This is a genomic window from Nonomuraea longicatena, from assembly GCF_039525605.1.
Classification (GTDB): domain Bacteria; phylum Actinomycetota; class Actinomycetes; order Streptosporangiales; family Streptosporangiaceae; genus Nonomuraea; species Nonomuraea longicatena.
The window spans coordinates 82297-139643 of the sequence record NZ_BAAAHQ010000017.1 but is presented as its reverse complement, the minus strand read 5'-3'; the positions used below and the strand labels follow the sequence as shown (position 1 = coordinate 139643).

Here is a 57347-nt window from a genome sequence, read left to right as displayed (position 1 = left end):
CCTGCAGCGCGCCCGCCACCTTCGTATAGAACCGGTTGAAGGCCCTGACCTCAGAGACCCTTGCCTCGGTCAAAGAATTCATTGCCATAGTCAACCATGGGAGGGATCCCCCTGTGAAGCACCTCTACATCGGCGGGTACGGCTCCGGCATCCTCGCCCCGGGCGCCGGAACGACGCCCGTCGCCAGCCCGTCGTTCCTGGCCGCCCACCCGGTCCTGCCCGTCCTGTACGCCGTGGGCGAGCTGGAGAGCGGCGAGCTCACCGCCTTCTCGACCACGGGCGGGCTGAAGGCCGCCGCGCGCCGCCCCAGCGCCGGGCACAGCCCCTGCCACCTGGCCGTTCACCCCTCCGGCACACTGCTGGCCGTCGCCAACTACGGCGACGGCGTCGTCAGCCTGCACCATCTCGACGAGCGGGGGCTCTTTCGCGGCGAGCCGGTCGTGCTCACCCACGAGGGCCGGGGCCCGCGCGCCGACCGCCAGGAGGGCCCGCACGCCCACCAGTGCGTCTTCCACGACGACGTCCTGCACGTGCCCGACCTCGGAACCGACGAGATCCGCCGCTACACCCTGTCCGGCCGGGCGCTGGAGCCCGTACGGCTGATGCCCGGCATGGGCCCGCGCCACCTCGTCTTCGACGAGCACGGCCGCTGCCACGTGGCAGGCGAACTGGACGCGACCGTGCGCACCTACGACGAGCGGTGGCGCGAGATCTCCTCGGTCGCCTCCAGCGGCACCGGCGTCCTCACCTACCCCTCCCACATCGACCTGATCGGCGGCGCCGTGTACGTCGCCAACCGGGGCCCGGACACGCTCAGCGTCATCCGCGACGGCAAGCGGGTCGCCGAGGTCCCCACCGGCGGCGCCTGGCCCCGCCACTTCGCCGCCGACGGCGACACCCTCTGGGTGGCCAACCAGAACTCGGACTCCGTCGCCGTCTTCCGGCTCAAGCAGGGTCTGCCACACCCCACGGGCGAGACGCTGGAGGTAAAGACTCCCGCCTGCGTGCTCCCCGCCTGATCCAAACACGCTGGTCACCGAGGTGGCAGCGGTCAGGATGCGCACGTGCGTTCCACTCTCGCCGCCCTGCTGGCGCTCCTGCTCCTGCTGCCCCTCGCCGCGTGCACGGACGCGGCCTTCGTCGCGCCGTCCCGGCCCGAACCGGTGGCCGCGCCGCCCACCGAGAGACCGCGCCCGGTCGCCTGGCGCCTGGCCAGGCAGGGCGGCATCGAGGGGTACGCGGACGAGGTGAGCGTGCTGCCCGGCCAGAGCTTCCGGCTGCGGGTCTCGACCACCGCCCCCCGCTTCACCGTGCGTGCCTTCCGCATGGGCGCCCGTGCCGCGCAGGTGTGGGTGTCGCAGCCGGTCAAGGGCGTGCGGCAGCCGCCCGCGCGGACCGTCGGCGGCATGGTCACCGCCGCCCACTGGAAGCCGTCGCTCACCGTCGACACCACGGGGTGGGCCGAAGGCGCCTACCTGCTGCGGCTGGAGGCGGCCGGGGGCGGGCAGCGGTTCGTGCCGGTGACCGTACGGTCGGCGTCGGCGCGGGGCCGCGTCGTGATCGTCAACGCGGTCACCACCTGGCAGGCGTACAACCGCTGGGGCGGCCGCAACCTGTACACCGGGCCCGGCGGGTTCGCCGACCGCTCGCGGCGCGTGAGCTTCGACCGGCCGTACGACACCAACGGCGCCCGCCTCTTCCTCGACCTCGAACAGGACGCGATCGAGGTGGCCGAGCGCAGCGGGGTGCCGCTGGCGTACCTGACGAACCTGGACCTCACGCCGAAGGCGCTGGAGGGGGCCCGCGCGATCGTCTCGCTCGGCCACGACGAGTATTGGACGCCCGGCATGCGCGCCGCCGTCACCGGTGCCCGGGACAAGGGTGCCAACCTGGCCTTCCTCGGCGCGAACGCCGTCTACTGGCGGATCTCCACCGACGACCGCATCGTCGAGTGCGACAAGGAGAGCCGCTGCCGGCTGTGGCGGGAGTCCAAGCCCGAGAGCACCCTGGTCGGGCAGATGTACGACTGCTTCCCCGCCGAGGCGGCCTACGAGGTCAGCAGGCCGTCCCACTGGATCTTCGACGGGACCCGGGGGCGGCGCTTCCCCGGTCTGGCCGGGGTCGAGACCGACCGGGTGTCGCGCGGGTCGCCCCCGAACGTGCGGGTGCTCGCCGAGTCGCCCGTGAACTGCGGTGGCCGCGCCACGGTCTCCCACAGCACCTTCTACGTGGCGCCCAGCGGCGCCGGGGTGTTCGCCAGCGGGACCATGCGGTGGGTGTGCGGGATGCGCGGGCGCAGGTGCGGCCACGGCGTCACCGACGCGGCCGCCGCCTTCACCCGCAGGGCCACCACGAACCTCCTCGTCAGGTTCGCCAAGGGGCCGGTCGGCGGGCCGGGCGGGGCGGGGACGGTCAGGAGAGCCGGTGCAGCAGCGCCATGACCTCGCGCTCCACGGCCTCCTTGGTGACACCCATCCCCGCCAGGACGGTCACCGTCGGCGAGTCGGTCAGCGACAGGACGCCCAGCAGGAGGTGCTCGGTGCCGACGTAGTTGTGGCCGAGCCTGAGCGCCTCCCGCAGGGTCAGCTCCATGACCTTCTTGGACGGCGCCGCGAAGGGCGTCTGGTCGCCTGAGGGGGCTTGGCCGTCGCCGGGTCCCGCGACGTGGCCCATCGCCTCCCTGAGGGTCTCAGGGGTCGCTCCGAGGGTGGCCATGGCCCTGGCGGCCAGCGCCTCGGGCTCGTGCAGGAGGCCGAGGACGAGGTGGGGCGGCTCGATGTGGTCGTGCCCCGCGTTCCCGGCCTCCGTCTGGGCGGCCACGACGCAGGCGCGGGCGCGGGGGGTGAAGCGGGTGTACGCCTTCAGGTCGTCGGCGAGCGAGGAGCCCTCCTTGGGGACGAACCGCTTCTGGGCGGCCTGCTTGGTGACGCCCATGCTGCGGCCGATTTCGGTCCAGGAGGCGCCTGAGTGCCTGGCCTGGTCGACGAAGTGGCCGATGAGGTGGTCGGCGACCTCCCCCAGGTGCTCGCCGAGGGTGACCGCGTCGGTGAGCTGGCCGAGGGGGTCGCCGTCGGAGTGGCGGGTCTTGATCGCGTTGATGAGGTCGTCGAGGCGTACTGTTCCATCCATGCGTCAACCATAGGTTGACGCTCTCCTTTCGTCAACCGTTGGTTGACGGAGTCGTCGGCCGCCGCGAGCGCCGGGCGGAGGGCGCCGGACGGTCGGGCGTGGAGGAGAGGCCCGCGCCCCTGCAGTGGGCCGCCGCACGGCCGGGTGGGGTGGACGGCGCACGGTCGGCTGGGGCGCGGGCGGGTGAGTGCGGACGCGGCGGGTGGCCGGTGCGGGGCGGGTGCTCAGGCGTGGGTGCGGGCGAGGGCCACGGCGGCCTGCCAGCGGGCGTAGGCGGCGTCGTCGCGGGCACCGGGTTCGAATCTGCGGTCGAGGCGCCAGGTCTTGGTCAACTCCTCCGTGGAGGCCCACACGCCCGCGCCGAGCCCCGCCAGGAAGGCCGCGCCCAGCGCCGTCGTCTCCTGGACCATCGGCCGCTCCACCGCAGTGCCGAGCTGGTCGGCCTGGAGCTGCATCAGCAGGTCGTTGGCACTGGCCCCGCCGTCGGCCTTGAGCACCGAGGCGGGCGGCGCCGCCTCCACCACGTCGCGGACCTCGAAGGCGATCGCCTCCAGTGTCGCCCGCACCAGGTGGGCCCGGGTGGTGCCGCGCGTGAGGCCGGTGATGAGACCGCGCGCCTCCGGGTCCCAGTGGGGGGCGCCCAGACCGGTCAGGGCGGGCACGAAGACGACGCCGCCGCTGTCGGGGACCGTACGGGCGAGCTCTTCGGACTCGGGGGCGCCGTCGATGATCCCGAGCCCGTCGCGCAGCCACTGGACGGCGGCGCCCGTGACGAAGACCGAGCCCTCCAGCGCGTACGTCAGCTCGCCCGAGGGCCGCTGCCAGGCGACGGTGGTGAGCAGTCCCGCCTCCGAGCGGACGATCTCCGAGCCGGTGTTGGTCAGGATGAACGAACCGGTGCCGTAGGTGCACTTGACGTCCCCGGCGGCGAAGCAGGTCTGGCCGAACAGGGCCGCCTGCTGGTCGCCCGCCATGCCGCTGATCGGCAGGTCGAGGCCGAGGAACGCGTCGGGGTCCGTGCGCCCGATCTCGCCGTAGTTGGGGACGATCTCCGGCAGCGCGGAGAGCGGGACGCCGAACAGCTCGCACAGCTCCGGCTCCCAGGTGCCGGAGGCCAGGCCGTACAGGAGCGTGCGCGAGGCGTTGGACGGGTCGGTCACGTGGCGCGCGCCCCCGGTGAGGCGGGCGACCAGGTAGGAGTCCACGGTGCCGACGGCGACGTCGCCGGAGGCGACCCCGGCCCAGGTTCCGGGGTCGCGGCCCGCCAGCCAGGTCAGTTTGGTGGCGGTGAAGTACGGGTCGAGGCGCAGGCCGGTCAGCTCCGAGACCCTCGGCTCGTGGCCGTCCTCCCGCAGCCGCGCGCAGATCGCGGCGGTGCGGCGGTCCTGCCACACGATCGCGTTCCTCGGCGCCGCCAGCGTACGGCGGTCCCACAGCACGGCCGTCTCGCGCTGGTTGGTGATGCCGACGCACGAGGGGGGTGCGGAGGCCGTGCGCAGGGCGAGCGCGCATGCGGTCAACGTCGCCTGCCAGATATCCTCGGGATTGTGTTCAACCCAGCCCAGTTCGGGGAAATACTGGGCGAACTCCTGATAACCCCGCGAATCTATACGGCCGTCATCGGACACGATCAGGGCCGTCACTCCGGTCGTGCCCGCGTCAATCGCCAAAACTGTCACGGATCTCGCTCCTCACCCTAAATTTGGTCTAGACCACTGCCCCAAGCCGCGGGCACAATGCGATTCTGGCCGTGAAGCACATCGGGAGGAACCCGCCATGCGTATTGGAGTGCTCACCGGGGGCGGCGACTGCCCCGGTCTGAATGCTGTGATCAGGGCTGTCGTCCGCAAGGGCGTAAGTGTTTACGAACACGAGTTCGTCGGATTCCGCGACGGTTGGCGCGGGCCCCTAGAGGGCGACACGATGAAGCTGGACATCCAGGCGGTGCGCGGCATCCTGCCGCGCGGCGGTACGATCCTCGGCTCGTCCCGCACCAATCCGATCAAGATCGAGGGCGGCGTCGACCGCATCAAGGAGAACCTGGCCGCCGGGGGAGTCGACGCGCTGATCGCCATCGGCGGCGAGGACACCCTGGGCGTGGCCCGGCAGCTCTTCGAGCGCGGGGTCCGCGTCGTCGGCGTCCCGAAGACCATCGACAACGACCTGTCCGGAACCGACTACACCTTCGGCTTCGACACGGCGGTCAACATCGCCACCGAGGCCATCGACCGCCTGCACACCACGGCCGAGTCCCACCACCGGGCGCTGATCTGCGAGGTCATGGGCCGCCACGCGGGCTGGATCGCGCTGCACGCCGGGTTGGCGGGCGGCGCCAACGTCATCCTCATCCCGGAGAAGCCCTTCGACATCGAACGGGTCTGCGAGTACGTCGAGTCGCGCTTCCGCACCCGCTACTCGCCGATCATCGTGGTGGCCGAGGGCGCCCACCCGATCGAGGGCCAGATGACGCTCCAGACGGGCGAACTCGACGCCTTCGGCCACGTACGGCTCGGCGGCATCGGCGAGATGCTCGCCAAGGAGATCGAGAAGCGCACCGGCAAGGAGGCCCGCACCACCGTCCTCGGCCACATCCAGCGCGGCGGTACCCCTACGGCCTTCGACCGGGTGCTCGCCACCAGGTTCGGCCTCCAGGCGATCGACGCGGTGAACGACGGCGACTACGGCACGATGGTGGCGCTGCGCGGCACCGAGATCGTGCGGGTCGGCCTCGACGAGGCCACCTCGGAGCTCAAGACGGTGCCGGACGGCCGGTACGCGGAGGCGGAGGTCTTCTTCGGCTGATCGCCGTTCGCCCGGCGGCCGCGCTGATCGCCGCTGCCGAGCCGATCGCCGTTCGCCGGGCGGTCGTGTCGCTCGCCGTTCGCGAGCCGACGGCGGTGATCGCCGTTCGCAAGCCGTTCGCAAGGGGCGGGCCGTACCTTCGGGAGCAGCGGGGTTTCTTCCCCGTTGAACCCCTCTCGGGGTATGGCTCGCGCCACCGGACCTCGGCGGCTCCCAGTGTGGCGCGGGCCGTACCCTCGGAAACCTCTCCGGACCCGCTTCCTCGGCCTCTCGCGCACCTTGCGGCGGGCTCCTGGACTCCGGTCCCGGGTGTCTCACGGAAACCCGCGCGAACCTGGTCGACAGCGCCAAGCGCCCGGGTTCAGCGTGTCATCAGGGGCTGTTCAGGACATCGCTCGGGATCGGGGCCGGTTCAGGGCGTCTCCCGGGCTTCGTGGGCCGCCCTCGGGCGGTTCCCGGCGGCGTGGGAGGCGAACAGGCCGGGTTCCGGCAGGCGTTCCCCCGGTACGGCCCGGCGGGCGTGCTCGCCGCTGAGCTCCTTCTCCGACGGCGACAGGATCACCAGCAGGAGCAGGCCCACGGTCACCACGCTGATGCCGACGATGAGCGGCAGCAGGAAGTCGATGGCCCGGGAGCCGGCGACCTCCGCCGTGCCCGGCAGCAGTTCGACCGACATCGCGAACATGCCGGTGTAGTGCATGCCCGTCACCGCGACGCCCATGAGGAGCGCCGCGCCGCCGATGGGCCAGGCGCCGCGCACCCGGACCGTGAACCACAGCGCCACCGTCGCCGCGACCACCGCGATCGCCACCGAGAGCGCGACGACGCCGGGGTCGTAGAGCACGTGGGCGGACATGTTCATGGCGGCCATGCCCAGGTAGTGCATCCCCGCCACGCCGAGCCCGGCCAGCACGCCGCCGCCGAGCAGGGCGGACGGTCGGCCGCCGCCGTGGGAGGCCAGGAAGAGTCCCGCGCCGACGACGGCGACCGCGAGCAGCGCGGAGGCGACCGTCTTGGGCACGTCGTAGCGGATCGGGGCGCCGTGGACGTCGAAGCCCATCATGGCGATGAAGTGCATGGTCCAGATGCCGGTGCCGCCGATCGCGAAGGCCGCCCCGACGAGCCAGAAGGCGCCCTCCCGGCCGCCGACGAGGCGGGCGCGGGAGGTGAGCAGCAGTCCGAGCATGGAGCCCACGCTGGACATCATGTAGGCCAGCGTGGGCGTCAGCAGCCCGCACGAAAAGTGGTCGATCGACGACATGTCACCGTTTATCCCTTGTTGAGCAAACGTTGGGAGTATGAGGTGATATGTCGGGTTTGTGCAAACTAGCGGTCGCGGCGCCGGGAACCGGGAGGAATCTGCTGGTGGTGGTCGGGGTGGACGGGTGCCGGATAGACCGGCGCGGGGCCGACGGGGCCGAGGCCCGGACGGGCGTGGCCGGGGTTGGATCGAGCCGCTCCCGGGTGCCCGGCGCCGGAGTGCGTGGCGCCGGGGTATGCGGCGCCGGAGTGTGCGGAGGCGGGGTGTGTGGAGCCGGGGTGGGCGGGATCGAGGTGGGCGGTGTCGGGGCCGGTGGGGTGTCCGGGGGGCGAGGGGGCCGGGTTCGAGGGAGTGGCGGGAGTCTGGAGGGTGGGGTCCTGGGCGGTGCGCCTGCGCAGTTCCAGGCGGGCGAGGAGTTCGGCGTCCTCGTGCAGTTCCTTCTCCGACGGCGAGAGGATCACCATCAGCAGCATCGTGAGGGTGATCAGGCTGATCACGGTCATGAGCGGCACCAGGAAGTCGAGCGCGTCGGCGCCGTGCACCGCGCTGGCGGCCGCGTCGGCCTCCGGCATCGGCCGGACCTCGATCGCCATCATGCCGGTGTAGTGCATGCCCGAGACCGCCACGCCCATGACGAGCGCGGCCCCGGTGATCCAGATGGGCTTCTTGACCCGCAGGGTGAACCAGAGCGCGGCCGTCGCCGCGACCACCGCGATGGCCACGGAGGCCGCCACGGTCGTGCGATCGTAGGAGATGTGCGCGGACATGTTCATGGCGTACATGCCGAGGTAGTGCATGCTGGCCACGCCGAGCCCGGTGAGCAGGCCGCCGCCGAGCAGGGCGAGGATCTTGCCGCCGCCGTACGAGACGAGGAACAGCCCGGTGCCGACGACCACGATCGCGACCACGGCGGAGGCGGCCGTCAGGGGCACGTCGTAGCGGATCTGGGTGCCCTCGACGGCGAAGCCCATCATGGCGATGAAGTGCATGACCCAGATGCCGGTGCCGCCGATGGAGATCGACGCGCCGAGGAGCCACCGTACCCGGGTGCCGCCACGCGAAGCGTGCGCCTGGGCGGTCAGCCGCAGTCCGAGCATTGACCCGATGCACGACATCACGTAGGCGAGGGCCGGGGTGAGTGGGCCTTGGGTGAAATGATTAACAGCGGAGGACATCTTGGATATTTCCTTGCATTGGGGATCTCCGGATTCTGGCAGCGGGTCCGGCCCATTCGCATAGATATCTCGACTATCTGTCAACTTGCCATGTCGGAAACATGAGAAAGTTTCATGGGTATCGAAGGACCGTTCTGGCGCGCGATCGCCGTCTACAGACTGGCGTCACTGGCGTACGCGATCGTGCTGCTGATCAGGAACGACGGGTACGCGCACCCCGTCACGAGCTGGACGATCGTCGGCGTCATGGCGCTGTGGACCGCCGTGTCCGCCTTCGCCTACCCGGCCGAGAACCTGCGGCGTGCGCCGCTGCTCGGACTCGACGTGCTGACGGCCGCCGGGTGCCTGCTCGCCTCGCCGTACGCGCAGGGTGACCTCAGGGGTGCCGAGGGCGTCATGCCGGTGCCCGCCACCTGGGTGGCGGGGCCCGTCCTCGCCTGGGCCGTGTACGGCGCCCGCCGTCTCGGCGCGCTCGGCGCCGCCGTCGTGTCGGCCGCCGACCTGTGGGTACGCGCGCGCACCCCGGACGCCCCGCTGCTGCTCAACGGCGTCGTCCTGCTCTTCCTCGCCGGCGTGGTAGTCGGCCACGTGGCGAGGCTCGCCAAGCAGGCCGAGCGGCGGATGCAACGGGCCGTCGAGATGGAGGCCGCCCAGCGCGAGCGCGACCGTCTCGCACGCGGCATCCACGACTCGGTCCTCCAGGTGCTCGCCCTCGTCCAGCGGCGCGGCGGGGAACTCGGCGGCGAGGCCGCCGAACTCGGCCGCCTCGCCGGGGAACAGGAGGCCGCGCTGCGCGAGCTGATCTCCGCACGCCCGGCCCCGTCCGGCTCCAGCGACCTGCGCACCCTGCTCCTGCGGTACGGCTCGGCCCGCGTCACCGTCTCCACGCCCGCGACGCCCATGGTCCTGCCGACGCGGTACGCGACGGAGGTGGCCGCCGCCGTGGGGGCGGCCCTGGACAACGTGCGCGCCCACTGCGGCGACGACTGCCGGGCCTGGGTCCTCGCCGAGCCGGGCGAGGACGGGGCGATCCTGGTGAGCGTGCGCGACGAGGGACCGGGCATCGCCGACGGCAGGCTGGCGCAGGCGGCGGCGGAGGGGCGCTTCGGCGTCTCGGAGTCGATCGTGGGCAGGATCGGGGAACTCGGGGGGACGGTCGAGATCTTCTCCGACGCCGACGGCACGGAGATCGAACTGCTCGTCCCGCGCCCCGCCGGGAGCCGCGCGGCCAAGGGAGCGTCGCAGGGCGCGGAGGGTTCGGGGTGAGTAACGGCGGTGCCGGGTGGGGGTCCGCGCGTGCGGGCGGGTAAGGGTGCGTCGTCGGTCGCGGGAGATGTGGGGCGAGGGGCGCCGGGGAGGGCCTGCGCTCGGCGCGGTGGGCGGCGTGGGGCGAGGCTGGGCCGTGACGGGGAGAATGGGCGCGGCTCTGCCGCGACCCCGGCAGACAGACGGAGGCGGTCGGCGCCCGGGAGGCCGGACGCGAGCGCGGGCGCACAGGGAGGAGACGCCATGGTGCGTGTGATGGTGGTGGACGATCACCCGATGTGGCGGGACGGCGTCGCCAGGGACCTGAGCGAGGACGGTCACGACGTCGTGGCGGCCGTCGGCGAGGGCGGGCAGGCCATCAGGGTCGCCGGCGCGGTGCGGCCGGACGTGGTCGTGCTCGACCTGCAACTACCCGACATGTCCGGCGCCGAGGTGGCGCGCGGCCTCGCCGCCCTCGACCCGCCGCCGCGCGTCCTCGTGCTGTCGGCCAGCGCCGAGCAGGAGGACGTCCTGGCGGCCGTCAAGGCCGGTGCCAGCGGCTACCTGGTCAAATCGGCCTCGCGCGAGGAGTTCCTCGACGCCGTCCGCCGCACCTCGGACGGCGACGCCGTCTTCACGCCCGGCCTGGCCGGGCTGGTGCTCGGCGAGTACCGGCGGCTGGCCGCGCGCCCCGCCCGGGAGGAGGGGCCGAGGCTGACCGAGCGCGAGACCGAGGTGCTGCGCCTGGTGGCCAAGGGCCTGTCGTACAAGCAGATCGCCGCCCGCCTGGTGCTGTCGCACCGCACGGTGCAGAACCACGTGCAGAACACGCTCAACAAGCTGCGCCTGCACAACCGGGTGGAACTGGTCCGATATGCGATCGAGCGCGGTCTGGACGAGGACTAAACTCGATAGGTCGAACGCATCGAACCCCGAATCGAGGACCCCCATGACGCTGTCCGCCCTGGGCGAGCCGTGCGTATTGCTCAAGCTGGGCGAGATCGTCCTCAAAGGCAAGAACCGCGAGCTGTTCGAACGCCGCCTGGTCGGCAACATCCGCACGGCGCTGCGCGAACTCGGCCTGCAGCTCGACGTGCGCAGGCGCCACGGCGTCATCGCGATCTTCCTGCCCGCGGGCGCGACGGTCGAGCAGGCCGACGCGGTCGCCCGCCGTGTCGCCGACGTGCCCGGCCTGGTGTGGATCCACCGCGCCTGGCGGGTGGCCAAGGACCCGGACACGGTGGTCAAGGCCGGTCTCGAACTCGTCCGCGACCGCGAGGAAGTACGCCGCAAGGCCACCTTCGCCGTCCGCTCCCGCCGCCGCGACAAGCGCTTCCCGCTGCGCTCCAACGAGCTCGACCGCGTGGTCGGCGGGGCCATCAACGACGAGTACGGCCTGCCCGTCGACCTGAAGAACCCGGAGCTGACCGTGTTCGTCGAGGTCGACCGCGACGAGGTGTTCGTCTTCACCGACGGGCTGCCGGGCCAGGGCGGGCTGCCGGTCGGCAGCAGCGGCCGGGCGCTGGTGCTCATGTCCGGCGGCATCGACTCGCCGGTGGCCGCCTACCGCATGATGCGGCGTGGCCTCCACGTCGACTTCCTGCACTTCTCCGGCATCCCGTTCACGACCTCCGAGTCGATCTACAAGGCGTACGCGCTGGTCCGCAAGCTCGACCGCTTCCAGGGCGGCTCGCGGATGTGGGTGGTGCCCTTCGGGAAGGCGCAGCAGTCGATCCGCAACTCCGGCCAGGACCGGCTCGCGGTCATCGCCCAGCGCCGCCTGATGCTGAAGACGGCCGAGGAGGTCGCCCACCGCATCCGGGCGGGCGCCCTGATCACCGGCGACGCGCTCGGCCAGGTCTCCTCGCAGACCCTCGCCAACATCACCGCCCAGGACCACGCCGTCGAGCTGCCGATCCTGCGGCCGCTCGTGGGCTGGGACAAGACGGAGATCATGGCGGAGGCGCGGCGCATCGGCACGCTGGAGATCTCCGAGCTCCCCGACGAGGACTGCTGCTCGCTGCTCGCGCCCAAGCGGGCGGAGACCCGCGCCAAGATCGAGGACCTCAAGCAGATCGAGAAGCGGCTCGACGCCGAGGAACTCGCGGTCCAGCTCGCCGACTCGATCCAGGAGTACACCCTGGAGGGCGTCGCCGCGGCCTCCTGACCCGGCTCAGCAGGTCCGGGGCAGGCGCTCCACCCGCCGGCCGCCGCGCCACACTCCGGCGATGTCGAGGGTGTGGTCGATGTCGGCCGTGGGGTCGCCGTCCACCAACAGCAGGTCGGCGCGCAGGCCGGGCGCGATCCGGCCCCGGTCGGTGAGGCCGAAGCGGCGGGCGGGCGCGGCGGTCGCGGCCGTCAGCGCCTCCGCCGGCGTCAGCCCGGCCTCCACGAGCTGACGCAGCTCCACGTGCAGGCTCACGCCGTGCGCGGTGCCGGGGTTGGCGGCGTCGGACCCGGCCAGGATCTCCACCCCGGCCGCGCGCAGCTCGCCGAGCGTGCGCCAGGCGACCTCGACGTCGTGCCTGGCGTCCTCGCCGAGCGGCACCGCGTCCATCGTGAGCATGGCGCGCGGACGCTCGCGCAGGTACGGCGACACGCGCGGGTCGGCGGCCATCGCCCCCGCCCTGCGCCGCCCGAACAACTCCCCGAGCACCGACAGCGTGGGGATCACGGTGATCCCGCGCGCGGCCAGTTCGGCGGGCAGTTCGGGGTCCGGCTCGTCCACGAACAGGTGGCCGAGCACGTCCACGCCCGCCGCCGCGGCCTGCCTGGCGGTGGCGGCGGTCAGGGCGTGCGCGACGGTGCGCACCTTCCGGTCGCGGGCGGCCGCGACGAGGGCGTGCAACTGCGCGTCGCCCATGTTCCGGGTCGGCATTCCCACGGTGGAGCCGTCGTCGAGCAGGATCTTCAGGTAGTCGGAGCCCTCCGCCAGACGCTCGTCCAGGAACGTTCCCGCGGTGTCCGGATCGGAGAACAGCGGGAAGGGCGGCAGCAGGCCCATCTCGACCAGGTACCAGCCGTACCCGCCGGGCACGGTCGCCGCGGTGCCCGCCGTACGCAGGTCGGCGACCTGCGGCGACGTCGTCGTCTCCCGCACGGCGGCGATCCGGACGGGGTCGGCCATCATGTCGAGCACCGTCGTGACCCCGAAGGCGGCCGCCTGCTCCAGGTCGCCGTCCACGACGTGCGCGTGGGCGTCGATGAGGCCGGGCAGCAGCGTCCTGCCGCGCCCTTCGACGACGTCCGCGCCGGGCGGGGGAGGCTCGCCGACGGCGGTGATCAGGCCGTCCGCGACCGTCACGGTGGTGGGGGAGAGGAGGTCGTCGCCGGTGAAGACCCTGACCTCGTTATATACATACATGCAAGTATGTATATCTTATGGGAACCTTCTGTGTCATGAGAAGGACTGCCGAAGAGGCCGCCGCCACCCGGCGCGACCTGCTCGTCGCGGCCCTGGCGGAGTTCGCCGAACTCGGCTACTCGGCCGCCACCCTGGCCGGGATCGCCGCCCGCGCCGGGGTGACGCGGGGTGCGCTCTACCACCACTTCAGCGACAAGGGCACGCTGTTCCTGTCGGTGCTCGGAGAGCTGTGGGCCGAAGCGGCCACGCCGGTCTGGGGCGCGCTCGACGGGCCCGGGCCGCCGCTGCGGCGGGTGTCGTCCTTCCTGGTGGCCTTCTTCACCGCGCTGGAGCGCGACGCGACCTTCCGCGAGATCTTCGCGCTGTCCATGCGGCCCGTGGACGGCGCTCCCGAACTGGCGGGCGGGATGGAGGGCAAGCGGGCGGTCATGGAGGGCTGGCGGCGGCAACTGACCGCGCTCCTCGCCGACGCGCCCCTGCGGGTGCCCGCCGAGGTCGCCGCGCTGGCGATCATCAGCGCCGCCAACGGCGCCGCCGCCACCTGGCTCGCCTGCCCTGAACTGTTCTCGCCCGCCCGCGAGGCGCAGGCGCTGGCCGAGGCGATCGTCCACGGCCTCGCGGTGTGAAAGGGCGCTCCATGCGGGGTTTCGCGGGCGGGCGGCGAGCCTTCTGCGGGCAAGGGCGGGAGGGTGGGGCGGGAACGGGATGCGTGGAAGGGGACGCTCGCTCGCGCGATCCGGCCGCCCCCGTCAGGCCGGATCGCGGTCCGTTCCGCGGCCTCAGCGGGCGTCCCCTCCACGTTCCGGCGCGCGGACCCCACCCCCCGGTAGAGGGCCCGCCGCCGCGGTGACCTTCGGTCACCGGAGGAACCACCGCGCCGGGCCGTTGTGAACCCTGGGGCTCGTCCCCCCGGAGCGGTGGAGTGGCTTTCTGTGCGGGCAACACTACGGAGGCGATCTTGCAGGTGAAACCCTGTTTACCGACAGCTCGATAAACGGTCTGTAGTCATCGATATACGGAGAGTAGCGTTAGGTCGAGTGGTCGTTCCCGTACGACGAGCGGTCGGGCCCCGGCATAACGGACTGCTCGGGCAGGTGCATCCGGGCCATCATGGCCGGTACACCCGGTGGCAAATGCCCAGGAGTGAGCAGCGAAATCACCACCATTGCCAGAAACGCCAGAGGTACGGCCAGCGCCACCGGATAGGCCAGAACACCCCCCGTCCGCACACCCGCCTGCGCGAGCCCCATCGCGACCACCGTCAGCCCCCCGCCCGCGAGGAAGCCCGCCACCACCCCGGCCGACGTCAGCCGCCACCACCAGATGCCCAGCACCAGCAGCGGCGTGAACGTCGCCGCCGACAGGCTGAAGGCCACCAGCAGCATCACGACCGAACTGCCCGGCGACGTCACCGCCGTCAGCCCGAGCACCGCCGGGACCGCCAGCGCCAGCACCGTCCGGTAGGCCCGCACCCCGGCCCGGCTCACGCACGCCGACACCGCCCCGGCGACCGCCCCCAGCACGCCGCAGGACGTGGCCAGGAAGGCCGCGAACGCGCCCGCCGACATCAGGGCCGTCAGCACGTCCCCCGGCGCCCCTGGCAGCATCTGGGACGGCAGCAGCAGCACGATCTCGTCGGCCGTCACCTTCCCTTCCGGCAGGTCGGCCGCCCGCAGATGCCCGAGCAGCCCGAGCAGCGGCGGCGCCACGAAGAACACCCCGATGAGCACCTGTGCCGCCACGATCGAGCGGCGGGCCCCGCGCCCGTCGGCGCTGGCGTACACACGGGCCACCACGTGCGGCAGCCCCGCCGTTCCGAGCGCGCACGCCAGCAGCACCGCCAGGACCCCGGGCAGCGACGGGTCGGCCGCCCCCGCCAGGCCGCCGCCCACGCCCGTGTCCGCGAAGGAGGCCGCCGGCCCGGCGACGTCCGGTTCGGGCAGCCGGGTGTAGCGCCACGTGCACCAGAGCACCAGTCCCACGCCCACGAACACGACCAGCTTCAGCCAGAACTGCGACGCCAGCACGCTGGTCATGCTGCCGACACCGCCCGCCAGCCCCACCGCGCCCGCCGCCGCCGCGACCGCGCACCAGCCCGTCCACGGCGGCAGCCCGGTCAGCAGGTGCGTCACCGTCCCCGCCGCGTGGAACTGCGCGACCAGGAACACCAGCCCGATGAGCAGCACCCAGCAGGTCGTGAACCGCCGCAGCCGCGACGAGCCGAGCCGCCACTCGGCGAAGTCGGGCAGCGTGAACGTGCCCGAGCGTCGCAGCGGCGCCACCACCAGCGCCAGCAGGACCACGAACCCGGCCGCGGCCCCCACCGGGTACCAGAGCATCGGGCCGCCGTGGGTGGCGATCAGCCCGGCCATGCCCAGGCAGGCGGCGGCCGAGGTGAACTCCGAGCTGATCGCGGCGCCGTTGACCCACGGCCGCACCGCCCGCTCGTTCACGTAGAAGTCCGGGACCCGGGTGTAGCGGCGCGGGCGGACCGTGCCGGCGGCGGCCACGAGCGCGAGGACGAGCAGGATTCCGGTCAGCGCGGCGCCGGTCACCGTTCGAGCCGCTCGGCCCGCTTCAGCTGCAGCACGGCCAGCAGCACCCACACCGGCTGCGCGGCCAGCGACATCGCCACCCACCACCACAGCGCCCGCAGGCCGTGCGCCAGCAGCGGCAGCCCGCACAGCACCGTCAGCGTCACCCCCACGGTGAGCAGCCCCCTGGCCAGTTGCCTGGCCATGACCGCCCGGGTGCGGGCCTCCAGGGTCATGCCCGCCCCAGTGCCCGCCCCAGTGCCCGCCCTCAGGCCCGATCCCGCGCCGGCCTGAGTGCCCGTGACGCGGCGCTCGCTCACGAGAGGCCGCCTCGATGCTGGCGGACCAGTTGCTCCCTGACCTGCCTGGTGTGGCGGCGGCTGACCGGAAGCGTCTCGGTGCCGACCGTGAGCATCACCTTGCCGCCCTCGAAACGCAGTTCGCTGACGTGGCGGGCGGAGACCAGCGTGCTGCGGTGGACGCGGATGAAACCCGCCGCCGCCCACCGCCGCTCCAGTGCCGCCAGCGACATGCGCACCAGGTAGCTGCCGTCGACAGTGTGCAGGCGCACGTAGTCGCCGGCGGCCTCGGCGTACCAGACGGCCTGTTGCGGCACGAACCGGGTACGGCCCCCCAGCTCGACCGGGATCACGTCGTCCGTGCCGCTCTCGTCGGCGGGCGCGGAGGCCGCCTCGACGCGGCGCACCGCCTCGGCGAGCCGGTCGGGGCGCACCGGCTTGAGGAGGTAGTCGACGGCCTCCAGCTCGAACGCCTGCACCGCGCAGTCGTCATGGGCCGTGACGAAGACCAGGCGCGGCCGGCTGGGGAAGCCCCCCAGCAGCCGCGCCAGGTCGAGACCGTCGAGGCCCGGCATCCGGATGTCGAGGAAGACGCCGTCGAGCCGCTCGCCCGCGCCGATCTGCTGCACCACGTCCTGCAGCGCCGTCACGCCGTCGGTGGCGGTCAGGACCTGCTCGACGCGGGGGTCCTGGCGGAGCAGGTAGGCGAGTTCCTCCAGGGCGGGTACCTCGTCGTCGACCGCCAGCACGCGCAGCATGCGGTCCACGCTGCCTCATGAACGCCGAGCTCACAAGCGACACGCCTACAATCGGTAAAAGTTTGACTACGGAGAGCTGATCCTGGTCTTGGGGATGCGCAGCCGCACGCGGGTGCCCGCGCCGAGCGCCGTCTCCACCACCAGGCCGTAGTCGTCGCCGTAGATCTGGCGCATCCGCACGTCCACGTTGGCCAGGCCGATGCCGCCGTCCTCCCGGCGCGGATCGTCGTCGAGCATGCGCCTGGCATACTCCGGATCCATGCCGGAGCCGTCGTCCTCGACGCTGATGTGCGCCTCGGGGCCGACGTCGCGCACCACCACCCGCACCTCGCCGGATCCCGCGTCCGCGCCCATGCCGTGCTTGATGGCGTTCTCGACCAGCGGCTGCAGGCACAGGAACGGCACCGGCACGGGTAACACCTCGGGCGCCACCTGCACGCTGAAGCGCAACCGGTCGCCGAAACGCGCCCGCTCCAGCAGCAGGTAGCGGTCGACACAGGTCAGCTCGTCGGCCAAGGTGGTGAAGTCCTGCGCCCTGCGCAGTGCGTACCTGGAGAAATCGGCGAAGTCCAGCAGCAGGTCCCTGGCCCGGCTCGGGTCGGTGCGCACCAGCGAGGCGATCGTCGTCAGCGCGTTGTAGACGAAGTGAGGCGAGATCTGCGCCCGTAGCGCCCGCATCTCCGCCTCCAGCGCGCGCCTGCGCGAGGAGTCGAGTTCGGCCAGTTCGAGCTGCCCGGAGACCCAGCGGCCCACCTCGGTCACCGTGCGCACCAGCGCCGCGCTCAACTGCTCGGCGTAGGCGGCCAGCGCGCCGACCGCCCGGCCGTCCACGGTGAGCGGCACCACGACGGCAGAGTACGGCTCGCCCGCCAGCACCTGCGGCCTGCCGGAGGCCAGCACCCCGTGCGCCTGCGGCAGGACGTCGCCCACCCAGGGCCCGTCCCGGGCCAACGTGGCCTCCGTGGAGGTGATCGCCAGCGCGTGGGTGCCCAGCAGAGCTCGCAGATGGCGCGCGGCCCTGCGCGCGGAGTCGCGGGTCAGCCCGCCGCGCAACGCGGGCGCGGCCAGAGCGGCTAGGTGCAGCGTGGTGAAGGCGACCTCGTCGCGCGAGTCGTCGGGCGACGGCTCAGGGCGGCGCCGTGCAACGACGACGCCCAGCGCGAAGGCCAGGAGGGAGGCGAGCACCACGCATGCGGCGGTCGTCATGCGGGCAACCGTAGCCAATCACGCCGTGTGTTCGGGCGGAAACGCTACGGAGGGCCCTCTCCCGGCTCCTCTTGGTAGGAGTAACGCTGCTCCCGCCAGGGATCGGCCACGTTGTGGTAGCCGCGTTCCTCCCAGAAGCCCCGGCGGTCCTCCAGGAGGTACTCGATCGCGCGCACCCACTTGACGCTCTTCCACGCGTACAGGTGGGGGACCACCGCGCGCAGCGGGTAGCCCCGCTCCGCGGTCAGCGGCTTGTCGTCGAGCTCCATCGCGAACAGGGTGTCGCGGGCGGTGAGGTCCGCCACGCGGATGTTGGCGCTGTAGCCGTACTCGGCCCAGATCATCACATGGCGGACACCGTCGGCGGGAGGCGCGGCCGCCATGACCGTGCGGGGGCTCACGCCCCGCCACTCGTTGCCCATGATCGAGAACTTGGTGACGCAGTGGAAGTCGGCCAGCACCTCGGTGCGCGGCAGGTTCGCGAACTCGGGCCAGGTGAAGCGGTGCGTCCGGCCGGAAGCCGTCGCGCCGAAGACCTGGAAGTCCCAGCTCTCGGGCTTGAAGGCCGGGACGCGGCCGTAGTGGATGACGGGTCGGCCGCGCGGGACGTACTGGCCTGGGGGCAGGCGCGACTCCTCGTCGTTCATCCGGCCATCCTGTCACCGGTCCCCGAAGGGTGCGCGGCCGGGTCGCGTCACTCCGGGAGTGCGCTAGCATTGCGGCCTATGCGTAGCGCGTTCCTGTTTTGGTATGGCGACGGACCCGTGAGGACCGATCGCCATCTGGTGTTGCGCTAGCAGACCAGAGACGCGAAAGGCCCCGGGTCCGATTGGACCCGGGGCCTTTTTTCGTCTTCCCAGCCGTTTTCTCATAAGGAGAGACCATGGTCATCGTGATGGGCCCCGAGGCGACTCAGGACGACGTCGAGTCGATCGTCGCGATCGTGCGCGCGGGCGGCGTCGAGGCGTTCGTCAGCCGGGGCGTCGAGCGCACGATCGTCGGCCTGGTCGGCGACGTGACCCAGCTCGACCAGGCCAATCTGCGCGGCCACGCGGGGGTGCGCGAGGTCGTGCGGGTGTCCACGCCGTACAAGCTGGTGAGCAGGGAGAACCACCCCGAGCGCTCCACCGTGCACGTCGGCGGGGTGCCGATCGGACCGGGCACGATCACGCTCGTCGCCGGGCCGTGCGCGGTCGAGACGCCGCAGCAGACGCTCGATGCCGCGCTGATGGCGAAGGCGGCCGGCGCGACGCTGCTGCGCGGCGGCGCGTTCAAGCCGCGCACCTCCCCGTACGCCTTCCAGGGGCTCGGCGAGGCGGGGCTGCGCATCCTGGCCGACGTGCGTGCGGAGACCGGGCTGCCGGTCGTCACCGAGGTCGTGGACGCACGCGACGTCGACCTCGTGGCCTCCTACGCCGACATGCTCCAGGTCGGCACCCGCAACGCCCAGAACTTCGCGCTGCTGCAGGCGGTCGGCGCGGCGGGCAGGCCGGTGATGCTCAAGCGTGGCATGAACGCCACGATCGAGGAGTGGCTGATGGCGGCCGAGTACATCGCCCAGCGCGGCAACCTCGACATCGTGCTGTGCGAGCGCGGCATCCGCACCTTCGAGACCGCCACCCGCAACACCCTGGACGTCTCGGCCGTCCCCGTCGCCCAGCGCCTGTCACACCTGCCGGTGATCGTGGACCCGTCGCACTCGGGCGGCCACCGCGACCTGGTGCTGCCCCTGACCAGGGCCGCGATCGGCGTCGGCGCCGACGGCGTGATCATCGACGTGCACCCGCACCCCGAGCAGGCGCTGTGCGACGGCCCGCAGGCCCTGGTCCAGGACGACCTCCCGGCACTGGCGGCGGTCATGCGCGACTTCCCGCCGCTGCTCGGCCGCACCGCCGCCGAGGCCGCCGTCCCGGCCTGACGCGCCACCCGGGAGTACTGCGAGGAGCGCAGCAGGGAGCGCGGCCCCCACCGCAGGGGGCCGCGCCGTTCACACCGAGACCCGGCGCAGCACCTGCAGCAGGTACTCCCTGCGGTCGAGCGGGTTGTGGTCGGTACGCGGGCGGGAGGGGACCGGCCCGCGTACCGGCCGGTAGCGCGAGAAGGCCGCCTCCAGCATCCCCTCGCCCCGCGTCACCGGCGGCAGCGACTGCTCCAGCGCGTGCAGGGAGGCGGCCGGGATCTCGCCCTCCTGCACGCACACGGCGCCCTCGACGACCGTGGACAGCGGAATCCCGCCGAGCCCCGTCAGCACGGGCAGCAGTGCCCCCAGCGTGTCGGCGGGGACCTCCAGCCGGAAGCGGTGCGCCGGTTCGAGGACGACGGTCCCGGCGCGCCGCAGCGCCTCCATGAGCACCAGCGGCGTGAGCCCCCGGAAGTCGGCGCCGGTGCTCGACATGCTCTTGTCGAAGCCCTGGTGGGAGTGGCTTTGGCGGGGCGCGTACCCGGTGTGGGTGAGGGTGACCGCGCAGTCGGCGACCTCCCACCCGGAAAGGCCCTGCCCCAGGCTCTCCCGTACGGTCTCCTCCACCACCTTCATGAACGCGTACGGCATCGACCCCAGCTCCACCTCCAGCCGGAAGGAGATCCCGCTGCCCACCGGCGCCGGATCCACCCGCAGTCCCACCGTGGCGAGGAACGGGTTGCCGCCGCCGCCCATGATCTCGACGGCGGCGCCGGACCCGGCGGGCCGCTCGACGCAGATCACGGTGCTCTCGCGGAAGTCGACCGCCAGGCCGTGGTCGGCGGCCAGCGTGGCCCCGATGACCTCCTTCTGCACCTCCCCGTACAGGGAGACGGAGATCTCCCGCCGCAGGTCGTCCTGCCGCACGTCGATCAGCGGGTCCTGCTCGGCGAGCTGGGTGAGGGCGGTGTGCAGGGCGGCCCGGTCGGCGGCCCTGCGCGGCACGACGACGGTCTCCAGCGACGGCGGCGCGAAGTGGCGCGCCGCGCGCGCGGGCGGCGGCTGGCCGATGCTGTCGCCGACCCGGATCGCCGACAGCCCGCGCACCTGCGCGATGCGCCCGGCCGGCGCGGATGCCCGCCGTAGGGCCGAGCCGCGCTCGAAGACGCTGATCGCGGTCACCCGTTCGCCGTCGCCGACCCGGTCGCGCACCCGCAGCGTGCCGGTGAACACCCGCGCGTAGGCGACACGCTCTCCGGCGGGCCCGCGCTCGACCTTGAACACCGTCGCCGACAGCGGCCCGTCCGCCTCGCCCCGGGAGGCGGGCAGCAGTTCCTCCAGCGCGGCGACGAGGCCGGGCACGCCCGCGCCGGTGATGGCGGAGCCCGCGAGCACCGGGTGCACCCGGGCCCGGCCGACCTGCTCGGCCAGCGCCGCGGACAGCCGCTCCGGCGGCTGGGCGGCGCCCTCGACGTAGTCGGCGAGCACGGTGTCGTCGTGGTCGGCGAGCACTTCGGCCAGCGCGGCGGCGAAGGCCGGATCGCCCGGCCCGTACGGCGTGAAGTCCGCCTCACGGGTGCCGAGCCCGTCACCGGCGCCCATGGCGACGACCGAGGGCGTCAGCCGGGCGGAGATCTCGTCCATGACGCGGGCGAGGTCCGCGCCCGCCCGGTCGATCTTGTTGACGAAGATCAGAGTGGGGATGCGCAGCCGCCGCAGCGTCCGCATGAGCACCCGGGTCTGGGCCTGCACGCCCTCGACGGCGGAGACCACGAGTACCGCGCCGTCGAGCACGTTCAGCACCCGCTCGACCTCGGAGATGAAGTCGGGGTGTCCGGGAGTGTCGATCAGGTTGACGCTCACGCGGCCGAGGTCGAAGGCGACGACCGCCGACCTGATGGTGATGCCCCGCGAGCGCTCCAGCTCCAGGGAGTCGGTCTGGGTGCTGCCGTCGTCGACGCTGCCGAGTTCGCCGATGACTCCGGCGGTGTGCAGCAGCCGCTCGGTGAGGCTGGTCTTACCGGCGTCTACGTGCGCCAGGATTCCGAGATTGAGGGTTCGCGACAAGGGTCAGGTCCTTCTGGAAGCCGATGATCCGGTTCTGGGTGGACACTGAAGCCCCTCGCATTCCGCGCTCCTCAATCGTCTGTGGAACTTACCCGGGGAGTACAGCAGAGGCCGGCGGAGACCGGCAATCGATTATCCGGCGTCGTGGACCCGCACACCGCCGATCACGGTGCCGGTGACGGCGACGTCCTTGATCGCCTCGGGGCGCACGGCCAGCAGATCCTCCGACAGCAGGGTGAAGTCGGCCAGTTTGCCCGGGCTCAGCGTGCCCTTGATCTTCTCCTCGAAGACGGCGTGCGCCGAGCCGATCGTGTAGGCGCGCAGCGCCTGCGCCACGGTCAGCGCCTCGTCGGGGTTGAACGGCCTGCCGCTCGCCGTCCGCTGGTTGACCAGGTCGTGGATCCCCAGCAGCGGCGCCCCCTCGACCACCGGGCAGTCGGAGCTGCCCGGTAGTTCGATGCCCGCCGCGAGGAACGAACGCTGCCGGTAGCAGCCGCGCGCCCGCTCGGGGCCGAGCGCGGCCAGCATGCCGTCGCCGAGCTCTGAGACGAAGCGCCCCTGCGGCACCGGGATCACGCCGAGCGCCGCGAACCGCGCCACCTGGGCCTCGCCGGTGACCGCCGCGTGCTCGACGCGGTGCCGCGTATCCCGCCGGGGCCAGCGCTCCTGCGCCTCGGCATAGGCGTCGAGCACCAGGTCCACGGCACGGTCGCCGATGGCGTGCGTGGCGACCTGCCAGCCGGAGCGGTGCGCCCGCAGGATGAACTCCCGCAGCGCCCGCTCCTCGTCCTGGAAGAACCCCCTGTTGCCGGGCTCGCCCGCGTAGTCGCAGCACATGGCGGCGGTGCGGCCGATCAGCGAGCCGTCGGAGAACACCTTGACCGGGCCGATCCGCAGCCGCTCGTCGCCGAACCCGGTCGCGATGCCGAGGTCGAGGCCGAAGCCGTCGCCGTTGTCGTGCAGGTTGGGCGAGCCGGGCATGAGCGTGGCCCGCTGGAGCAGCAGGCCCCGGCGTAGCGCGTCCTGGAAGGCCGCGACGTCGAGCGGGCCGTTGCCCGCGAGGCCGACGCCGACGCCGGGCTCGGTGAAGCTGGTCAGCCCCTCGGCCGCCGCCACCCGGGAGGCCAGCCCGATGCCCTCGACGAACTCCTCGTGCGCCACCGGCCGCAGCACCCGGTGGGCCAGGTCCTGGGCCTGCTCGGTGAGCAGGCCGTCCGGCAGCCCCGCCGCGTCCCTGCCGATCGAGCCGCCGGGCACCTCGGGCAGGTCCAGCGACGGGAAGCCCATCCGCGCGAACGCGGCGGTGCTGGCCACCCCCATGTGCCCGGAGTTGTGCTGGAGCCACACCGGCCGCCCGCCCGCCGCCCGGTCGAGCGCCTCGCGGGTCGGGTGGAGGCCGCCGAGCTTGTTCTGGTCGTAGCCGGAGCCCCGCACCCAGGCGTCGGCGGGCAGTCCGGCCGCGCGTTCGGCCACCCGGGCGTACAACTCGTCGAGGGAGGAGACCCGCAGGTCCAGCTCGCGCAGGCGCTGCCCGCGCATGCTCAGGTGGTGGTGGGCGTCGTTGAAGCCGGGTACGGCGAACGCGCCGCGAAGGTCCACCACCGTGTCGGCCGTCAGGCCGTCGAGGTCGTCGTCCAGCCCCGCGATCCGGCCGCCGAACACGCCGAGCCTGGTCGCGACCGGCCGGTCCGGGTCGAGCGTGGTGAACCGGCCGTTGACGTACAGGACGTCGAGACGCATCAGACCTCCGCGGAGACGTGGTGACGGGCCGACATCCGCTGCAGCCCGATCACGCAGGCCATGGTGAGCAGGATGACGAAGACGTACTGGGCGACCACCGCCCAGATGGTGCCCGTGGCGCTCAGCAGCGCCTGCGCGATCATCGGGGTGGTGCCGCCGATCAGCGCGCCGCACAGCTGATAGGCCAGCGAGATGCCGGTGTAGCGCACTCGGGCGGGGAAGGCCTCGGCCAGGAAGCCCGCCAGCGCCGCGTACGACGAGCCGCCGAAGACGACGCTGAGCGACAGGCCGATCGCGGCCAGCGCGGGCGAGCCGGTGCCGACCATGACGAACGTGATCGGCGTGCACACCAGCAGCGCCGCGAAGGCGAGGAGCATGTAGCGGGCCGCGCCCCAGCGCTGGCCGAGGATCGCGCCGATCGGCTGCGTGACGAACTGCGCGACCGACACGATGAGCAGCACGTTCAGCATGGTGCCACGGGCGATGCCCAGATCGCTGGTCGCCCACGACAGCACGAAGGTGTTGGTGAAGTACGCCGAGGCGATGCCGACGCCGCTGGCGCCGATGCCGAGGAGCACCAGCGGCCAGGACGTGCGGAAGACCTCCGCGACGGGGAGCTTGGCCACCTCGCGCTGCTCGCGCATCTTCACGAACTCCGGCGACTCGTCCACCTTCAGCCGGATCACCAGGCCGATCACCACGAGCACGGCCGAGGCGAGGAACGGCAGCCGCCAGCCGTACGACAGGAACGCCTCCTCAGGCATGAGACTGACGGCCGCGAACGCGCCGGTCGCGAGGATCGAGCCCGCCGGTGAGCCCTGCTGGGCGAAGGCGGCGTAGAAGATCCGCTTCGGCCCGGCGTGCTCGGCCGCGATCAGCACCGCGCCGCCCCACTCGCCGCCGACGGCGATGCCCTGCACGAAGCGGAGCGTCGCCAGCAGGATCGGGGCGAGCACCCCGATCGCCGCGTACGTCGGAAGCAGCCCGACCAGCGTCGTGGCCCCGCCCATCAGCAGCAGCGTGGCCACCAGGGTGCCCTTGCGGCCGATGCGGTCGCCGAGATGCCCGAAGATCACTCCGCCGAGCGGGCGGGCCAGGAAACCCACCCAGAAGGTGGCGAAGGACGCCATGACGCCCGCGGTCGGGCTGGCCTCGGGGAAGAACAGCCGGCCGAAGACCAGGGCGGAGGCGGTGCCGTAGATGTAGAAGTCGTACCACTCGATGGAGGTTCCGACGAAGGACGCGATTCCGGCGCCACGGGGATTGCTCATGAGGGGTGTCCTAGGCGAAGTGATGGAGCTGGGCGAGGGGAAGGACGGCGGCGGGGTCCATGGCGACCTCGGCGCCGTCCACGAGGACGGGACCGGGTTCGCGTGGTACCACCACGGTGGGCGTCGCCCTGTTTCTGGACATGTCGGCGCGGGTGAGCCCGCGCGAGTCCCGGACGGCGGCATAGGACAGGCCGCGCGGTAGCGCCTCCCTGGCCTCCGCCGAATCGAGCGCCTCATGGGCGACGAAGATCCGCGACAGCCGGGCCGGCGCGTCGCCGAGCCCGCCGAAGTAGTCGCGGTACACACGCGGCTGGGTCAGCCGGGTCGAGCCGGACCCGCTGCCCGACACGCCGTGCGCGACGAAACCGGACTTCACCACCAGCTCGGGCTTGGTGCCGAACCAGGCCGGATGCCACAGCACCAGGTCGGCGAGGCGGCCCGGCTGGAGCGAGCCGACCTCGTGGGCGAGCCCGTGCGCGACGGCCGGGTTGATCGTGAGCTTGGCCAGGTAGCGCAGGATCCGCTCGTTGCCCGGCCGGGGGTCGCGCAGTTCGTGCAGGTGGGCGAGCTGCCAGGTGCGGCGCACGGTCTCGGCGACGCGGCCCATGCCCATCGAGTCGGAGTTGACGATGCTGATCGCGCCGAGGTCGTGCAGCACGTTCTCGGCCGCGATGCCGTGCGCCCGCACCCGGCTCCTGGTCACCTCGACGTCGCTGCCGATGTGGTGGTTCTGCCGGTGCACGGTCATCGTCATCGGGAACAGTTCGCCGACGGTGTTGGTCGTGTACGGGATCGTCGGCGTCGTCGAGGACGTCAGCACGTGCGCCTGCCCGACGATCTCCAGCAGGTCGGGGTGCCCGCCGCCGCCTTCCACGTGGTAGGCGTGCACGGTACGGCCCCGCGTCGCGGCGATCGTGTCGGCCAGGTAGCCGGACTCGTTCATCGAGTCCGAGTGCAGCGCCACGGGCAGGTCGGCGTGCTCGGCGACGCCGAGGCAGGTGTCGATGATGCGGGGCGTCGCACCGAAGTCCTCGTGGATCTTGAAGCCGCCCGCGCCCGCCAGCACCGCCTCCTCCAGCAGCCGCGCCGAACTCGACGAGCCCCGGGCCAGGAAGGCCACGTTCAGCGGGGTGCCGCGCCAGGCCGACATCAGCATGTGCAGGTTGCGGGCGGGGTTCACCCCCACGTCCCAGACGCCGCCGAGCCCCATACCGACGACCGTGGTCACGCCCGCCGCCAGCGCGGCCGGGGCGATCTGCGGCGAGGACAGGTGCACGTGCGAGTCCACGATGCCCGGCGTCGCGATCAGCCCCTCACCGGGGACGATCGCCGTGTGCGAGTCCACGACCGCGCCCTCGGCGGGCACGATGCGGCCGTCCTTGATGCCGATGTGCGTCTTGCGCACCCCGAGCACCGGGTCGATGAGCACCACCCCGGCCACGACCAGGTCCAGCGCCGACTCGCGGGCGCCGCGCGGGCTGGCCAGCAGCCCGTCGCGCAGCGTCTTGCCGCAGCCGCCGAGCAGTTCGTCGCCGTGGACGACGTCGTCCCGCTCGACCTCCGCCCACAGGCAGGTGTCGCCCAGCCGGATCCGGTCGCCCGCCGTGGGACCGTAGATCGCGTTGTACGTCTCGCGGTTCACGCCTCGATCACCCGCACCTCCACGCTCTCACCGGGACGGAAGGCCGTCGCCGTGCCCGCCGCGATGTCCAGCCGCAGCCCCGCCGGGTCGCGGTCGAAGACCAGCGCGCCGTTGACCTCGCCCAGCGGGAAGTGCGAGGAGACGTAGACGGTGCGCGGGCCGGAGTTCGTCACCCGCAGCGCCGTGCGCGGGCGGCCCTTGTTGATCTCGATGGGCTCGTCCGCCGTGCGCACCGCGCCGGGGCCGCCGCCCGGAGGGGGACCGATGGGCGAGTCGACGGCCACCAGCGCGGTGCCGTTCGGGAAGAGCGCCTCGACCTGCACGTGCGTGACCAGCGCCGGGACGCCTTCCATGACGTCGACGCGGGTCAGCACCCCCTTCGCGCCCGCGACCACGTCACTGAGGGCGGCGCCGTCCCAGGCCAGTTCGAGGATCTCGTCGCAGATGAGCGCGATCGCCTCCGGCGCGTTCAGCCTGCGCCCGCGTGCGCGGCGGCGGCGGGCCAGTTCGGCGAGCGTGAAGATGGTGAGCCGCTCCTGCTCACGAGGCGTCAGATGCACTGCTTCCTCCCTTCCGCACACCGTATGGCCAGGTCAGAGAGTCGGCCAACGGTGATAGGGCGCGTAAATCCCCCGATAGGTTGTGCATATGACCAATGACGTCGTCTCGCAGGTGGCCACCCGGTGCCTCGCGGGCTACGAGCGGCTCATCGAGCCGTGGCTCGCCGAGGTGATGACGATCGAGCCGTACGCCGGCGGGCTCGTCGGCCGCGACGAGGTCCGCGCGGGCGCGCGGGCCGGGTTCGCGCTCATCCTGCGCACCCTGGCCGACGGGCGCCCGCCCGCCGAACTCGCCCCGCACTCGGAGGCCATGGGGGAGCGGCGGGCAGGGCAGGGCATGCCCCTGGAATCGCTGCTGGCCGCCGCCCGCCTCGACGCCAAGGCGCTGTGGCACGGCCTGCTCGCCCACGCCAGGCCCGAGGACCTGCCGATGCTGACCCAGTCGGCGCCGCTGGTGTGGGAGGCGGTCGAACTGCACAACGCCGGGCTCATGACCGGCTACCAGCGGGCCGTCCTGGAGATGGGCCGCCAGCGCGAGGACCAGCGCCGCACCTGGTTCGCCCGCCTCGTGGACAACGACGGCCGCAACCCGGACGTGGTCAGGGACGCGGGCCGGGTCCTCGGCTTCGACGTCGCCGCCCCCTTCGTGGCCGCCGTCGCCGACACCACCGGACCGTCGGCAGGCGTCTCGGACCCGGCCCCCGACCTCGGCGGCGACGACCTGGAGAGCGCGGCGCGCGGCGCCACCCTGCGCGCCGCCGTGCGCACGCTCACCGCGCGCGGACTACGCCTGCACCTGCACGACTCACCGGCGGGGGAGATCCTGATCGCCCAGCTCCCCTTCCGGCCGGGCGAGGCCGCGCAGCCGGTCCTCGACGCGCTCGCCGGGATCCCGTGCGGCCTCTCACCGAGCGTGAGCGGCCTGGCCCGGGTGCCCCACGCGGTACGGCTGGCGACCGCCGCCGCCCGCGCCGCCGCCTCCGGCGGTGGACCGCTGCGGCTGGAGGACGGCTGGCTGGAGGTCTTCACCGCGCACAGCCCGGAACTGGCCGCCGAACTGGCCGCCCGCGTCCTCGGCCCCCTCTATGCCGCGGGCGCCGTGGAACGCGAGCGTCTGCTGGAGACCGTACGGGTGCACCTGGACGGAGACGGCGCCATCGCCGCCACGGCCGCCGCCCTGTACTGCCACCGCAACACGATCCAGCACCGCTTCGCCCGCTTCAGGGAACTGACCGGCCGCGACGTACGCGTGCCCTCGGACGCGGCGGTGGTGGCCCTGGCTCTGAAGGCGGCGGCGGCGCTCTAGCCTCGGGCTCTCGCGGTGAATCTCGCGCGGGTCGATCATCTTGCTCCGCGCCGATCTCCGTCCGCCGGTCAGCCTCCTGAATCGCGGAGATATCCGGCTCGCGAGAGCCCTGCGGGGTTACCGATGGGTCTGGACGACCGACCAATCGAAGTCGATCTCCTCAAGGACGCCCATCTCCGAGAACAGCGAGTGAATCCCGCTGAAGTCGCTGAACAGGCGGCTGCGGCCGGGGCTCTTGCAGTCCTCCAGCATGCTGCGACCCTCCGCTATGCCCACCAGGTCCATGATGCGCTCCCACGTGCCGTAGTCGGCGGTCGTGTAGGCGGTCAGGGCCTCGAAGGACGAGCGGGTGAAGAATCGCTGCTGCGCCGGGTCGAGGCTCGGATAGACCTTCTTGGCCAACTCGGCCGCGATCGCCGAGTGGCAGTATTCATCACGGGCGTGCAGCCGTGCGGTGGCACTGTGCACGGGCTGGATGTCGGGGTCGTCGGCGATCGTGTCGAGGTACGGGCCGATGCCGATCTCGGCGATGGTCGCGAAGGCAAGGGTCGTCAGGCTGCGCTGCCAGCGCTCGACAGACCCTTCCCACAACTCCTGGTGGCGCCGCGAGTGCAGCGGCAGCGGCAGCGCGTTGTCCGGGTACGGCTTGCCACGCAGCTTCCGCGTGACGGCACTCGCGTTCATGTGCATGAGCGTGTGGTACTGCTCGTCGACCATCGCCTGGGTGAGGCACGTCTCCAACTCGTCACCGGACAGGGCGGGGAACTCCCCGCTGATGACCAACCCGAAGGCCGGGTTGGCGATCGCCTCCTCTGTCACGACCGTCTTCCGGTTGAAGGCGATGATCGCCCAGGCGAGCACCTCGCTGCGCTGAGCCGGGTCGAGGGCGAGCCAGGTCGGATGGTCGCGGAACGGAAGGACGCTCTCCGGATAGTCAGGGCGGTTCAGCTCGTACAGGTCCTCCAAACGGAGTTCGTCACGCTTGACACTCGCACGGCGGTGCCAGTTTCCGGCGAGCCGCCGGATCACTGCGCTCTCGGTGGCATCGACAACGCCGTCGTTGATCGCCGCCAGATCTTCGAAGAGCGCTTCGTCGTACCCGTCGCGCTTGATGACGCCCATCAGAATCGCTCCATCTTGTAATCAGGGCATGGTTGGAAGTAGGTGAACAGGCGGTCGTCGCGGAATTCGTGCAAGACCACCAACGGCTCGGTGACCCCGTGATCGGGATCCGCTCGGTCCAGCGGGAGTTTCCAGGCATAGGCCGTGCTGGGCGCCATGATCAACGGGATCCCGGCGAACTCGGTACGCACGGCCGTGTGGACATGGCCACACAGGATCCCGATCACCTGGGGGTGGTCGGCCAGCACGTCGGCGAGTGCCTGAGAATCGGCGAGCCGGGAGCCGTCCAGGTTGGGGACGCCGAGCGCGAGCGGAGGCTGGTGGAAGGCGACCACGGTCGGCCCCCCGGATCCGTGCAACGCCTCCGCGAGCCATTCGAGCGTTACCGCTCCGAGCTCGCCCTTCGAACTGCCCGGCACGACGGCGTCGCAGAGAAGCACGGTGAGCTCGCCGACCCTGACCACCTGGTTGACCGGACCGCCCCCTGGCTGGTTCAGCAGCATCCGGCGGATCAGGACTCGGTCATCGTGGTTGCCGGGGCAGACGAAGACCGGCAGCACCCCCGACAGCGGATCCAGTACCTTCGCGAGCGCCTCGTATTCGCGGTCGAGCCCGTCCTCGGTCAGGTCACCGGTGATGACCACCCCCGCCAGGTGCTCCGCCCGCCGCCGCAGATACTCCACCACCCGGGACGCTCGGGCACCATTGCGCCCGTCCGCGTCTATGTGCAGGTCGCTGATGTGGGCGATGCGAGTGACCCGCTCAGTTGACGACTTCATAGAAGCCTTCCCCGTCGAGGTAACGGGCCGTGTGATAGTCCCGCTGGACGACCCCCGGCACGTCGTGGACCAGATGGACCAGCATGGGGTAGGTCATGTCGTTGATCGAGCGATGCAGCCTGTCCCCTGCCTGGGTCCGGATCAGGGCCTCGTCGAAGCTCTCCAGGGCTTCCAACTCGGCCATCTGCGGGTATGCGGCCAGCACACCCGACTTCGGGGAGATCATGTTGATACAGGTGGCGTGGCGCGAGATCTCGTAGTCGCGAATCGCCCTCTCTCTGAAGCGGTCCTGGTCGACGTATGCGTCAACGGTCCACTCCAGTTGCGACTCACCGATCGCCTTGCCCGTGAGCACGGGCAGGTCGGAGCCGCAGATCCGGATGCCGGTCTCGATCAGCCGCGGACCGTCCGGGGTGAGCTTCAACTCTGTGTGCGCGCCGCCGTTGCGCACCCCCAGAGCGTTCAGGACCTCGGCGGCGTATGCGGCGAGCGAGTCCTGCTCCGGACCCCTTCGGGGCATCAGTACGGACCCGCCGAGCAGATCCTTGACTCCGTTGATGTCGAGGTGCTGGGTCTCCCAGATATCGCAGATGTAGTGGATCCCGTCCATGCTGACCGAGTTGACGTAGTACTCGGTGCCGCGCAGGTACTCCTGGGCCACGACCCCGTCGTTCACCTGGGTGAAGGCGCTGTACGAACCGGCGAGTGACCGGAAGGCCGCGACCACCTCGTCGGCGGAGTCGCAGAAGGAGACCCCGTCGTTGAGCGCGCTGCGCAGCGGCTTGATCACTACTCTGCCGCCGACCTTCTCGTACCAGTGGAGCAACGTCTGCTCGTCGGTCGCCCGCACCTGCTCGGCGGCCGCGACGCCCGCCGCCTTCACCGTCTCGACCATCTGGTACTTGTCCCGGCGGGCGGAGCTGAGGGCGGCTCCGTTGGTGCGAAGCCCCAGCCGGTCACTGAGCTGGTCCGCGAGCTCGACGCCGCTCTCCGCCCCGGCGATGACAGCGTGCGGGCCGTGCGCGGCGACCTGTCGGAGGGTCTCCTCCAGGTCTTCGTGGTGCACGATGTGCTCGTAGAAGTCATCTGGCCGGTAGCGGGAGGCGAAGATCGCGGGTGGTTCCGGCGTGCTTTGAACATGCAGGGTTCTGAAATCCCGCTGGTGGAAGAGGGGGGCCAGGAAACGGGCGGTCGAGTACGCGTCGACGATCGCGACGACCGGCTGTGGGGTCACAGGTTCCTCCTGTTCAGCGCCGCTCCGATGAGCCCGGAGAACAGCGGATGCGGCCGGGTGGGGCGGGAACGAAACTCCGGGTGTGCCTGGGTGGCGACGAGGAACGGGTGGATCGCGCGGGAATACTCGACGAACTCGACCAGGTCCCCGTCGGGGGAGGTGCCGGAAAACACCAGGCCGGCACGCTGGGCCAGTTCCTCGCGATATTGATTGGTCACCTCGTACCTGTGCCGATGGCGTTCGCGGACGACGGTGGTCCCATACAGTTCGTGGACCAACGTGCCCTCTGCCAGCACCGCCACGTAACCCCCGAGCCGCATGGAACCGCCCAGGTCGGCCTCGCCGGAGACCGCGGCGACCTGATCGGCCATCGTGGAGATCACCGGGTACGGGGTGTCAGGACGGAACTCGGTGGAGTCCGCGTCAGGCATTCCTGCCAGCGATCTGGCCGCCTCGATCACGACGCATTGCAGGCCGAGGCAGAGACCCAGCATCGGAACCTGCTGCTCGCGGGCATATGTCACGGCCGCGATCTTCCCGGCGACGCCCCGGTCACCGAATCCGCCGGGTATGACGATCGCATCCGCATCGTGCAGCACGGTTTTGGGGCTGGGCAGGCAGGACTCCGCGTCCACCCAGTGGAGGCGGACTCGGGCCTGGTGTGCGAAGCCGCCGGCCCGCAGCGCCTCGGCGACCGAGAGATAGGCGTCCGGCAGCTCGACGTACTTGCCGACCACGGCGACGGTGACCTCGTGGAGCGGGTGGTGGACCCGCCCGACCAGATCATCCCATCGGGTCCAGTCGATCTCGCCCGTGACCAGGCCCAGCTTGCCGATGACGACACCGTCCAGTCCCTCGGCGTGCAGCGCACCGGGGATGTCGTAGATGGAGGCGGCGTCGATGGCGGCGACCACCGCATCTGTCTCCACGTCGCAGGCTGCGGCGATCTTCTGCTTGAGCTTGTCGGGGATGGTGCGATCGGCCCTCAGTACCAACGCGTCCGGCCGGATGCCCAGGCTGCGCAGGGCCGCTACCGAGTGCTGGGTCGGTTTGGTCTTCAGTTCCTGGGACGCGCCCAGAAAGGGGACAAGCGAGACATGGAGGTGGAAGACGTTCCCTGAACCTGCCTCGTGCCGCAATTGCCGGATCGCCTCCAGGAAAGGGAGCGACTCGATGTCACCGACGGTACCGCCGACCTCGGTGATGACGACGTCGACGTCGTGCGCCGCCCGCCGGATGTTCGCCTTGATCTCGTCGGTGATATGAGGGATGACCTGGACGGTCTCCCCCAGGTAGCCGCCACGTCTCTCTCGTGCGAGTACCTCCGAATAGATCTTTCCCGTGGTGATGGAGGCGACCGCGCCGAGGTCGACATCGAGGAACCGTTCATAGTGGCCGATGTCCAGGTCCGCCTCGGCGCCGTCCTCGGTGACGAAGACCTCGCCGTGCTGCAGCGGGTTCATGGTGCCTGGGTCGACGTTGAGGTAGGGGTCGAGCTTCTGCATGGTGACCCGCACCCCTCTGGCGGCCAACAACGTCCCAAGGCTCGCGCCGGTGAGCCCCTTGCCCAGGGAGGAGACGACCCCGCCTGTGACGAAGATGTACTTCACGCTCTCTACCTCGCAGGTCACGATGCGGATGACACCTGGGCAGGGTCGGACTCTGCGGCCTTGGGCATGAGCTGCCCCCGAGCCAGCGCCCGCTCAAGCCAGGAACCGGCGAGAAGCGAGGTGGCGATCGCGGTGAGTACCAGGGTGGTGAACAACTGCTGGCTGACGATCCCCGCGTCGAAGGCGAGTGTCGCCATGACGATCCCCGGGCCGCCGCGCGCGTTCATCGCGACCGCCAGGTTGATCGCGTTCTGTGCGGGGCTGCCGGCCAGTCGCGCCCCGATGAAGACCCCGAGGATCTTCAGTGCGCAGGCGAGCAGGATGAACCCGATGGTGAACCACAAGGCGAACCCGTGTACCAGATCGAGCTTGAGGCCGACTGTCGCGAAGTAGATGGGAATGAAGAACCCGGAGGCGAAGGAGCGGATCGCCGTCATGGATTCCGATCCTGTGCGGGGCAGGTTCGTCAGCAGTCCGACCGCGAACGCACCGAACATCGGCGCCAGCCCGAGCAGGACACATGAGGCGGCCACGCCCAGCGTGAGCACGACCCGGATCGCCACCTGGTCGGCGGCGTGGTCGGACACGAGCCGGAGAGTCGGCCGACGTACCTTGCTGACCCCGTACACCAGCAGCAGGAATCCGATCGAGGCGAGCGTGTGGTAAACGATCAACTGGGTGGTGGAGGAAAGGTGTAAGACCGTGGACAGACCGAATGCGTCCTGCTTCGCATGACTCACCATGCCGAGCGCGATGGCGAGCAGGACATTCAGCGCGATGTCCTCCAGCACCGCGACCGACAGCACAACTCGGGCGAACACCGTTTGCATGATGCCCAGATCGAGCATGATCCGGGCGATCACGGGAATGCTGGTGACCGCGAGTGAGCTCATCAGCACCAGCCCCAGGGCGGTGCTGTCGTTCGCCGGGCCGATGAGTGCGGAGCCGTCCAGGGACCACGTGAACAGCACGCCCCCGGCCAGTGGTACCACCATCCCGGCCACTGCGATCAGGCCGACCGTTCGGCCGTCGCGGCGAGAGAACACCGTCCTCATCTCCGCACCGGCGAGGAACATCAGCAGCAGCATGCCGATCTGGCTGACCAGGCCGATCCCGCCGCCGACCGCTCCGGTCCGGGGAAACAGCCACTCCTGTGCCTCAGGAGCGAACAGGCCGAAGAGCGTCGGCCCAAGCAGGAGACCGCCGAGGATCTCCCCGATCACCGGGGGGTGGCGGAACCGTTTGAACATCCGCGCGAACAGGTTGGCCGAGGCCAGCAGGATCGCCAACGCCGCCAGGATGCCGAACAGGTCACCGTCGGTGATGCTCACTACGGTCTCCGGATATCGAGGCTGAACCGGGACGCCACAGCCGAGGAAGATCCGGTGTACTTGCCGTCGTAGCCGGTCGCCGAACCCTGCATCGCCCAGAAGGCGAGCTTTCCGATGATCATTCCGGGGTAGACCCGGACGGGATGGGCAACCTTGATCTCAAGCGTCCAGGGGAAGACCGCGCCGCTGTGTCCCAGCGGCGCCGAGTACTGGATCCAGATGCCGAGAGTCGAGGCCGATCTGCAGGCGTAGAGTGTGGCCGCGTGGTGGGGGCTGCCCATCGCCTCCATCGTGCTACCGAGGTAGAGCCGGCCGGGTTCGAGAACCATCCCGTCCGAGGCCATGACGGTGTGCACCGCCTCCGGCGGTTCGTAGCAGTCGATGACCTCCTTCTCATAGGTCAGGATGTCCTCCGCCAGCCGGAAGCCGTAGCTGTTGGGTTCAAGCCTTTCGGCGTCGAAGTCATCGATGTGGATCCGGCCGACCTCGACCTCGGCCAGGATCTGCGCCCCGGTGAGGATCACAGCCAGCCCTCCAGGAGGTCGCGCACGGCGGCACGATGCCCGTCCAGATCGCCGCTGTTGTCCAGCTCCAGGTCCGCCTCGATCTCCTCCAGCCGCCGGGTCGAGCGATCGGCGCGTGTCGGGTCCCGCCGTTCGGCCAGTCGCTTCTGCCGCAGGTCCTCGTCGCAGCGGACCCTCACCACCCGAAAGCCCAGGGCACGTAGGGCGACGGCGTCCACCTGCGGGTCGCGCAGGTCGTCATTGACGATCACGTCCGCGTCGACGGTATTCAGCCTGACCGTGAAGTCATCGACGAGAGCGCGCGGGTTGATCCGGCGTAGGTTGTCGGCCAGGTCCTCCATCAGGACCTGGTCCTGCGCTCCGGCGCCCACTGCCCGTCCCGCAGCCACGTACACCGAGTCCTGCAGGTCGTACAAGGGTTTCGCCAGTTTGACCCTGGCGTGGCTGAGACCTGCGGCGGTCGCTGCCTCCTCCAGCAAGGACGCGGTCGTCGACTTCCCGCTGCCCGCCAGGCCGATCACGGCGACCCGAAGGACTCCGCCACGCAGTACCCGGTCAGGGTCCACATCGAGGGTGCCACGCAGTCGGACCATCGCCACCGACGGAAGAACCTCACGGAGGTCGGCGAGTGATCGATAGAACGCGGAGTAGTCCGGTACCAGGTGGGACTGCCAGGTGAAGAACGTGGTGTCCACCTGACGGTCGACGATCTTGTTGAGGTGGGCCCAGCGCTCGGCCTCTGACCGCAGCTGCCAGGTGGTGAGCGGCTCGCCGGGGCGCACCTCGGGCAACAGGATCGCTGCGAGCCGCCGCGGCTGTGCCGAGAACTCAACCCCCAGCCAGCTCTCGAAGAGGTCCGGATCGATGAGCAGTTTGTCGGTCGCGGCCCGCTCGTCGATTCCGGGGTCCACCTGTTCGCGAACCAGCCGTTCCAGCCGGGCGTCGGCTCGGATGGTGCCGACACCGACGTACGGGTAGTCGCGCCACGGGTAGACCTCGATCGTCTCGCCGACGCGGCGGCAGAACACCTTGTCACCGGTGAAGTACGACCAGCCGGGACGGCGCAGCGCCGACAGCATGGTCGTCGTCTTGCCCGCGCCCTTCGCCCCGGCAATGATCAGGGCTTCACCGCCTCGGACCAGCCCGGAGGCATGCAGAACCACGGTGCCGAGGTCCTCTTCGTTCCGGATGATCAGATCACGCACGAAGTCGATGACCTGGATGGCGGAGCCCGCAGTGATCCGCAGCCGGAACAGCCCGTCCGACCGGGCGTCCTTCGGGACGTCCACCACAGTGGTGCGGTTGACGTAGCGGCGGCGCTCGCCCTCCTCCACCACATGGGCGTCGAAGTTGAACTCCGCCGCGCTGCTGCGGCGGATCACAGACTGCTCGGTGTCCCAGATCCGCTGGTCGACGTCAGCTTCGGGTTCGTACGCATCCACCTTGATCGTGAACGTGGCGGACCGGTCCGAGAGCGGCACCAGCAGATGCCGGAAGAAGCGGCGGATCGGCTCGAAGGCGGGTTCGGCGTCGGGTGAGATCTCGAACCGGATCACGGTGTTCAGGAAGTCGAGGTCAACCATGGTCATGGGGTTTCCTTGGCAGGGGCGAGGGCGGACAGCAGGAGGTCTGCGTGAGCGCGGAGCGACTGCGCCCAGATGGGGTCCAGCAGCGGGGCCAGCCCGTCGATCCCGAGGTGAAAGGCGATGCTCAGTCCGACCAAGGTGCCGGTGCAGTCCGGGGCGAACGTCCAGGTCACGGCCAACGAGTCGAAGTCGCCCTGGGTCTGTGCGAAGACCAGCCGTTGGTCTGAGCCAGTGGCCTCCCGCTGAGTCCAGCCCACCCGGCTTCCGTTGAGCAGGACGCTCCAACGGGTGCTCCCGTCCGATTGCGGCTCGACTTCGAGCACATGAGGCGCGAGCGTCGGCAGGCCGGTGCCCTCCCGTACGATCTGGCGGAGTTCGGCCGCCGGCGCGGGAACGAAGGCCGTAGCGGAAATCTCAGGCATCAAGCCTCCTTCATGAACGGAGTGAGGAAGCCGATGTCAAGACCGGCCGCACGGGAGAGCGCAGCCCAAGAACGCAGGGTCACCAGCATGTCGCGCTGTCCCTGCGCGATCAGCCGGTCGGGCAGCTCGCCGGGGAAGGCCTCAAGCAGCCGCTCCCAGAACACGAAGATCTCGTCATGGGAGCCGGGGCCGCCGAACTCCTCCGCCAGGGCGAAGATCTCGATGAGGTCGGTCCCGGTGGCTTGCGCGACCTCCTGCAGCCCGTATTCCAAGCCGAGCGCGAGGCAGTGCGCGTCGGCCACGGGGATTCGTCCTGCGAGCCGGTTGTCCACGTCGACGAGTTGCTCCAGCAGTCGCAGCTTGACGGCACTCTGCATCTGCGGCTGATCGATCCCGCCCTCGAGGTCCTCGATGTAGGAGCGGCCCTCGGCCAGCATCAGCCAGGCGGCCTGGATCCAGGCCTCTACCGCTCCCGCGACGGGTCGTGCATGCCCAGCCCTGACCTGGGGGAAAACCGGGATGTCCGCTGCGTTCACGCGCTCGTTCCTCCGGTGTAGTCGATCCGCTGGGCCAAGGCGCCACCCCGTAGGGCGCGCAGCAGCACTCCGGCTTCGCGTCCGGGGACGTCCCCCAACTCGGTGAGGGCGTACGGTCCGGCCGGAGCCTGGCCGGAAGCAGGCATGGCACCGTCCGACGTCAGCAGCAGCTCCGCGCCGGGCAGGAAGGCATGCCGGTCCGCGCGATCGGCCGGGTCGAAGGCGACACTGACCGAACGGGTCTGCGCGGTGAGGGCTGCCGCCTCCCTCACCAAGACGAGGTAGTCGGCGGCGATCCGGGCATCGGGCCGGGTCAGAGTGGAGGCCACTGCCACCCGCAGCCGCTCCACCTCCGCACCGAGCGCGGCGAACGAGGCATTCGCCCAGCCCTGCTCCGCGACGAGCCGGGTCCACCTGAGCAGGTACCACTTCCGGGTGGTGTAGACGTCGCCGTGGTGGGAGAGGATCGCGTCCATCAGGAACAGGAGCGTGTTGATCGCATAGCCGACCCGGCCGCGCAGCTCGCCGACGGCTTCGGCCAGGGCGAGATGGACCGCCTGCTCGATCGAGCTCTGCAGTGCCGCCCGGCTCCATACGGTCGCCAGCGCCGGCAGCGCGGCGACATGGGGCATCTGCCCATCGAGAGTCACGCCGTTGATGATGCGCTCGGTCTGTTTGCGCCGAGGTTCCCGATGCTTGTCCCAGCTCCGGAAGCCCTTGACGATCTCTTCTGGGCGACGAATGGCCAGGTCTGCGAGGTTCTTGAGGTTGGCGGCCAGCTCCGCGGCGGAGAATGAGACGACCTCCAGATGTTCACCCCACTCGAAGATCTTGGTGGAGATCCGGGCACCTTCCAGGGGTTCGTCCTGGATTCGGATGAAGTCCAGGTCGCTGGTCGCATTGGCGAGACCGTGCACCGGCGAGCTGGTGAGCAGGAGCTGTCCGGGGCCGACCCGCTCGGTCATGAGCGCGCCGAGCGCCGCCGGATCCAGCTGCCTGCTCCGCAGGAAGGTTGTGACGTTGGCGTGCCTCTGCTCGGCCAGCCGCGTCGTGGAGAGATTCATGAGTCGACTTTCTGGAGGGAGCTGAGAAATCGCCGCCGCACCAGCTGGGCCGCGAACGTGTTGTCGACTTCGCCCAGGTGACAGCGGGCCTCGATGCCGGGGCCGGCAACCGCGAAGGTGGCCAGTAGCCGGTCATCGCCGGTGTTGACCACGTGGGCGCCCGGCTTTTTCGCCGGCCGTACCACAGGACCGGCCCCGGCCGGCGCGGCGGTCGGCTGGTAGTCGTGGTGCAACTCGACGAACACGACCGAAGGAACGGCTCCGTCCGGCAGCGGCACGCCATCCCGGTCCAGGAACCGGGCGACGACCGGCCGACCGGAGTCGGGGTCGATCACCTCCCGGAGTACGGCCATCGCCCGGGCCATGGCAGGTCCGGCCTCTTGCGGTGGGACGACCCCGTGAGGGCGGTCCAGGGTGTTGACGCAGAGCGAGCCGTTGTTGGCGGGGTGGTAGACCACGCTGGACCGGGCCGGGTCCAGGGCACCCGCCGTGTCCCACACGGCCAGTCCCGCCTCGATCAGGGGCTCGTTGAGGTGGACCAGTTTCGCGCACCCCACGATGCCGTGGTCGGCGGTCAGGATCACGGTGTCGTTCTGGCCGGCTCGGTCCAGTACCCGCCCGAGGAACTGATCGGCCCAGCCGTAGACCCGGCGCACGAGCTCCCACAGGACAGGGGCGCTTTCGGGGCGGAACACCCCGCTGCGCTCGTCGCACCAGCCGATGAACTCGTGCCCGACATCGTCGGTGATCGGAAGATAGAGAACGACGAGATCGGCTTCATGGCCGGCCAGCGTCCGCTCTGCCGCGCCGATGAACGCCCGCGCCGCGCACTGGACCGCAGAGAGAAAGACCTCCTCCGCGGCTCCATCGCCCCCTTCGACCAGACGGGGACCGAACGCCCCAGTCCGGTAGGAGGGACCGAGACTCTCCCCGGCGAAGACCGGAGCGGTGCGCATCGCCTCGACCAGAGCCGGGTCCGCTCCCGCGAAACGGGCGTGGTAGAGGCCGGTATGGGCGAACAACCGATCGCCGCCCGGCTGCTCCAGACAACGAATCCAGGTGCCGAGACCGTCCGAGAACCGGCGCTCGACCCAACCCTCGGCCGGATGCACCGGTCGGCCGTCGAACAGCAGTCCGCCCGGTACGGCTTCGATCGTGTGCCCCTGCCATCGCACCTTTGCTCCGGCGGGCACCCGCAGATGGCCAGGGCGGGCGATTCGCCTGCTGAAGGCCTCGACAGCGGCGTCGACCCAAGGTGCCACGGCACTGTCAGCGTCGAACACCCATGGGACGTGCACGAAGGCAGCCCGCAGGCCGAGCTCCGCCCAGACCGGCGGCACCAGCGGGAATTCGGGCCCGAAACCCGAGCTCATCCCGGTGACCGGCCCGTCCCGGTCCGGAACGGGAAAGCCGGTCACACCGTGCCGCTCCGTCCCTGTCCCCGTGAAGAGAGTCGCGAGGGAGGGTGGGGTCTGACAGTTGGGGCGCGGTGGCCTCGCAGCGGCGAAGCTCCCCGTCGCCCGCAGCCTCCGTACCGCCGGCAGCGACCCCTCGGCCGCCAGCCGGTCGACGATCCAGGCCGCTGCGGCATCCCAGACCACCCAGTAGACCGTCATCGCGGCCCGGCCAACAGATCGGGCAGGTCCACGATCGAGTCGATGGTGTACGAGGCATCGCCGGTCAACCCTTCGGCCTGTTGATCGGCGAACTTCCCCGTCCGTACCTGGACTGTGACAGCCCCGGCGGCGTGGCCTCCGGCGATGTCGGTGGTGGCGTCGTCTCCGACGACGAAGCAGCCGGAGACCGGACTCCCGGCCGAATCGGCGGCCAGAGTGAAGAAATCGGCCGACGGCTTGCCGACGACGACGGCCCGGCAGCCTGCGGCGTACTCCAGCGCGGCGACGATCGCCCCGGTGTCGAGGTGATCGCCGTCTGCGCGCTTGAAGTAGCGGCCGCGCTGCAGCGCCACCAACTGCGCTCCCGCGCGGAGCGCGCGGAACGCTCCGTCGAGAAGGCTGTAGTCCAGGGTGTCGCGGCAGTCCCCCACCAGCACATGCGTGAAGGGAGCGCCGGCCACGGCTGTGAACTCGGCGCGCAGAGCCTCGGCGACGACTGGATAGGCGTTCCCTCCAGCCGCATTGAGCAGCCGTTGAGCCGCGACGACCGGTGTGAACAGCTCCTCCTGCCGGATCTTCAGCCCGAAGCCCTCCAGGTCTGCGGCGACTCGGGCCAGAGGTTTGGAGTCGGTGTTGGTCAGGAAGCGCAGTACGTGGCCTTGCTCACGCAGCGCGGCGACCGCTGCCGTCGCGCCCGGGATGGGCTCACCCGCGGCGTAGAGCGTTCCTTCCAGGTCGAGCAGGATCGTGCTCACCTCAACGCACCGCCAGGGCCAGCTCGGGGCGGGCGGACACGGATTCCTTCAGGAAGGTCCGCTTCGAGTAGAAGCCGCGCTGGTCGTTCAGGCCGCGGGCTCGAAGGAACCCTTCCAGCCACTGTGCGATCTCCGCGATCTCATCCAGGACGGCGGTCTCGTCTGCGGCGATCACGGTACGGCTGCGCAGGTACTCCAGTTCGCACTGGTGCAGGACGACGTCGGGGGCGTCCACCAGGCTGCAGTGGTCGAAGAAGATCCCGTACACGTGTCCGGTGGTCACGGACTCGAAGTTGACGTCGTAACGGACCCGACGGAAGGAGGGGAGCCGGACCGCCTCGACGCCCAGCACGTCGGTGACGTAGGCGCCGAAGTGCTCGACCTCGACACCGTAGGTGTGGCTCTCCCTGCGCTCGAAGGAGTCCTCGGCGTACCACTTGCGCTTGACCAGGTGCTTGCCGTCGGTAGTGGGGATGAAGGAGACGTACCCCACTTCTGCCGCAGGCGCGGTGATCTCGTACAGGTGGTTCAGGTAGTCCCACGCCTGGAACTCATCGCGGTACTCCATGACGTAGCCGGGCAGGTCGCCCGCCAGCAGGCTCCGATAGAGGTCCAGGTTGGCGGTCCAGATGTCCACGGGGGGAGTGAGTGTGTACTTGTACTCCAGCTCTCGGCCGGCGAAGTACTTGCGGTAGTACCGCTGGTGGTTGTTGAGGAACAGCGCCTGCTCGCTGTGGAGCCGGGCCGCCTCGGGCAGCCAGCGCAGCGAATCGGCGGGTCCGGCCAGCGGACTCGGGGTGATCCGGATGAAGCACGCATCCTCCTCAAGGAATCGGATCTGGGAGTACACGTGCAGCCCGTCGCCGGTGTCGCTCAGGTAGAACAGTGGGACGATCGGGCCGTCTCCCAGCAGGCTCCGGACCTCCTGGCTCGGCCGCATGCCGGGGAACAGGGCGACCCCCTCGGATCCGACCCGGCGGTCACCGGCGATCAGCTCGACCGGGCCGAGGTCGGACCAGCGCAGCACGAGGGTGTTGCCCGGGGACTGCAGTTCCAGCGGAATCAGGATGAGCGGCTCGTCCGCGCGCAGCGGAGCCGTTCCGTTGAGGACGTGCAACCCGCCCAGGACCAGCCAGCCGTTGTTGTCTGTCACGTTCAGTCACCTTCCGGCCGTCACGGTGACGGTCCCACTGCTGATTACCGCATGTCCTTCGCTGGGCAGGCCCTGGGCCGCCACCGCCGGCAGGCGGGCCTCCCGCAGCAGGATGGCCAGGTGGCCAAGGGTGGAGCCCTGATCGAAGACGAACCCTGCGACGTCACCGATGAGGACCGAGAGCACGGCGTACGGGCGAGAGGCCCGGACGATCGGTGGTTCCGAGCAGGCCCGGACCCGCGCGATGATCTCCGCGAGCCCTTCGTGGCCGGACAGGTCCTGCGACCTGTCGACACTGACTGCCGGCCCGATCGACAACCGGCTGAGCACTTCGTCTTCGTCCAGGTCGAGCAGCGGCCCAGCGGCGGTTCCCGCCGAGATCACCCGCGCGTCGGCGGAGTTCAGGGCATCCCCGCCCAGCAGCGAGTAATCGACGAAGAACAACTTCCCCGACTGTCGCACCCACTCAAGAGTCATCGGTCCGTACCGGTCACTCATTGCTCCGGTGAACTCGGCGAGTTCGCCTACATGGGCGTTGATCGGGCTGTCGGCCGGGTCGATCTGTCCGTCACGTATCATCACCGCCGCAGCCCCCGAGGTGCCGCGATTGAGTGCCATGAGGCCCTCAGGGGTGTACTCGACGATGAAGTCGTCGCCGACGCGCCTGGAGATGATTCCCAGATCGCCCCGAAGATAGTCCCGAACGATCACTGTGTGCAGCCGGGTGGAGTCCGGTCCTGCTCCGGTGGTTTCGGCGAGTCGGCCGAGAAGTTCCGCCTTGTGCACCACGATCTGCCGGAGGGTGTCACCGAAGTCCAGTACGCACTCGTCGGCGCAACCCTCGTCGATGACCTCACGCAGTCGACCGACGGTCTCCGCCGCGCACAGGCCACGCCCGTTGAAGCGGACGACCCAGCCGTGGCCGACACCGACTCCGCGTTCGACGGCCAGCCTGTGCGCCGGCCCGCGCTTGGCCGCATAGCCGCCATAGATCGCGGCGACCTCACCGAGATCGACGGAGGCGGGTATCTCGTCGAAGTAGAGCCGGTAGGCATCGGCGACCGGCTCGTCATGGCAAGTACTCTGCTGGGACGCGGTGGTCTGCGGCCGGACCTGGATGAGGTGCACCCCGTCGACGTCGGCGGCCCACTCGACGTCCACGTCATGGCCCTCGGCCGCGCGGAGCGCCTGTACCAGGCGTACGACCTCGGCCAGCGCAGGGACATCACCGGTGAGCTCAGCCGATTTGGCGAGGATCGGCACGGCGACCCCGGCGACCAGGGAGTCGGCCAAGCCTTCGACGTATTCGATCACGACCCCGTCCTCGGGGTCGGAGAAGGCGACCCCGGCCAGCTCAGGCCGGATCATCCTCTGGACGATGACGGCCAGCCTGGGGGTATGGGAGAAGTCGCCCGCGCGGATCCGGGCCGCCACAGCCGAGGCCTCGTAGTAGGAGCGCCAGCATTGCTCGACCGCCTGGGCCACCGCATCGACGCCCTGTACACCCAGGACCGTGGTATGGATCCCGGCCAGGCTTGAGCCGGCGGTGTCCTCGTCGAGGCCGGAGGAGCGGACGGCGAACTCGACGCTCTCGTCGTCGCCGAACATGTCGGCGATCCGGGTTGCCAGCAGCTGCCGGGCCTGTTCGCTCAGGTGCACCCCGGAAACGATCTTGTGGATGTCCATCAGGGAGTCCGTGAGGAATGCTCCCACTGTGGCTCGAAGGTCATTGAACGCTGCGGCCAGCCCGCGGCGCTGGTCGTCACTGAGCGCTCCGTCGAACTCCTCGGCCGAGACGCAGAACGCGTCGGGGACTCGGAAGCGGCGACTGTTCGCCGCCAGAGCGGCGAACTTCGGTCCTGTCCTGGCGGGGTCGACGCTCGCCCCCAGGCCGAGGAAGCGCTGCCGGGCGAACTGCTTGTGGAAGTCCTTGTGGATGTCGCTGCTGCGGGGGCCGGTCGCGCCCTGGTACTTACCGTCGTAGAGTTCGATGTCTCCCTGCGGCCGCCACCACATCATCTGACCGATGTTGATGCCCGGATAGACCCGGACCGCGTTCATGGAGTAGAGCTGGAGCGTCCATTGGCCCTTGTACCCGATGTCGCCCAGACTCGCCGACAGGTTGATGAACAGCCCTAGCCTTGCCACCGATGAGCGGGCGGCGAAGGTCGGTGCATAATGCTCGCTGCCCAGGACCTCGATCGTGTGCGCAAGATACAGCCGACCAGGCTCAAGGACATATCCTTCGTCGGGAATCTCGATCTCGTCGCACTCGTTGCCGTGCCGAGCATCCAACGGCATGTCCCGATAGACGTATAGCGTCCGACCGAGCCGGAAGTTGTAGCTGTTCGGATTCACCTGCTCGGGAGTGAAGGGGTCGATGGTGATACGACCGTTCGCCCATTCCCGCTCAATCTCGGTACCCGTGAGGATCACTGTCCATCCGTCCTGAATCTTTGCCGGGTGAACAAACATCCCTCTGTGGAGTAGCGCAGCAGTATCGCGCAGATGGCGCACCAGATCAGCACAGGACGGCGGCGGCTCCGCTTCACCTGGACAGCAGGACCGGCCGCTACCGACGACCACCGGTGATACCTGCGTGATACGGATGCCACGGGATGATTACTCACTTAGCAGCCGATCGTCCCCTGGAGAGTCGTCATTCACGCCCAAGGAGAACGGCCCCTGCTCATCCTGATCGTGACGGGCCTGCAGAATTACCGTGAGTACCTACTGGCGAGCATCGGTACCCGCTACCGGATCCACTTGTTCACCCTGACCCCGACCACCTGGGAAGACCCCTACCTGGTCGGCAGCACCGTCGTCACGGCGACCGACACCGACACACTCGCAGTGGCGGCCGCCGAGTTGAATGCGCGTGAGCCGGTCAGCGGCGTGATCTGCTGGGACGAGTCCCGGGTCCACCAGGCAGCGTGCGTCGCAGAGAGACTCGGCCTGCCACATACTCCTGCCGAGGCGGTGTGGCGCTGCCGCGACAAACACCAGGGCCGCTCCGCCCTCGCCTTGGCCGGGCTCGCACAGCCGGAGTTCGCTCTGGCCGGGACCCTCGAAGAGGCCATGGCCGCAGCCGAGAACATCGGCTATCCCGTGGTGGTCAAGCCCCGGGCCGCAGCGGCCAGTTATGGCGTGTCGCTGGTGCGCTCTGCCGAGAAGATGGCCGAATCCTTCGCCTTCGCGGACCAGGCAACCGTGGCACATATGCCCGAGTTCGACCAGTCAGTTCTGGTTGAGGAGTATCTCGCCGGACCCGAAGTGAGTGTGGACTCCGTGGTCGTCGGCGGGCGCGTGACACCGCTGTTCGTCGGCCGTAAACAAACCGGCTACCCGCCCTACTTCGAGGAGACCGGCCATGTGGTCACGAACCATGACCCGCTGCTGCAAGACCCCGCCTTCCTCGCCCTTCTCCAGGACACCCACACTGCGCTCGGCTTCACCCACGGCTGGACTCACGCCGAGCTGAAACTCGACCCGATCCCGAAGGTCATCGAGGTGAACGCCCGGCTCGGGGGTGACATGATCCCCTACCTTGGGATGGTCGCCTCAGGCATCGACCCTGGCCTGGTCATCGCCGCGCTGGCCAGTGGCGTCGAGCCGGTGCTCGACGTGCAACGCGACCTGGTGGCGGCGGTCCGGTTCTTCTATCCCGAGCATGACGACACCGTTATCGACAGCGTGAAGTTCGACGCTGCGGCGCTGCCGGCCGAAATCGACCGAGCAGTCGCCGTCGTCATGCCGGGCGACACCGTCTCCCCGCCACCGCGCGGCCTGCTGATGGGCCGGATCGCGTACGCCACCGCGGTCGCCCCGACCGGGCAAGAGTGCGTGGCCGCCCTCGACCAGGCGGCCAAAGCATTACAGATCAGGGAAAGGACAGAGGCCCGGTGACCACCCACGCGGGGAAAGTAGGTGTACTCGCGACCTTCACCGAGTCGCCGTTCGCCGTGAAGGCGCTCCTCTTCGGTGTGCTGGTCAACAAGCTGGGTTCGTTCGTCCAGGTCTTCCTCATCCTCTTCATGACCACCCGTGGTTTCACCGGAGTCCAAGGAGGGATCGCGCTAGGCGTCTACGGTGCGGGCTCCGTTCTGGGCGTGCTGATCGGCGGCACACTGGCCGACCGCATCGGCGCCCGGATGACCATCGTTCTGGGAATGGTGGGAACCGCCGTACTCCTCGTCGCCGTGCTGCACATCCGCTGGTACCCGGGACTGCTGGCGGCGGTGGCTCTGGTCGGGACGATCAGCCAGGTCTACCGGCCGGCGGCCTCCTCGTACATCGCCGCGCTGACCTCGGGCGACCGGCAGGTGATGATCACCGCGATGTACCGGCTGGCGCTCAACCTGGGCACCACCGCCGCTCCGCTGCTCGGAACGGCCCTGGCCGCGGTCTCCTATGATCTGCTGTTCTACGGTGAGGCGGCCGCCGCGCTCTGTTACGCCGTGGTCGTCCTGGTGGCCTTGCCGCGCAAACCCGTCGCATCAGCCGCCACCCCCGTCAACCATGGAGGTGGGTACGGGGTGGTCCTGCGCGACCGCCGCTTCGTCGCCTTCCTGATCGCTGTGATGCTCAACTCTGCGGTGTACATCCAGTACATGAGCACCCTTCCGCTCGCCATCCGCGAGGCGGGCTTCGACACCTTCTGGTACGGAGTCATGCTCGCGATCAACGGTGCGATCGTGATCTGCTTCGAGCTGCTGATGACCAAGATCGTCCAGACGTGGCGGATGCGATGGGTGGTGACAGTCGGCTTCTTCTTGCTGGGCGCCGGTATGGCCGCGTACGCGCTGCCCGGTGGACTGGCGGTGTTCGTCATCGGCACCCTGCTCTGGACACTCGCCGAGATCATCCAGGGGCCGTCGATGTTCGCCTACCCCGCCCTCGCCGCCCCTCCTGAGAGCAGCGGGCGCTATCAGGGGGCCACCCACGCGATGTTCGGTATCGGAACCGCTGTCGGGCCCGCTGCCGGCGTCGTCCTTTGGAGCAACCTCGGCAAGCCTGCCTGGATCATCATGGGCGCGATCTCCGTGCTGGCCCTCGTCCCCGCCTGGTATGCCATCGGCAGGAACAGGTGACGTTCACTGGCCGAGCATCTTCTGCTGAACCGCATCGCGCAACGGGTGGTTGAGTTCCTCCAGGAGTTCCTGGGCCCTGCGCCAGAGCCGCAGCGCCCCGGCTGTGTCCCCGAGTTCTTGTCTGAGGTCGCCGTACCTGCTCAAGGTCTCGGCCTGGTTGTAGCGGTGCCCAAGCCGGGGAAGTTGCTCGTCCATGGGAATCACCTGCCGGTAGCATTCCTCGGCCGCGTCAAGGTCGCCGCTGCTCTGGTACGCGTAGGCGAGGCTGTCCCACACGTCGGCCTCGCCGGCCAGGTTTCCGCACTCGCGATTGAGGGTCAGCGCCTCGCGGCAGGCCGACACAGCCGTGTCGTACTCGCCGACCGATGCGAAGTACCAACCCAACGCGTTGCGCGCCTCGGCCTGCCCGACCGGGTTGTCATCCTTGGTGTGCAGGTCGAATGCCCGCTCGGCGTGGTGCTGGCACTCGTGCTTCCGGTGACGCCTGCCGCTGTAGAGGCTGAGACGGTGATGGGTCCTGGCCTGTCCGCCGATGTCGCCGATCTCTTCGAACAGGGCGAGCGCGCGGACCAGTTCCGGCTCGGCGCCTTCGCCTGCGGGATCCAGCAAGTCTGTGGCACTCCCGAACTCCAGCCGAGCGATGGCCTCGGCGTACGGATCGGCGAGGGCACATGTCGCATCGACCGTGTTCTTGGCCACCCGATACCAGTCGTGCCAGTGGCCGAGCCGTTCCAGGAAGGGAGCGAGCCCCTCGACGATTCGCCACGTGTGGTTGGGAAAACCGTCGTCCTGTGCCTTGAGAAGCGCTGCGATGATCGAGCCCCGGTTGTCCTCGAACCAAGCTCCAGCCTCGGCCACCGTCTGGAAATGGGTCGTGAGCACTCCGCGCTGCAGGGTGGGCAGCGGGGTGAGGCGGCGGGTGGGCATGACCAGTCCCACAGCTCTGTGAACGTTGTGGAGGTAGTAATCCAGCACCCGGTTGGAGGCCAACCGCCGGTCGGCCTCAAGCTCCTCCTGGTTCACGACCTCCGCGGCGAAGCTGCGGACCAGGTCGTGCATCGAGTACTGCCCCGGCCTCACATTCTCCACCAGGTGGTTTCTCGCGAGGTTGGTGAGAGCCTTCTGCGTGTTCGCCAGGGACATCCCGGCGAGAGTGGCCGCCGCCGCGGTGGTCACCTGATTTCCGTGATGGAGGCCGAAGAAGCGCAACAGCCTGCGTCCATCGTCGGTCAGGTGCCGGTAGGAGCCGTGGAGCAGGGACCGCATGCTGGTCGCGGTGTCGCCGGTTTCCAGCCGGTCCAGCGGGCTCAGCGTTTCCTTGAACATCTCCACGAAGTCCGCGAGTCGCAACGACGGCTGGCTGAGGGTCATCGAGGCCAGGATGCTGGCCGCGAGCGGAATGCACTCCGACATCGCGACCATCGTGGATACCGCCTCGGGCTCGGCCCTGACCCGCTCGTCCCCGACGAATTCCTCGATCAGCTTGGCCGTCTCGTCCATCCGCAACGGCCCCAACCTGATCGACTGGGCGCCGGTGCTGACCAGGAGACCGGTCAGTTGGTTGCGGCTGGAAATGACGGTCAGGCAGCCAGGCGAAGCCGGGATCAGGGGAAGTACCTGCTCGGTGTCCCTGACGTTGTCGAGAATCAACAGCACCCGTTTGTCGGCGAGCGCACTTCGGAACAGGGCCGCCTGCGCCTCCAACTGGGCCGGGATCTGACTTACCGGAACGCGGAGCGCGTTGAGCAGGGACCGGAGCGCGGTCTCCGGCTCGATCGGGTTGTCCGAGGTCTCGAAGCCTCGGAGGTTGAGGAAGAGCTGGCCGTCAGGGAACAGATCTGCCACCTGATGTGCCCAGTGCACGGCCAAAGCAGTCTTGCCGATGCCCCCGATGCCGCCGATCACCACGACGGAGGCAGCCGTCCTGTCCTCTCGCTGGGTCTGACTCAGCACTCGGTTGAGTACTCTCAGCCCGTCGACCCGTCCGGTGAAGTGATACGGGGCTGCGGGCAGTTGCCGGGGCACCATCGCGGGCGACTCGGTCACCTGCTGTCGGACTTCTGGTTCTTCACTGGTTTGCGGCGCGACCAGGGTTTCGTCGTTCTTGAGTATCGCCAGATGCAGTTGCTGCAGTTCGAGCCCCGGCTCGCTGCCCAGCTCCTTGACGAGCTCGCGGCGAATCCTCTGGAAGGCGGCGAGAGCGTCGCTCTTACGCCTGCTGCGGTAGAGGGCCGTCATCAGCTGAGCCCAGAACCGCTCACGGAACGGATGTGACTCGACAGCTCGTTCGAGCTCCAACACGATGTCATCGTGATGCCCGAGTGCGAGCTGGGTCTCGTAGTGCAGCTCCAGAGTCCGCTGATGAAGTTGCTCAAGGTGGGGCAGCTCGCGTTCCCGAAGGCTTGCGGACGGCACCTCGGTGAAAGGCTCGCCGGACCAAAGCCCAAGCGCTCGCTGCAGCTCTCCTGCGGCCGCCCTCCAGTCGCCCTCCCGTACGGCGGACCTCGCGCTCATCGCGTGCCGTTGAAACATCAGCAGGTCTACCTCATGCACCTCGGCTCTGAGCTGGTAGCCCTGCGGCCGGGTCACGATCCTGCCGCCCAGTTCGTCGCCCAGCGCCTGACGCAGCCGCATCACATAGGTACGCAGAGCTACTCTGGCGTTGTCCGGGGGATACCTGCCCCAGAGGACCTCGATCAGGTGTTCCACCGACAGAGGTTGGTTCGGTTTTGCCAAGAGTGCGGCCAGTAGCGCGCGCTGACGGCCGGAGTTCACGGGAATCGTTCGATGGCCGTCGCTGATACTCAGCGGCCCGAGTATCTGGGCTTCCAACCGTCCCCCCAGCCTTTCACCATTCCCCTAACGTGGCACTTTTGTTGCCGATATTTCCATAATAATGGGTACTGCATTCGTATATCTAGTAGCCGGGGATCGCGACCTTCTTCGGGCTTTGGACGGCGTCGGAGATGTTCTCGACGAAAGAGATCCGGGCAGATCGAATTCGAGTATCACAGTGGCCGAAACGGGTGTGGAGCCGCCGACATCTTGCGACAGATCAACCTCTACACGGAACGGCTCCACATGATCGAGAAATGTCATTGTCCGGCCTTGAAGGGCCCACGAGAAGCCGCTGTGAGCAAACTGACACACCGCGTCGCCATGGCTTCCGGCGAGCCGTTCACTCGGTCCACCCTTCAGCGTGGACGCATGATCCAGAACGTGGTGCCGTTCGAGGGCGAGGAGTAGGAACTGGGCGGACACCGGCAGGTCCTCCTGGTCTCCCCGATGACGAGCACATCCGGGCAGGTGGCCACCCGGGACCGGGAGAATCCGAGCCTGACCCGGATGCGGCGGGCGCCGGACCCGTCGCGGTTCTCTTCGGCGCTCCTGACGATCCGTGCTGTGAGGATCGACCCGTTCTTCATCTGAACGGCTGAGCACGACGTCGAAGCGGAGGTCGCGCTCAAGTCCGCAGACCGTCGACACGCTCCACCTTCGGCTGGTCGGCCCCCGGAGCCGGCCCTTCGGCCGCCGCAGCGCGCTGGGATCGACCCGAACACCCGCTCGTTCGCGTCGCGCGAAGACCCGGCCGTCGTCGGCGTGGCGCACGAACCGATGACCCCGCCGCGTGGCTTTCATCGCGCTCGTCTCGGCCGTCACGAGGACGGCGGGCGTACCCTGCTGACTGACATTCCCCATTCCCGCGGCGGTGTCAGATGAGCCTTACACCCGAATTCCCGTCAGGTCTTCCGGCCGGTGATCGCGTCCGCCCTATTCGCGAACGCAAAGGGATGAGTCGCCCCGTACTCGCCGGCCCTGTCGGGATGTCTCCTGCCTGGCTCTGGAAGATCGAGTCCGGTCGGCGTCCCATTCATTCCCTCACGCATTGGTACGTCTCGCCCAAGCGCTACGTCTGTCCGATCTGTCCAGCCTCACGGGTGATCCGGTCAGCATCCCTGCCGACGCCATCGGGAAGCGGTCGCACCCGGCCGTGTCCGAGATCCGGGCGGCCCTCCACGGTGCTTCCCTCCCTTCGACGCCGTCTCTGGCTCCGGTCACCCCGGAAGCTCTCAAGGCCCGGGTGGATTCCGCCTGGCGTCTGTGGCACAACAGCACACACCGGAGGACGGAAGTCGGTTCGCTGCTGCCCGGTCTTCTCCACGACGCCGAGGTCTGCATCCGCGCCTGGCCCGGTTGAAGGCTGACGACGTTGGAAATCGCCGAGGCCCTCGGGGTCGCCGCACAGAGAGAATTCTTTATTCCTGAAATGACATACAGTCGCAGAATTAAGAGGGACAACGATTCCCCCTTGGTTGTTTCTCAGGGGCTTGCCTTCACTGCATGACCTTGACACCGGCAGTAATCCGATCCGCCTCGGAAAGCAGGGTGCGACCCGGCGAAGCCACCGAACAGCTCGCAACTCAACTTTCGTCCTGGGGCGTCAACGCGAATCCTCAACCGTCTTCGGATGGAGACGGCCCGAAGGTTTTCCGACGTCCATCACAGTGGTGCCCCCGGCAGTGCGGCACCCGCTCCAGAAGAGCGGCCAGGACGACCGTGGCCCCCGGGCGCCGTCAGAGGCGTGACCGGACGTCGTGGCGGCGGGACGGGGGAGCGGGGAGTGGCGCCGTTGAGGCCCTGGCGGCGTGCGGGGGAGGGGGGTGGGCGGGGCCGGGCCGTGACAGAGAGTGGTTCAGAGCGCGTCGCGCAGGGACTTGAGGCGGCCGATGTCCGTGCGGTAGTCGGGGATCTTGCCCGGCGTCTCGATGCACACCGGGACGCCCGCGCTCTCCGGATGCCGGAACAGCTCCCGGAACGGCTCCAGCCCGATGTGCCCCTGCCCGATCTTCTCGTGATGATCCCGCTTGGACCCCATCGGGTCCTTCGAGTCGTTGGCGTGGATCAGCCGCAACCGTCCCGGCGCGATCCGGTGCAGGTCGTCGAGCGTCCGCGCCATCCCGCCCTCGGCCGCGAGGTCGTGACCGGCCGCGAACGCGTGGCAGGTGTCGAAGCACACACCCGCCCTCGGGTGCCAGTCGAGCGCCCCGAGGTACGGTTCGAGGTCCTGCACGGTCGCGCACAGCATCGCGCCCTGCCCGGCCATCGGCTCCAGCAGCAGGTCGGGGCCGCCGTCCGGGATCTCGTCCAGCAGCGGCAGCAGGTGCTCGTGCAACTGCGCCATCGCCGCCTCGCGCGGCTGGGTCACCGCCGAACCCGTGTGCACGACCACGCCCTTGGCGCCGGTCTCGACGGCCCGCCGCAGCGTGTAGCGGGTCAGCTCGACCGAATTGGCCAGCGTGTCGGGATTGGGAGAGCCGAAATTGACGATGTAGGGGATATGGATGAAGCACTCGACGCCGGACTCGGCCAGCCTGGCGTCCTCTTCCGGTCTGCCCGCCGTCAGCGCCCACGCGCGCGGGTTGGTGACGAAGACCTGCATCATCTCGGCGTCGATGTCGGCCATGAACTTGAGGCCGCCGGTCGCCAGGCCGCCGGCGACCGACACATGCCCGCCGATCAGGGATTTCACACTCATGATGCGGCCAGTCTAGGCCCGGCGGGGTCGGCCCCGCCCCGCCTGCCGGTGCGGGTTGCTCCAAGCCCGGCTTGGAGCATGACACGAAAAGTCGTGACCGACCCCTGGGGCAGTTGGGAGTTCTTGCGGATGGACCGCCCCGAAGCCCCGTGTGTGTACTGCTGACATGCCGAACCCTCGGAACCCGGCCGGCCTGTCCGAATTCAACGCGCTCAGCGAGAAGGACGCCGAGAGCGCGCTGCTGGCCTGCTGCGGCTCGCGCGCCTTCGCGCGGGCCGTCGCCCGGCTGCGGCCGTACCGGGACCTCGACTCGCTCACCGCCTGCGCGGAGGCCGCCGTGCGCGCCCTGCGCTGGCCCGACGTCCTGGAGGCGCTCGGCGCCCACCCGAGGATCGGCGAGCGCCCGACGCAGCGCTGGTCGCGCCAGGAGCAGGCGGGCGTCGAAACCGCCGACCGCGCGGCCCTCGCCGACGGCAACCGCGCCTACGAGGAGCGCTTCGGCCACGTCTACCTCGTCTGCGCCACCGGCCTCACCGGCCGCGAACTGCTCGAACGCCTCACCGGCCGCCTCGGCAACGACGCGGACGGCGAACGCCACGTCGTCCGCGACGAACTCGCCAAGATCACCCGGCTGCGGATGGCGAAGCTGGTGGCGCCATGAGCTTCTCCACCCACGTCCTGAACGCCGCCACCGGCCGCCCGGCCGCCGGGGTGAGCGTCCGGCTGGAGCACGAGGGCCGCCCGGTCGCCGAGGGCCGCACCGACGCCGACGGCCGCATCAGGGACTGGAACCCCGGCCCCGGCGTGTACCGGCTGGTGTTCGACACCGGCGAGCTGAGCGCCTTCTACCCCGAGGTCGCGATCACCTTCACCATCGACGACCCCGGCCGGCATTACCACGTGCCCCTGCTGATCAGCCCGTTCGCCTACTCCACCTACCGAGGGAGCTAGATGCAGGTCGTTCTCGGTCCGAACCGCTACGGGAAGGCGGAGACGCGGCTCGTGCGCGTCGTGAGGGACGGCGACGTCCACCACCTGAAGGACGTCAACGTCAGCACCTCGCTGTCCGGTGAGATGGAGCAGGTCCACCTCACCGGCGACAACGCGGCCGTGCTGCCGACCGACACGCAGAAGAACACCGTCTACGCCTTCGCCAAGAAGCACGGCCTGCGCCAGATCGAGGACTTCGCGCTCCTGCTGGCCGCCCACTTCGTCGACACCCAGCCGACCATCCATCACGCCCGCGTGGAGATCGAGGAGTACCTGTGGCGGCGCCTGCCCGAGCGCGGCCACTCGTTCGTCCGCGACGGCACCGAGGTGCGCACCTGCCTGGTCCACCACGACCGCGACGGCCGCAGCACCGTCGTGTCCGGCCTGAAGGACCTCGTGGTGCTGAACTCGACCGGCTCCGAGTTCCACGGCTTCCTCCAGGACGGGTACACGACGCTGCGGCCGACCACCGACCGGGTGCTCGCCACCGCCGTCACGGCCCGCTGGCGGCACGCGCGGCCCCCCGCCGACTACGGCCCCTCCCACGCCCGCGTACGGCAGGACCTGCTCGACGCCTTCGCCGGCACCCACAGCCTGTCCCTCCAGCAGACCCTGTACGCCATGGGCGAGCGCGCCCTGACCGGCGGCCCCGGCCTCTGCGAGATCAGGTTCGCGATGCCGAACCGGCACCACTTCCTCGTGGACCTCGCCCCGTTCGGCCTCGACAACGACAACGAGGTCTACTACGCCGCCGATCGCCCCTACGGGCTGATCGAGGGCAGCGTGCTGCGCGAGGACGCGCCGGACGCCGGATTCGCCTGGGAGTGACGATGGAGTTCCTACGGCCCACGACCTGGGCGCAGGCACTGGCCGCGAAGGCGGAGCAGCCGGAGGCCGTACCCATCCAGGGCGGCACGGACGTCATGGTGGAGATCAACTTCGACGTGCGCAGGCCACCAGCGCTGCTCGACCTCACCGGGATCGCGGAACTGTCGCAGTGGAGCGAGCACGACGGGGTCCACCGGGTGGGCGCCGGGGTGACGTACGCGCGGGTCGTCGACGAACTGGGAGCGGCGCTGCCCGGCCTGGCGCAGGCGTCGCGGACGGTCGGCTCGCCGCAGATCCGCAACCGGGGCACCGTCGGCGGCAACCTGGGGGCCGCCTCGCCCGCGGGCGACAGCCACCCGCCGCTGCTGGCGGGGGGAGCGCTCGTCGAGGTCGCCTCACGCGACGGCGGCGTGCGGATGATCCCCGCGGAGGAGTTCTACGTCGGCGTCAAACGCAGCGCGCTGCGTCCCGACGAGCTGATCAGAGCCGTGCACGTCACGACCGCGACGGGCCCGCAGTACTTCTCCAAGGTCGGCACCCGCAACGCCATGGTCATCGCGGTCTGCTCCTTCGCCGTGGCGCTGCACCCCGCGCGGCGGCGCGTCGGCACCGGCATCGGCTCGGCCGCCCCCACCCCCCGCCGCGCCGCCGAGGCCGAGGAGTTCCTGGCCGCCGAACTCGACTGGACCGCCCGCCTGGACGACGCGCTGCTGCGGCGCTTCGGCGAACTGTGCGCGGCCGCCGCCGCACCCATCGACGACGTCAGAGGCACCGCCGACTACCGCAGGCACGCCATCGCCGTGATGGCCCGCCGCACCCTCACCTGGGCGTGGAACGACTACCGGAGAGCGAGGGCCGCCTGATGCGCGTGAGCTTCACCGTCAACGGCAGGCACGAGACCGTCGACGACGTGTGGCCGGGCGAGAGCCTGCTGTACGTGCTGCGCGAGCGCGTCGGCCTGCCCGGCTCCAAGAACGCCTGCGAGCAGGGCGAGTGCGGCTCGTGCACCGTCTACCTGGACGGCCTGCCAGTCTGCTCGTGCCTGGTCGCCGCCGGACAGGCGGAGGGGCGGCGGGTGCGCACGGTCGAGGGCCTGGCCGACGGCGACCGGCTCGACCCGGTGCAGGAGGCGTTCGTCGAGTGCGGGGCCGTACAGTGCGGGTTCTGCACCCCCGGCCTGCTCGTGCAGGCCCACGACCTGCTCGAACGGGTACCGCGACCATCCGACGCCGAGATCCGCGAGGCGTTGGCCGGCAACCTGTGCCGCTGTACGGGCTACGAGAAGATCCTCGACGCGGTACGGCTGGCCGCGTCGCGAAAGGCGGGCGGCGAATGATCATCGAAGGGGTCCACATCGCGCCGGTCACCGGCCCCGACATCCCCTCCGGATACATCAGGATCGAGGGCGACCGGATCGCCGAACTCGGTCCCGGACCGGCTCCGCAGGCACCGGGCGAACCCCGGATCGACGGCTCCGGCTGCCTGGCCACCCCCGGACTGGTCAACACCCACCACCACCTCTACCAGTGGGCCACCCAGGGGCTCGCGCAGGACGCCACCCTGTTCGAGTGGCTGGTCGCCAGCTACCGGGTGTGGGCCGCCATGGACGCCGAGGTCGTCAAGGGCGCCGCCGCGGCCGGGCTCGGCTACCTCGCCCTGTCCGGCTGCACGCTGTCCAGCGATCACCACTACATCTTCCCCTCGGGCAGGGGAGACCTGTTCGCCGCCGAGATCGAGGCCGCCCGCGACCTCGGCATCCGCTTCCACCCGGCGCGCGGCTCCATGGACAGGGGACACTCGCAGGGCGGGCTGCCGCCGGATGAGGTGGTCGAGGACCGCGACACCGTCCTGGCCGCCACCGAGGCGGCGATCGACGCCTACCACGACCCGTCGCCGTCCTCGATGCTCCGCGTCGCCGTCGCCCCCTGCTCGCCGTTCTCCGTCAGCGGCGAGCTCATGACCGAGGCCGCCCGGCTGGCCCGCGCCAAGGGCGTGCGCCTGCACACCCACCTCGCCGAGACCCCGGACGAGGACGAGCACTGCGCCGCCCGGTTCGGCATGCGCCCGGTCGACTACATGGACAAGCTCGGCTGGCTCGGCCCCGACGTGTGGTTCGCCCACACCGTGCACCTCGCCGCCGCCGACATGGACAAGCTCGCCGCCACCGGCACCGGCTCGGCCCACTGCCCCACCTCCAACGGCCGGGTCGGCGCCGGCATCGCCCCCGTCAGTGAGATGCTGCGGCGCGGCGTCAACGTCGGGCTCGGCGTGGACGGCAACGCCTCCTCGGAGCTGACCACCCTGTCCGGCGAGATGCGCCAGGCGCTGCTGTTCCAGCGGGCCGTCCACGGCCCCACCGCGCTCACCGCCAGGAAGGCCCTCGAACTGGCCACCCTGGGCGGCGCCCGCAATCTCGGCCGCGACGGCGAACTCGGCTCCCTGGAGCCGGGCAAGCTCGCCGACCTCGCCCTCTGGCGTATGGACACCGCCTTCGCCGCCGCCGTCGACGACCCCGTCTTCGCGCTCGTCATGGCCGCCCGCCAGCCGCCCCTCGCCCGGCTGCTCGTCGGCGGCAGGACCGTCGTCGCCGACGACCGGCTCACCACCGTGGACCAGGAGGAGTCGGGGCGCGCGGGCGCGCACGCCCACCGCCGCCTCGTGCGGCTGGCCGAGGAACGCGGCTTCACCATCGCCAGGGAAGTCCACCGGTAGGGGCGGCCCGCAGGTGTGATGATGGACGCGTCCTCCTGCCCGCTCGCACCGGGCAGGAGGACGAGAGCCATTCTGTAACAGCACGCGAGGAGTCGGCAGTGGAATACGTGCTCGTGGCCCCGGACAAGTTCAAGGGGTCCCTGACGGCCGCCGAGGTCGCCGCCCGGGTGGCGGCGGGGCTGGGCGTCCCGGCGGGCGAA

At 70.2% G+C, this 57347-nt stretch carries 51 protein-coding genes (1 of these 51 running past the window's edge); 19 read left to right on the top strand and 32 right to left on the bottom strand.

Going from position 1 to position 57347, the window contains the following annotated elements; translation table 11 throughout:
* Window positions 1-82, bottom strand: partial view of a bifunctional helix-turn-helix transcriptional regulator/GNAT family N-acetyltransferase gene (locus ABD120_RS18405; RefSeq protein WP_425563996.1) — the 5' portion only. 899 nt of this gene lie to the left of the window's left edge; 82 of the gene's 981 nt are visible here — the first part of the coding sequence; it begins with the start codon at window positions 80-82; its stop codon lies off the left edge, out of view.
* Between the two features lie 31 nt (window positions 83-113).
* Between ABD120_RS18405 and ABD120_RS18400 the strand changes: the two genes are divergently transcribed.
* Together ABD120_RS18400 and ABD120_RS18395 are read left to right on the top strand one after the other, a co-directional pair.
* On the top strand, window positions 114-1019 hold the full coding sequence (locus ABD120_RS18400; RefSeq protein WP_343951140.1) for a lactonase family protein: 906 nt from the start codon (window positions 114-116) through the stop codon (window positions 1017-1019).
* 45 nt (window positions 1020-1064) lie between these two features.
* Window positions 1065-2441, top strand: coding sequence for a N,N-dimethylformamidase beta subunit family domain-containing protein (locus tag ABD120_RS18395; RefSeq protein ID WP_343951139.1), 1377 nt, complete (start codon window positions 1065-1067; stop codon window positions 2439-2441).
* Here the strand turns inward: ABD120_RS18395 and ABD120_RS18390 are convergent.
* Both ABD120_RS18390 and ABD120_RS18385 read right to left on the bottom strand, forming a co-directional pair.
* Window positions 2413-3129, bottom strand: coding sequence for a Clp protease N-terminal domain-containing protein (locus ABD120_RS18390; RefSeq protein WP_343951138.1), 717 nt, complete (start codon window positions 3127-3129; stop codon window positions 2413-2415). The two genes, ABD120_RS18395 and ABD120_RS18390, sit on opposite strands and share 29 nt — an antisense overlap.
* 224 nt (window positions 3130-3353) lie before the next feature.
* On the bottom strand, window positions 3354-4808 hold the full coding sequence (locus ABD120_RS18385) for an FGGY family carbohydrate kinase (protein WP_343951137.1): 1455 nt from the start codon (window positions 4806-4808) through the stop codon (window positions 3354-3356).
* A gap of 97 nt (window positions 4809-4905) precedes the next feature.
* Between ABD120_RS18385 and ABD120_RS18380 the strand changes: the two genes are divergently transcribed.
* Window positions 4906-5931: a 6-phosphofructokinase gene (locus ABD120_RS18380; RefSeq protein WP_343951136.1), complete on the top strand. Its 1026-nt coding sequence runs from the start codon at window positions 4906-4908 to the stop codon at window positions 5929-5931.
* Between the two features lie 412 nt (window positions 5932-6343).
* On the opposite strand, the gene ABD120_RS18375 is transcribed toward ABD120_RS18380, so the two are convergent.
* Window positions 6344-7192: an MHYT domain-containing protein gene (locus ABD120_RS18375; RefSeq protein ID WP_343951135.1), complete on the bottom strand. Its 849-nt coding sequence runs from the start codon at window positions 7190-7192 to the stop codon at window positions 6344-6346.
* A 65-nt stretch (window positions 7193-7257) separates the two neighbouring features.
* Window positions 7258-8289 carry an MHYT domain-containing protein gene (locus ABD120_RS18370; protein ID WP_343951134.1) on the bottom strand — a complete coding sequence of 344 codons (1032 nt, stop codon included), beginning with the start codon at window positions 8287-8289 and terminating at the stop codon, window positions 7258-7260.
* Window positions 8290-8481: 192 nt separating this feature from the next.
* Here ABD120_RS18370 and macS point away from each other — a divergent pair, with 192 nt between their 5' ends.
* From macS to thiI, 3 genes are all read left to right on the top strand, one after another.
* Window positions 8482-9633 (top strand): MacS family sensor histidine kinase, encoded by a 1152-nt coding sequence (gene macS, locus ABD120_RS18365; protein WP_343951133.1) that lies wholly within the window; start codon window positions 8482-8484, stop codon window positions 9631-9633.
* A gap of 243 nt (window positions 9634-9876) precedes the next feature.
* Entirely contained in the window at window positions 9877-10518 is a 642-nt protein-coding gene (locus ABD120_RS18360; RefSeq protein ID WP_343951132.1) for a response regulator, read from the top strand.
* 43 nt (window positions 10519-10561) lie between these two features.
* Window positions 10562-11779 carry a tRNA uracil 4-sulfurtransferase ThiI gene (gene thiI, locus ABD120_RS18355; protein ID WP_343951131.1) on the top strand — a complete coding sequence of 406 codons (1218 nt, stop codon included), beginning with the start codon at window positions 10562-10564 and terminating at the stop codon, window positions 11777-11779.
* A 6-nt stretch (window positions 11780-11785) separates the two neighbouring features.
* On the opposite strand, the gene ABD120_RS18350 is transcribed toward thiI, so the two are convergent.
* Window positions 11786-12976 carry an amidohydrolase family protein gene (locus tag ABD120_RS18350; RefSeq protein WP_343951130.1) on the bottom strand — a complete coding sequence of 397 codons (1191 nt, stop codon included), beginning with the start codon at window positions 12974-12976 and terminating at the stop codon, window positions 11786-11788.
* Between the two features lie 35 nt (window positions 12977-13011).
* Between ABD120_RS18350 and ABD120_RS18345 the strand changes: the two genes are divergently transcribed.
* Window positions 13012-13602: a TetR family transcriptional regulator gene (locus tag ABD120_RS18345; protein WP_343951129.1), complete on the top strand. Its 591-nt coding sequence runs from the start codon at window positions 13012-13014 to the stop codon at window positions 13600-13602.
* Window positions 13603-14004: 402 nt separating this feature from the next.
* Here the strand turns inward: ABD120_RS18345 and ABD120_RS18340 are convergent, their stop codons facing one another.
* The 5 genes from ABD120_RS18340 to ABD120_RS18320 form a co-directional block, all read right to left on the bottom strand.
* A complete protein-coding gene (locus ABD120_RS18340) occupies window positions 14005-15531 on the bottom strand; it encodes a sodium:solute symporter family transporter (RefSeq protein ID WP_343951128.1) in 1527 nt (508 codons plus the stop codon).
* Entirely contained in the window at window positions 15528-15830 is a 303-nt protein-coding gene (locus tag ABD120_RS18335; RefSeq protein ID WP_343951127.1) for a hypothetical protein, read from the bottom strand. Before ABD120_RS18335 ends, ABD120_RS18340 begins: the two co-directional genes overlap by 4 nt.
* The gene (locus ABD120_RS18330; RefSeq protein WP_343951126.1) at window positions 15827-16567 is read right to left on the bottom strand and encodes a LytR/AlgR family response regulator transcription factor; all 741 of its coding nucleotides are present in this window, start codon (window positions 16565-16567) and stop codon (window positions 15827-15829) included. Before ABD120_RS18330 ends, ABD120_RS18335 begins: the two co-directional genes overlap by 4 nt.
* Before the next feature lie 66 nt (window positions 16568-16633).
* Window positions 16634-17773, bottom strand: a complete 1140-nt coding sequence (locus ABD120_RS18325) for a sensor histidine kinase (RefSeq protein WP_343951125.1) — start codon at window positions 17771-17773, stop codon at window positions 16634-16636.
* 44 nt (window positions 17774-17817) lie between these two features.
* Window positions 17818-18420 (bottom strand): molybdopterin-dependent oxidoreductase, encoded by a 603-nt coding sequence (locus ABD120_RS18320; protein ID WP_343951124.1) that lies wholly within the window; start codon window positions 18418-18420, stop codon window positions 17818-17820.
* Window positions 18421-18656: 236 nt separating this feature from the next.
* Here ABD120_RS18320 and aroF point away from each other — a divergent pair, with 236 nt between their 5' ends.
* Window positions 18657-19691, top strand: a complete 1035-nt coding sequence (gene aroF, locus ABD120_RS18315; RefSeq protein ID WP_343951123.1) for a 3-deoxy-7-phosphoheptulonate synthase — start codon at window positions 18657-18659, stop codon at window positions 19689-19691.
* A 69-nt stretch (window positions 19692-19760) separates the two neighbouring features.
* Here the strand turns inward: aroF and ABD120_RS18310 are convergent, their stop codons facing one another.
* From ABD120_RS18310 to ureA, 5 genes are all read right to left on the bottom strand, one after another.
* Window positions 19761-21740: a GTP-binding protein gene (locus tag ABD120_RS18310; RefSeq protein ID WP_343951122.1), complete on the bottom strand. Its 1980-nt coding sequence runs from the start codon at window positions 21738-21740 to the stop codon at window positions 19761-19763.
* Window positions 21741-21872: 132 nt separating this feature from the next.
* Window positions 21873-23480: an amidohydrolase gene (locus ABD120_RS18305; protein ID WP_343951121.1), complete on the bottom strand. Its 1608-nt coding sequence runs from the start codon at window positions 23478-23480 to the stop codon at window positions 21873-21875.
* On the bottom strand, window positions 23480-24751 hold the full coding sequence (locus ABD120_RS18300; RefSeq protein WP_343951120.1) for an MFS transporter: 1272 nt from the start codon (window positions 24749-24751) through the stop codon (window positions 23480-23482). Before ABD120_RS18300 ends, ABD120_RS18305 begins: the two co-directional genes overlap by 1 nt.
* A 10-nt stretch (window positions 24752-24761) precedes the next feature.
* Window positions 24762-26393 carry an urease subunit alpha gene (locus tag ABD120_RS18295; RefSeq protein WP_343951119.1) on the bottom strand — a complete coding sequence of 544 codons (1632 nt, stop codon included), beginning with the start codon at window positions 26391-26393 and terminating at the stop codon, window positions 24762-24764.
* A complete protein-coding gene (gene ureA / locus ABD120_RS18290) occupies window positions 26390-26953 on the bottom strand; it encodes an urease subunit gamma (protein ID WP_343951118.1) in 564 nt (187 codons plus the stop codon). Before ureA ends, ABD120_RS18295 begins: the two co-directional genes overlap by 4 nt.
* A gap of 88 nt (window positions 26954-27041) precedes the next feature.
* Between ureA and ABD120_RS18285 the strand changes: the two genes are divergently transcribed.
* A complete protein-coding gene (locus ABD120_RS18285) occupies window positions 27042-28259 on the top strand; it encodes an RsbRD N-terminal domain-containing protein (RefSeq protein WP_343951117.1) in 1218 nt (405 codons plus the stop codon).
* A 117-nt stretch (window positions 28260-28376) separates the two neighbouring features.
* Here the strand turns inward: ABD120_RS18285 and ABD120_RS18280 are convergent, their stop codons facing one another.
* The 14 genes from ABD120_RS18280 to ABD120_RS18215 are packed head-to-tail and all read right to left on the bottom strand — an operon-like array spanning window position 28377 to window position 44508.
* Entirely contained in the window at window positions 28377-29381 is a 1005-nt protein-coding gene (locus ABD120_RS18280; protein WP_343951116.1) for a diiron oxygenase, read from the bottom strand.
* Window positions 29381-30160 carry a phosphodiesterase gene (locus tag ABD120_RS18275; RefSeq protein WP_343951115.1) on the bottom strand — a complete coding sequence of 260 codons (780 nt, stop codon included), beginning with the start codon at window positions 30158-30160 and terminating at the stop codon, window positions 29381-29383. Before ABD120_RS18275 ends, ABD120_RS18280 begins: the two co-directional genes overlap by 1 nt.
* Window positions 30144-31394: an ATP-grasp domain-containing protein gene (locus ABD120_RS18270; RefSeq protein WP_343951114.1), complete on the bottom strand. Its 1251-nt coding sequence runs from the start codon at window positions 31392-31394 to the stop codon at window positions 30144-30146. Before ABD120_RS18270 ends, ABD120_RS18275 begins: the two co-directional genes overlap by 17 nt.
* The gene (gene pyrG, locus ABD120_RS18265) at window positions 31391-33025 is read right to left on the bottom strand and encodes a CTP synthase (RefSeq protein WP_343951113.1); all 1635 of its coding nucleotides are present in this window, start codon (window positions 33023-33025) and stop codon (window positions 31391-31393) included. Before pyrG ends, ABD120_RS18270 begins: the two co-directional genes overlap by 4 nt.
* Window positions 33022-34335 carry a cation:proton antiporter gene (locus ABD120_RS18260; RefSeq protein ID WP_343951112.1) on the bottom strand — a complete coding sequence of 438 codons (1314 nt, stop codon included), beginning with the start codon at window positions 34333-34335 and terminating at the stop codon, window positions 33022-33024. The genes pyrG and ABD120_RS18260 overlap by 4 nt, the downstream gene beginning before the upstream one ends.
* A complete protein-coding gene (locus ABD120_RS18255; RefSeq protein WP_343951111.1) occupies window positions 34335-34859 on the bottom strand; it encodes a dCTP deaminase in 525 nt (174 codons plus the stop codon). The genes ABD120_RS18260 and ABD120_RS18255 overlap by 1 nt, the downstream gene beginning before the upstream one ends.
* Window positions 34856-36448, bottom strand: coding sequence for an AAA family ATPase (locus ABD120_RS18250; protein WP_343951110.1), 1593 nt, complete (start codon window positions 36446-36448; stop codon window positions 34856-34858). The genes ABD120_RS18255 and ABD120_RS18250 overlap by 4 nt, the downstream gene beginning before the upstream one ends.
* Window positions 36445-36867, bottom strand: coding sequence for a type II toxin-antitoxin system RatA family toxin (locus ABD120_RS18245; protein WP_343951109.1), 423 nt, complete (start codon window positions 36865-36867; stop codon window positions 36445-36447). Before ABD120_RS18245 ends, ABD120_RS18250 begins: the two co-directional genes overlap by 4 nt.
* On the bottom strand, window positions 36867-37403 hold the full coding sequence (locus tag ABD120_RS18240) for a DUF6031 family protein (protein ID WP_343951108.1): 537 nt from the start codon (window positions 37401-37403) through the stop codon (window positions 36867-36869). The genes ABD120_RS18245 and ABD120_RS18240 overlap by 1 nt, the downstream gene beginning before the upstream one ends.
* Window positions 37400-38467, bottom strand: coding sequence for a DUF6001 family protein (locus ABD120_RS18235; RefSeq protein ID WP_343951107.1), 1068 nt, complete (start codon window positions 38465-38467; stop codon window positions 37400-37402). Before ABD120_RS18235 ends, ABD120_RS18240 begins: the two co-directional genes overlap by 4 nt.
* Window positions 38464-40083, bottom strand: coding sequence for an alkaline phosphatase family protein (locus tag ABD120_RS18230; RefSeq protein WP_343951106.1), 1620 nt, complete (start codon window positions 40081-40083; stop codon window positions 38464-38466). Before ABD120_RS18230 ends, ABD120_RS18235 begins: the two co-directional genes overlap by 4 nt.
* Complete coding sequence (locus ABD120_RS18225) at window positions 40080-40838, bottom strand: HAD-IIA family hydrolase (RefSeq protein WP_343951105.1); 759 nt, start codon at window positions 40836-40838, stop codon at window positions 40080-40082. Before ABD120_RS18225 ends, ABD120_RS18230 begins: the two co-directional genes overlap by 4 nt.
* A gap of 1 nt (window position 40839) precedes the next feature.
* On the bottom strand, window positions 40840-41991 hold the full coding sequence (locus ABD120_RS18220; RefSeq protein ID WP_343951104.1) for a hypothetical protein: 1152 nt from the start codon (window positions 41989-41991) through the stop codon (window positions 40840-40842).
* Between the two features lie 6 nt (window positions 41992-41997).
* Entirely contained in the window at window positions 41998-44508 is a 2511-nt protein-coding gene (locus tag ABD120_RS18215) for a dCTP deaminase domain-containing protein (RefSeq protein ID WP_343951103.1), read from the bottom strand.
* Window positions 44509-44691: 183 nt separating this feature from the next.
* Here ABD120_RS18215 and ABD120_RS18210 point away from each other — a divergent pair, with 183 nt between their 5' ends.
* A complete protein-coding gene (locus tag ABD120_RS18210; RefSeq protein ID WP_343951102.1) occupies window positions 44692-45897 on the top strand; it encodes an ATP-grasp domain-containing protein in 1206 nt (401 codons plus the stop codon).
* Window positions 45894-47081 (top strand): MFS transporter, encoded by a 1188-nt coding sequence (locus tag ABD120_RS18205; RefSeq protein WP_343951101.1) that lies wholly within the window; start codon window positions 45894-45896, stop codon window positions 47079-47081. Before ABD120_RS18210 ends, ABD120_RS18205 begins: the two co-directional genes overlap by 4 nt.
* A gap of 3 nt (window positions 47082-47084) precedes the next feature.
* Here the strand turns inward: ABD120_RS18205 and ABD120_RS18200 are convergent, their stop codons facing one another.
* Entirely contained in the window at window positions 47085-49856 is a 2772-nt protein-coding gene (locus ABD120_RS18200; RefSeq protein WP_343951228.1) for an AfsR/SARP family transcriptional regulator, read from the bottom strand.
* Between the two features lie 941 nt (window positions 49857-50797).
* Here ABD120_RS18200 and ABD120_RS39805 point away from each other — a divergent pair.
* Window positions 50798-51286 (top strand): helix-turn-helix domain-containing protein, encoded by a 489-nt coding sequence (locus ABD120_RS39805; RefSeq protein WP_425563994.1) that lies wholly within the window; start codon window positions 50798-50800, stop codon window positions 51284-51286.
* A gap of 488 nt (window positions 51287-51774) precedes the next feature.
* Here ABD120_RS39805 and ABD120_RS18195 read toward each other — a convergent pair whose 3' ends face one another.
* Entirely contained in the window at window positions 51775-52617 is an 843-nt protein-coding gene (locus ABD120_RS18195) for a deoxyribonuclease IV (RefSeq protein ID WP_343951100.1), read from the bottom strand.
* A gap of 166 nt (window positions 52618-52783) precedes the next feature.
* Between ABD120_RS18195 and uraD the strand changes: the two genes are divergently transcribed.
* The 7 genes from uraD to ABD120_RS18160 form a co-directional block, all read left to right on the top strand.
* Window positions 52784-53278, top strand: coding sequence for a 2-oxo-4-hydroxy-4-carboxy-5-ureidoimidazoline decarboxylase (uraD, locus tag ABD120_RS18190; protein ID WP_343951099.1), 495 nt, complete (start codon window positions 52784-52786; stop codon window positions 53276-53278).
* Window positions 53275-53568: a hydroxyisourate hydrolase gene (gene uraH / locus ABD120_RS18185; protein WP_343951098.1), complete on the top strand. Its 294-nt coding sequence runs from the start codon at window positions 53275-53277 to the stop codon at window positions 53566-53568. Before uraD ends, uraH begins: the two co-directional genes overlap by 4 nt.
* Window positions 53569-54435 (top strand): factor-independent urate hydroxylase, encoded by an 867-nt coding sequence (gene pucL, locus ABD120_RS18180; protein ID WP_343951097.1) that lies wholly within the window; start codon window positions 53569-53571, stop codon window positions 54433-54435. It abuts the gene before it with no gap.
* Between the two features lie 2 nt (window positions 54436-54437).
* Window positions 54438-55298, top strand: coding sequence for an FAD binding domain-containing protein (locus ABD120_RS18175; protein ID WP_343951096.1), 861 nt, complete (start codon window positions 54438-54440; stop codon window positions 55296-55298).
* A complete protein-coding gene (locus ABD120_RS18170) occupies window positions 55298-55771 on the top strand; it encodes a (2Fe-2S)-binding protein (RefSeq protein ID WP_343951227.1) in 474 nt (157 codons plus the stop codon). The genes ABD120_RS18175 and ABD120_RS18170 overlap by 1 nt, the downstream gene beginning before the upstream one ends.
* Entirely contained in the window at window positions 55768-57147 is a 1380-nt protein-coding gene (locus ABD120_RS18165; protein WP_343951095.1) for an 8-oxoguanine deaminase, read from the top strand. Before ABD120_RS18170 ends, ABD120_RS18165 begins: the two co-directional genes overlap by 4 nt.
* Before the next feature lie 107 nt (window positions 57148-57254).
* On the top strand, window positions 57255-57347 hold a 93-nt coding region (locus tag ABD120_RS18160), incomplete at its 3' end, for a glycerate kinase (protein WP_425563997.1).

Excerpts from the sequence above, each read along its gene's own strand:
- ABD120_RS18380 (WP_343951136.1), top strand. The coding sequence starts at position 4,906 with ATGCGTATTGGAGTGCTCACCGGGGGCGGCGACTGCCCCGGTCTGAAT.
- ABD120_RS18325 (WP_343951125.1), bottom strand. The coding sequence starts at position 17,773 with ATGACGACCGCCGCATGCGTGGTGCTCGCCTCCCTCCTGGCCTTCGCG.
- ABD120_RS18230 (WP_343951106.1), bottom strand. The coding sequence starts at position 40,083 with ATGACGGTCTACTGGGTGGTCTGGGATGCCGCAGCGGCCTGGATCGTC.
- ABD120_RS18170 (WP_343951227.1), top strand. The coding sequence starts at position 55,298 with ATGCGCGTGAGCTTCACCGTCAACGGCAGGCACGAGACCGTCGACGAC.
- uraH (WP_343951098.1), top strand. The coding sequence starts at position 53,275 with ATGAGCTTCTCCACCCACGTCCTGAACGCCGCCACCGGCCGCCCGGCC.
- thiI (WP_343951131.1), top strand. The coding sequence starts at position 10,562 with ATGACGCTGTCCGCCCTGGGCGAGCCGTGCGTATTGCTCAAGCTGGGC.
- ABD120_RS18165 (WP_343951095.1), top strand. The coding sequence starts at position 55,768 with ATGATCATCGAAGGGGTCCACATCGCGCCGGTCACCGGCCCCGACATC.
- aroF (WP_343951123.1), top strand. The coding sequence starts at position 18,657 with ATGGTCATCGTGATGGGCCCCGAGGCGACTCAGGACGACGTCGAGTCG.
- ABD120_RS18305 (WP_343951121.1), bottom strand. The coding sequence starts at position 23,480 with ATGCGTCTCGACGTCCTGTACGTCAACGGCCGGTTCACCACGCTCGAC.
- ABD120_RS18350 (WP_343951130.1), bottom strand. The coding sequence starts at position 12,976 with ATGTATGTATATAACGAGGTCAGGGTCTTCACCGGCGACGACCTCCTC.
- ABD120_RS18250 (WP_343951110.1), bottom strand. The coding sequence starts at position 36,448 with ATGACCATGGTTGACCTCGACTTCCTGAACACCGTGATCCGGTTCGAG.
- ABD120_RS39805 (WP_425563994.1), top strand. The coding sequence starts at position 50,798 with ATGAGCCTTACACCCGAATTCCCGTCAGGTCTTCCGGCCGGTGATCGC.
- macS (WP_343951133.1), top strand. The coding sequence starts at position 8,482 with ATGGGTATCGAAGGACCGTTCTGGCGCGCGATCGCCGTCTACAGACTG.
- ABD120_RS18280 (WP_343951116.1), bottom strand. The coding sequence starts at position 29,381 with ATGGGCGTCATCAAGCGCGACGGGTACGACGAAGCGCTCTTCGAAGAT.
- ABD120_RS18375 (WP_343951135.1), bottom strand. The coding sequence starts at position 7,192 with ATGTCGTCGATCGACCACTTTTCGTGCGGGCTGCTGACGCCCACGCTG.
- ABD120_RS18390 (WP_343951138.1), bottom strand. The coding sequence starts at position 3,129 with ATGGATGGAACAGTACGCCTCGACGACCTCATCAACGCGATCAAGACC.
- ABD120_RS18300 (WP_343951120.1), bottom strand. The coding sequence starts at position 24,751 with ATGAGCAATCCCCGTGGCGCCGGAATCGCGTCCTTCGTCGGAACCTCC.
- ABD120_RS18330 (WP_343951126.1), bottom strand. The coding sequence starts at position 16,567 with ATGCTGCGCGTGCTGGCGGTCGACGACGAGGTACCCGCCCTGGAGGAA.
- ABD120_RS18275 (WP_343951115.1), bottom strand. The coding sequence starts at position 30,160 with ATGAAGTCGTCAACTGAGCGGGTCACTCGCATCGCCCACATCAGCGAC.
- uraD (WP_343951099.1), top strand. The coding sequence starts at position 52,784 with ATGCCGAACCCTCGGAACCCGGCCGGCCTGTCCGAATTCAACGCGCTC.
- ABD120_RS18235 (WP_343951107.1), bottom strand. The coding sequence starts at position 38,467 with ATGAATCTCTCCACGACGCGGCTGGCCGAGCAGAGGCACGCCAACGTC.
- ABD120_RS18285 (WP_343951117.1), top strand. The coding sequence starts at position 27,042 with ATGACCAATGACGTCGTCTCGCAGGTGGCCACCCGGTGCCTCGCGGGC.
- ABD120_RS18360 (WP_343951132.1), top strand. The coding sequence starts at position 9,877 with ATGGTGCGTGTGATGGTGGTGGACGATCACCCGATGTGGCGGGACGGC.
- pucL (WP_343951097.1), top strand. The coding sequence starts at position 53,569 with ATGCAGGTCGTTCTCGGTCCGAACCGCTACGGGAAGGCGGAGACGCGG.
- ABD120_RS18245 (WP_343951109.1), bottom strand. The coding sequence starts at position 36,867 with ATGCCTGAGATTTCCGCTACGGCCTTCGTTCCCGCGCCGGCGGCCGAA.
- ABD120_RS18175 (WP_343951096.1), top strand. The coding sequence starts at position 54,438 with ATGGAGTTCCTACGGCCCACGACCTGGGCGCAGGCACTGGCCGCGAAG.
- ABD120_RS18320 (WP_343951124.1), bottom strand. The coding sequence starts at position 18,420 with ATGAACGACGAGGAGTCGCGCCTGCCCCCAGGCCAGTACGTCCCGCGC.
- ABD120_RS18195 (WP_343951100.1), bottom strand. The coding sequence starts at position 52,617 with ATGAGTGTGAAATCCCTGATCGGCGGGCATGTGTCGGTCGCCGGCGGC.
- ABD120_RS18345 (WP_343951129.1), top strand. The coding sequence starts at position 13,012 with ATGAGAAGGACTGCCGAAGAGGCCGCCGCCACCCGGCGCGACCTGCTC.
- ABD120_RS18370 (WP_343951134.1), bottom strand. The coding sequence starts at position 8,289 with ATGCTCGGACTGCGGCTGACCGCCCAGGCGCACGCTTCGCGTGGCGGC.